Origin of the sequence: Staphylococcus simiae, from assembly GCF_017357005.1 — a bacterium.
GTDB lineage: Bacteria > Bacillota > Bacilli > Staphylococcales > Staphylococcaceae > Staphylococcus > Staphylococcus simiae_A.
Window position 1 is genome coordinate 1,038,088 of the sequence record NZ_CP071589.1, and the last position, 57,671, is coordinate 1,095,758.

Genomic DNA, 57,671 nt, shown 5'->3' on the forward strand with positions numbered 1-57,671 from the left:
CGTAATTTTGAATTTATCGTTACTTCTAGCGAAACAGAATCGTTATTATTAGAGTTGAATTTAATTAAACAGTATCAACCAAGATACAATATATTATTAAAAGATGATAAGAGTTATCCATTTATTAAAATAACGAAAGAAAAATATCCCAGACTATTAGTAACGAGAACTGTTAAAAAGGGAAGCGGTAAATATTTTGGTCCTTATCCAAATGCTTATTCAGCTCAAGAGACAAAAAAGTTATTAGATCGAATTTATCCATTTAGAAAATGTGATCATATGCCAGATAAATTATGCTTATATTATCATATCGGTCAGTGTTTAGGTCCTTGTGTTTATGATGTTGATTTAGCAGAGTATGCACAAATGACTAAAGAAATTACAGATTTTCTTAATGGTGAAGATAAAACAATATTAAAAAACTTAGAGCAAAAAATGTTATCTGCTAGTGAAGAACTAGATTTTGAGCGTGCTAAAGAATATAGAGATTTGATACAACATATTCATAACTTAACCAATAAACAAAAAGTTATGTCAACCGATAAAACAATTAGAGATGTCTTTGGCTACAGTGTTGATAAAGGTTGGATGTGTATCCAAGTATTTTTCATTAGACAAGGTAATATGATTAAAAGAGATACAACGATGATTCCTTTGCAACAGACAGAGGAAGAAGAGTTTTATACTTTCATAGGACAATTTTATGCTTTGAACCAGCATATATTACCTAAAGAAGTACATGTACCTAAAAATTTAGATAAAGATATCATTCATTCAGTTGTTGATACTAAAATCGTACAACCAGTACGTGGTGCCAAAAAAGATATGGTTGATTTAGCTAACCATAACGCTGAAGTATCTTTAAATAATAAATTCGAATTGATTTCAAGAGATGAATCTCGAACTGTTAAAGCAATTGAAGAGTTGGGCGAACGAATGGGTATCCAAACGCCAATCAGAATTGAAGCTTTTGATAACTCGAATATTCAAGGGGTAGACCCAGTATCAGCAATGGTAAGTTTCGTTGACGGTAAGCCTGATAAGAAAAATTATCGAAAATATAAAATTAAAACAGTTACCGGACCAGATGATTATAAATCAATGCGAGAAGTTGTAAGACGTAGATACTCTAGAGTATTAAACGAAGGATTGCCATTACCTGACTTAATTATCGTTGATGGTGGTAAAGGACATATGAATGGTGTCATGGATGTTTTGGAAAATGAACTTGGTCTAGATATCCCTGTTGCTGGATTGCAAAAAAATGATAAACATCAAACTTCAGAGTTACTATATGGTAAGAGTGCAGAAATAGTACCGTTGAAGAAGAATAGCCAAGCTTTCTATTTATTACATCGTATTCAAGATGAAGTACACCGTTTTGCTATTACATTTCATAGACAAACAAGACAAAAAACTGGCTTAAAATCAGTACTTGATGATATCGAAGGTATTGGTAGTAAAAGAAAAACAGCACTTTTAAGAACATTTGGTTCAATTAAAAAGATGAAAGAAGCAAATATTGAAGATTTCAAAAAAATAGGCATACCAGAAAATGTTGCACAAAACCTTCAACAACAATTAAATAAATAAAAATCTGGGCATGAGAATCATTCTCATGCCCAAAAATATGATAAATAATGTTACAATGTTGTTAACAAAGTTATTTTTTTGAATGTGCGTGGAAGCGTTTTCTAAATGAGAAACTTTATCATTTGCAAGTAAATGTTAAATTAATAATAAATTTTACATTATTACACGCATAATTAGAATTATTTTCTAAAATATTTGTGCAAATGATATTGTAACAACACATGAAACGAATTCAATTTAGGGGTTAAACGTGCATCCATTAATAATAACTAAATATATTAATTAATCGTTCACAGGGGGGACTCCTTTTGGCTCAAACAAAAAATGAATATTACTTAAGACGAATTCATTCGTTATTAGGTATTATACCAATTGGTGCATTCTTGGTTGTTCACTTATTAGTGAATCATCAAGCAACACAAGGTGCTGAAGCATTTAATAAAGCATCAAGTTTTATGGAATCATTACCATTCCTTATCGTAGTAGAATTTTTATTCATCTACATTCCGTTGTTATATCATGGTTTATTCGGACTGCATATCGCATTTACAGCTAAAGAAAACGTTGGGCATTATTCATTGTTTAGAAATTGGATGTTCTTATTCCAACGTATTAGTGGTGTTTTAGCGTTTATTTTTATCGGAGTACATTTATGGCAAACACGCTTACAAAAAGCATTTTTTGGTAAAGAGGTTGACTACGATATGATGCATCAAACGTTACAAAGTCCAGTTTGGGCAATCATTTATATTATTTGCATTATTGCAGTAGTATTCCATTTTTCTAATGGATTATGGTCATTCTTAGTGACTTGGGGCGTATTACAATCTCCAAAATCACAACGTGTTTTTACATGGGTATCATTAATCGTATTTTTAGTTATTTCATATATAGGTGTAACAGCAATTATTGCCTTTATGTAATACGTCTCATATATCAATTTTAAAGTTTTAAAAATTTAGGGGAGTGACTTTTTTATGGCAGAGAAACATCTTATTGTTGTCGGTGGTGGCTTAGCTGGTTTAATGGCAACAATTAAAGCGGCAGAAAAAGGTGCACATGTAGATTTATTTTCAGTTGTACCTGTTAAACGTTCGCACTCTGTATGTGCCCAAGGTGGCATTAATGGTGCAGTAAATACTAAAGGTGAAGGAGATTCTCCATGGATTCATTTTGATGATACTGTTTATGGAGGAGACTTTTTAGCAAATCAGCCACCAGTAAAAGCAATGACTGAGGCAGCACCTAAAATTATCCATTTACTTGATAGAATGGGCGTAATGTTTAATAGAACGAACGAAGGTTTATTAGATTTTAGACGTTTTGGTGGAACATTGCACCATAGAACAGCGTATGCTGGTGCAACGACAGGTCAACAATTGTTATATGCATTGGATGAACAAGTACGTTCTTTTGAAGTAGATGGCTTAGTGACGAAATATGAGGGTTGGGAATTTTTAGGTATAGTTAAAGATGAAGAAAATACAGCTAGAGGAATTGTGGCACAGAACATGACTACAGCTGAAATTGATACATTTGGATCAGATGCTGTAATAATGGCGACTGGTGGGCCTGGTATTATCTTTGGTAAAACTACCAATTCAATGATTAACACTGGTTCAGCAGCTTCTATCGTTTATCAACAAGGTGCAATTTATGCCAATGGTGAATTTATTCAAATCCATCCAACTGCAATTCCTGGAGACGATAAACTACGTTTAATGAGTGAATCAGCTCGTGGTGAAGGTGGTAGAATCTGGACTTATAAAGATGGTAAACCTTGGTATTTCTTAGAAGAAAAGTATCCTGATTACGGTAACCTAGTTCCACGTGATATTGCTACACGTGAAATATTTGATGTTTGTATTAACCAAAAATTAGGTATTAATGGCGAAAACATGGTCTACCTTGACTTATCGCATAAAGATCCACATGAACTTGACGTTAAATTAGGTGGAATTATTGAAATTTATGAAAAATTTACTGGAGATGATCCACGTAAAGTTCCAATGAAAATTTTCCCAGCAGTTCACTATTCAATGGGTGGCTTATACGTTGATTATGATCAAATGACTAATATTAAAGGTTTATTTGCAGCAGGAGAATGTGATTTCTCACAACATGGTGGTAATAGATTAGGTGCAAACTCATTATTATCAGCAATATATGGTGGAACGGTTGCAGGACCAAACGCTATTGATTATATTTCTAATATTGAAAAGTCATATACTGACCTAGATGACAGTATATTTGAACAACGTAAACAAGAAGAACAAGAACGTTTCGATAAGTTATTGGCAATGCGTGGTACAGAAAATGCTTATAAATTACACCGTGAGTTAGGTGAAATAATGACGGCTAATGTAACTGTAGTACGTGAAAATGACAAATTGTTAGAAACAGATAAAAAAATTGTTGAATTAATGAAACGTTATGAAGATATTGATATGGAAGATACTCAAACTTGGAGTAACCAAGCAGTATTCTTCACTCGTCAATTATGGAATATGTTAGTACTTGCCCGTGTAATTACACTTGGTGCTTATAATCGTAATGAATCAAGAGGTGCGCATTACAAACCTGAATTCCCAGAACGTAATGACGAAGAATGGTTAAAAACAACAATGGCTTCATTTGAAGGTGCTTTTAACAAACCTAAATTCGAATATGAACCTGTTGATGTAAGTTTAATTCCACCTCGTAAACGTGATTACACTAGTAAGTCTAAAGGGGGTAAAAAGTAATGACTGAACAATCAGTACAAGACACTCCACAACAAGAACAACAAAATAACAACAAAAATAAAACTGTTAAATTAATAATTAAAAGACAAGATACTAGTGATTCTAAACCTTATGAAGAAACATTCGAAATTCCATATAGAGAAAATTTAAATGTAATTGCATGCCTAATGGAAATAAGACGTAATCCAGTCAATATTAATGGTGAGAAAACAACACCAGTTGTCTGGGATATGAACTGTTTAGAAGAAGTTTGTGGTGCTTGTTCAATGGTTATCAATGGTCGTGCTAGACAATCATGTTCAGCTATTGTAGACCAACTTGAACAGCCTATTCGTTTAGAACCTATGAGTACATTCCCGGTCATTCGTGACTTGCAAGTTGATCGTTCTAGAATGTTCGATAACTTAAAACGTATGAAAGCTTGGATACCAATTGATGGTACGTATGATTTAGGTCCTGGACCACGTATGCCTGAGAAAAAACGACAAACTGCTTATGAGTTATCTAAATGTATGACTTGTGGTGTTTGTTTAGAAGTTTGTCCTAATGTAACTGAAAAAAATAATTTTGTGGGTGCTCAAGCTATCTCACAAGTACGTTTGTTCAACTTACATCCAACAGGCTCAATGACCAAAGATGAACGTTTAGATGCCTTAATGGGTGCCGGTGGATTACAACAATGTGGTAACTCACAAAACTGTGTTAATGCATGTCCAAAAGGTATTCCTTTAACGACATCTATTGCAGCGATGAATAGAGAAACAACATTCCACATGTTCAAATCATTCTTTGGTTCAGATCATGAAGTAGAATAAGTAAATGTGATATTAAATTCCCTCAAGTTTGTGGCTTGAGGGAATTTTTTTATAGTATAGCACTCATTTATTATTGCTAAATATTAGTAAATTTTTCTGGTTCTTTATTTTTTCAGGACTGATAAATAAAAAGTGAATAGTTTAAAATATAAATTATATTGAAGCCGAGACTCCTGAGGTAGGGACCCAGCACAGAAAAATTCTGTCAACAGACTTTTTACAATAATGTGCAAGCTGGGCAAGGGACCCAGCACAGAAAAATTTTAAAAAGGATTACAGTTGACACTATTAGTGCAACTGCATAAGAACTAGTAAAGATTGTAAATCTAACTAGTTCTAAATGTGCAATACGGGCAAGGTTGGGCAAGAGCTACTAAAGATTAAATATCTAAGTAAAGGATTACAATTGGTTGCTAGCACAACAATTGCATAAGAGCTAGTAAAGATTGTAAATCTAACTAGCTCTAAATGTGGAAGATGGGGTGCGAAGCTTGAAAAAATAATTATGCATCAGTTCAATTTGGTAGAGAACCATTTTTCTATAGTATATAAAGTGATTGCTATGCATAATATTTAAAAATAAAAGAATAGTTATGTTAAAATTAATTTTAACTAATGATTAAGGATGACCAATTATGAATAAACCAATAGGTGTAATAGACTCAGGGGTTGGAGGTTTAACGGTCGCAAAAGAGATTATGCGACAATTACCCAATGAAACAATCTACTATTTAGGTGATATCGGTAGATGTCCGTATGGTCCTAGACCAGGCGAACAAGTTAAACAATTTACAGTAGAAATTGCTCAGAAATTAATGGAATTTGATATTAAAATGTTAGTCATTGCTTGTAATACAGCAACTGCTGTTGCGTTAGAGTATCTACAAACGTTACTACCTATACCAGTAATAGGGGTTATTGAACCTGGAGCAAGAACAGCCATTATGACGACTAGAAACAATAATGTTTTAGTATTAGGTACTGAAGGTACAATTAAATCAGAAGCTTATCGTACGCATATTAAACGTATCAATCCACATGTTGAAGTACATGGCGTAGCTTGTCCAGGTTTTGTACCATTGGTTGAACAAATGAGATACAATGATCCTACGATTACTAGTATCATTATCCACCAAACATTGAAACGTTGGAGAAATAGTAAAGCAGATACTGTCATTTTAGGCTGTACACATTATCCATTGTTATATAAGCCGATATATGATTATTTTGATGGTAAGAAAACTGTCATTTCTTCAGGTTTAGAAACGGCTAGAGAAGTGAGTGCATTGTTAACATTTAGCAATGAACATGCTAGCTATACGCAACATCCACAACATCGTTTCTTTGCAACGGGTAATACAACTCATATTACTAATATTATTAAAGAATGGTTGAATTTATCAGTAACTGTAGAACAAATTTCGGTATATGAATAGGAGAATAAAACATGAAAGATATTGTTATTGCGTCAAATAATCAAGGTAAGATTAATGATTTCAAAGTTATCTTTCCAGAATATAATGTGATTGGTATTTCAGAGTTGATTCCTAATTTTGATGTTGAAGAAACTGGTACAACATTTGAAGCTAATGCTAAATTGAAATCTGAAGCTGCAGCAAAAGCTTTGAATAAAACAGTTATAGCTGATGATAGTGGACTCGAAGTATTTGCATTAAATGGAGAGCCTGGAATATATTCAGCTCGATACGCTGGAGAAGAAAAAAGCGATGACGCTAATATCACTAAATTATTAGCAAATTTAGGTGATAATCCACATAGAGAAGCGCAATTTGTTTGTGTTATTAGTATGAGTGGACCAGACATAGAAACACAAACCTTTAAAGGAACAGTTGCTGGTGAAATCACGACTGACAAGCAAGGTGATAACGGCTTTGGATATGATCCGATTTTTTATGTTCCTAGTATAAAAAAAACAATGGCCCAATTGTCGAAAGAAGAAAAAGGACAAATCAGTCATAGAAGAAATGCTATTAATAAATTAAAAGCATATTTGAAGGATGGTCAACATGTCTAAATGGATTATAATTAGTGACAATCATAATGAGTCAGGGATATTATATGACATATATGAAATGCATAGTGATGCTGATGTTTTTATACATTTGGGTGATTCAGAATTTGAATATAATGATACCGAATTAAGTTTATATCATCGAGTAAAAGGTAATTGTGATTTTTATCCTGAATTTCCAATGGAAGAAATAATTGATGTGAATGGAATTAAAGCTTTTTATACTCACGGACATATGTATAGTGTGAATCAAACACGTCAATTATTAGCTGATAAAGCTAAAGAATTAAGTTGTCAATTCGCATTTTATGGACATACACATGTAGCAAAATATGAAAATATTGACGGCATACATGTCATCAATCCAGGAAGTATTTCACAGTCAAGAAGTTCAGAAGAAGAAACTTTCGCTGAGATAATGATAGACGACGACAACCAAACAGGAACAATCAATTTTAGAAATCGTAACAACAAAATTATTAGACACACTTCCTTCTGAAAGAAGGTTAGTGTGTCTTATGCATTTATGAGGCACGAATAAATGTAAACGAAAAGAACTTCCTTCTGAAAGAAGGTTAGTGTGTCTTATGCATTTATGAGGCACGAATAAATGTAAACGAAAAGAACTTCCTTCTGAAAGAAGGTTAGTGTGTCTTATAATCGCTAATATGTTTATCAAACCATTTATTAAGAAACAATTAATAAATAGTTAATGGTTATTATCATTTTTATCTTTTATTATATTTTTATCAAATATAGTAAGGATGGTATTAAAAATGATTAAAAAATATGCAACAAAAGCAATATTAAGTGCAACGATTATTGGTATATCAACAACAATTTTTAGTAATATTTCGCAGGCTCAACAACAACCACAATATAATAGTTATGCTAATAACTACCATAATAATACGTTAATAAAATTGAGTGAAGCTAAAAAAGCTGTTGCAGAATTCCAACGTAAAAGAACAATTGCTACACATCGAAAAGCTCAAAGAGCTGTTAACTTAGTACATTTTGATTATAAATATGAAAAGAAAAAACTTCAAAAACAAATTGATATCGTATTAAAATATAATATTTTAAAATAAAGTATCGTAATGTATAACAGAAAAGTTTAAATAAGCACTTAAAAGCTGAGACAGTAAAAATGTTTCAGCTTTTTTAGGTTCTTTTTTTTAGGACTGATAAATAAAAAAATAATTATGTATCAGTCCAATTTAGGATAGAACCCTTTTTTAATTCTATGATAAATAATTTTATTAATTTAATGAATGTGTTTTTAAATTATAAAAAAGGCCCTATCAATAAGATAGGGAAATTAGTTTAAAAACCTTTTCTTTTAACTTGTCTAAATACAAAAACTCCAAATATTACCAAATTAATAAATTGTAATGTTTTTAAAGTTAAGGATGAGAGTGGTAATACAAATATACCTAAAAAGAAATTTAAAGTAACAAAAATAAGTGTAATTGCCAATAGTATTTGTTGAGATTTTGGCATGTTATTTTCTTTGTTATTATTATTCATTTAACTATCCTCCATTTTAGAACCAATTTATCTTATATGATGGGTTATTAATAGACAAAAAAAGAATCCCAATATTATGGGATCCTTAATTTCGAAAAGTATTTTATTTTCGTATATTAGCGTCCTGGGAGGGATTCGAACCCCCGACCGATGGCTTAGAAGGCCATTGCTCTATCCAGCTGAGCTACCAGGACATCTTTAATAACACAAAACTAATTATAGCTAAATAAAATTGATTAAGCAATACCTTAATTATAAAAAATATTTATATTTTTCACTATTTTAGAGCATTTCAACTAAAAATAACTAATAGCATATCAATAAAATGTAAACAATTAAATTGCATTAATGACACTTTGGAATGCTTAACTGTTTAATTCTGGAATATATTGTACGAATTTGTATTGCAAAACACTTTCTATGAATTATCTATCCAATTGTATACGTTTTATTTTATAGTGTAAATAACAAATCGATAACATGTAATACAGTTATTAATCGTTTTGTTAAATAATCGAAGGATGAGGAGTGTTTTCAATGGAAGGTTTATTCAATGCAATTAAAGAAACAGTAACAGCAGCTATAAATAATGATGGTGCAAAATTAGGTACAAGCATTGTTGATATCGTTGAAAATGGTGTGGGTATCGTTTCTAAATTATTTGGTTTTTAAAATATGTAAGATAAATATATATTTGAAATGGAGAGATAACAATGACAAAATTAGCAGAAGCAATTGCAAGTACTGTACAAGCAGCACAACAACATGATAGCGCTAAGTTAGGAACTAGCATTGTTGATATCGTTTCTAATGGTGTTGGCTTGTTAGGTAAATTATTTGGATTTTAATATCTATTAATCTTCTTAAAAAATTGTTTTACAAGTAATCTATTCTGTGTTCAAAATTAATTATGATATATGACAACCATTTAAGGATTTTCTCGACCTTAAATGGTTGTTTTTTGTATTTAACTATTGATATCAAAATTATGATTAATTTGCTATGATAATGAATAAGTTAAAAAAGACAAAAGGGGAAATCATATTGACTTATCAATGTATATTATTAGATTTTGACGATACTATAGTAGATTTTTATGATGCAGAAGAACAAGGCTTTTTTCATATGACGCAACAATTTAATCATAATGCAACTATAGAAGACTTCCAACTATTTAAAAAAATAAACAAACAGCATTGGGAAGCTTTTCAACAAAATAAATTTACAAAAGAACAAATATTATCGCGTCGTTTTGAAATGTATTTTAATCATCATAATATGAAGGTCGATGGTAGGGAAGTAGATTTCTTGTATAGAGAAGGATTGGCTAAAGCTAACATAAAATATTTTGATAATACATTAGAAACTATTGCAGAGCTATCAAATAATCATAAGTTATACATTGTTACTAATGGAGTTACAGAAACGCAACAACGGAGATTACAACAAACACCTCTAGATAAATATATGGACGGTATTTTCATTTCTGAACAAACTGGTTCTCAAAAACCTAATAAAGCGTTTTTTGATTATGTGTTTAAAGATATAGGAGAGCATTATAGAGATAATTCGATTATAGTTGGAGATTCTCTTACTTCTGATATTTTAGGTGCTCAAAATGCAGGTATAGCAAGTTGTTGGTTTAATGTTAGAAATTTTGCCAATAATACTACGATACAACCTACATATGAAATAAATAATTTAAAACAATTAATCAATATTGTAAAATAATGCAAAAAGCAAACTAAGAAGTTATTAAGTTATCTTAGTTTGCTTTGATTCTAATATTATCTGTTGTTAGTAAGATTAATTTAATATTATTAGTTACTTTTAGGTTTCCATAATAAAACATCATGACCTTCAGGATTTTTTGCTTCGACATCTTCAAATCCATGATGTAAGAAAAAGTTTTTAGAATCATTTCTACCAATTGCTTTAATTGGCATATTGAAACTTTTAGCATAATCTATTAATTCAGTTGCGTAGCCCCTATGTTGATATTTTGGTAAAACTTCTAGTTTCCACAATAATAAGTAATCTTCGAATTCTGGAAAATAAATTTCTTCAACGTCGCCTTTTCTAAGTAGTGCCATACGTGCGCCAAGTTGCTCACCAACAAAGATACCATAAAAAGGTGAGTCTGAACTTGCATCAATAATTTGACCATTTAATTCATCAATCATGTATAAATCTTTATTACCAAATTCTCTAAAATTTTCAAAAAGCTCATCAGTTTTATAATTAATTTCGAGATGTTTTATATTACCCATTGTTTATCTCCCCTTTAATTTGATAACTATCTTTATTATAGCGTAAAGTATATGTAACTTTCATTCATTTATACCATGATGAGAGCAATTGTTTTGATAATTGAAATAAAACATAACATTATAAGCCGTAAAATTGTCATATTGAAGTATAGTCTTTATACTGTTATGTGTAATCGCGTACTGAAGGAGAAAAAACATGGACTGTAAAGTAATTAACTTAAATGAAAAAGATCAGTTTATACCTAAATTGGAAGCAGATGATCCACAGATTTCACAATTATATAAATATGATATGAATGCTGAACAAAGTTTTGAACAAAAAATGAATGCTACGAATAATGGAAGAGAGCAAGAACTTGCTAATATTATTCAGTCGTATATGAGAGATTTATCTATCACGACACAGCAACAACGAAATATTGAAAATTTAGCTAGTGGTAGTAAAGTTGTTATTGGAGGTCAACAAGCTGGCTTATTTGGTGGCCCTTTATATACGTTTCACAAAATCTTCTCTATTATAACTTTAGCTAATGAATTAAGTGAGAAGTATCATCAGCAAGTTATCCCTGTATTCTGGATAGCTGGAGAAGATCATGATTTTGATGAAGTTAATCATACGTTTGTTTATAATGAGCAAGATGCGTCATTACATAAAGTTAAATATCATACTATGGAAGCACTAGAAACAACAGTATCAAGATTTGTGCCAGAAAAAGAAGAGTTAAAACGTGCTTTAGTTGATATGTTTAAACAGTTTAAAGAGACTGAGCATAGTAAAAGTTTGTATGAATTATGTGTATCCATTATTGATAGCTATCATTCTTGGACAGATATGTTTAAAGCTTTACTTCACGAAGTTTTTAAAGATTATGGATTATTATTAGTTGATGCTCAATATGAACAGTTAAGGCAAATTGAAGGTCCAATGTTTGAACAAATAATTCAACAACATGATCAATTAGACGAAACTTTTAGAGCAACACAACAATTTATTCGAAATAAAGGTTTGGATTTAATGATTCAAACAGATACTAATGTACATTTGTTTCTACATGATGATGGGATGCGCCAACTAATTAATAAAGAAAATAGTAAATATGTTGTGACTAAATCTGGTAAGATGTTTGACAAGGAAGACTTACTAAATATAGCTCGCACTAGTCCACATTTATTATCAAACAATGTAGTAACTCGTCCATTAATGGAAGAATGGTTATTTAATACAGTTGCATTTGTTGGGGGACCAAGTGAAATTAAATATTGGGCGGAATTAAAAGAAGTATTTGAACTATTTAATGTAGATATGCCAATTGTAATGCCAAGGTTAAGAATGTCTTATTTATTGACGAGAACTGAAAAATTATTAAAACAGTATGATGTATCAATAGAAGATGTTCTGGTAAATGGTATCGATGATGATAGAAACAAGTTTATAAGAGAACAAGCATCAGAAACATTTATACAGCAAATTGAAAGTTTAAAACAGCAACAACAACAGCTTTATCAAGATTTATTTGATGAAGTAAGTAATAATCAACAAAATATAAATCTGCTCAATAAAAATGATGATATTCATCAATATCAATTTGACTATTTAATAAAGCGTTACTTGTTAAATATTGAAAGAGAAAATGATATTAGTATGAAACATTTTAGAGAAATTCAAGAAACACTCCATCCAATGGGTGGTTTGCAAGAAAGAGTGTGGAATCCATTGCAATTAATGAATGATTTTGGGATAGATGTGTTCAGTCCCTCCACCTATCCTCCACTTTCTTACACTTTGAAACATATTATTATAAAACCTTAGAGCACCAAGGGATTAACTCGATTTATCAATTTGATAAATCGGGTTTTTTTGACGTTTTATAAATAAAATTGATAAATTTTACATAAACAGTGGAGGATAGTGGGGAGATGTGGTAAATTATATATAAGGTGAGGTGATAAAAATGTTCATGGGAGAATACGATCATCAATTAGATACAAAAGGACGTATGATTATACCGTCCAAGTTTCGTTATGATTTAAATGAACGTTTTATTATCACTAGAGGCCTAGATAAATGTTTATTTGGTTATACTTTAGATGAATGGCAACAGATAGAAGAGAAAATGAAAACCTTACCTATGACAAAAAAAGACGCACGTAAGTTTATGCGTATGTTCTTCTCTGGTGCTGTTGAAGTAGAACTTGATAAACAAGGACGTATAAATATTCCTCAAAATTTGAGGAAGTACGCTAACTTAAATAAAGAATGTACAGTAATAGGTGTTTCAAATCGTATTGAGATTTGGGATAGAGAGACTTGGAATGATTTCTATGAAGAATCTGAAGAAAGTTTCGAAGATATTGCTGAAGATTTAATAGATTTTGATTTTTAATTGGAGGAATTGAAGTGTTTCATCATATTAGCGTAATGTTAAACGAAACCATTGATTATTTAAATGTTAAAGAAGATGGTGTGTACATTGACTGTACGCTAGGTGGAGCCGGACATGCCCTTTACTTATTAAATCAATTAAGTGACGAAGGAAAATTGATTGCAATTGATCAAGATCAAACAGCGATTGATAATGCTAAAGAAGTATTAAAAGATCATTTACATAAAGTGATTTTTGTACATAGTAATTTTCGTGAGCTTAAGAACATTTTAAATAATTTAAACATTGAAAAAGTAAATGGAATTTATTATGACCTTGGTGTCTCTAGTCCGCAATTAGATATACCAGAAAGAGGATTTAGTTATCATCACGATGCAACTTTAGATATGCGTATGGATCAAACACAATCATTAAGTGCATATGAAGTTGTTAATGAGTGGAGTTATGAAGCTTTAGTTAAAATATTTTATCGCTACGGTGAAGAGAAATTTTCTAAACAAGTAGCAAGAAGAATTGAAGCACATCGTGAACAACAACCGATAACAACCACTTTAGAATTGGTCGATATTATTAAAGAAGGGATACCAGCTAAAGCGAGAAGAAAAGGTGGTCATCCAGCGAAACGTATATTCCAAGCTTTAAGAATTGCAGTTAATGATGAATTAGCAGCATTCGAGGACTCGCTTGAACAAGCAATTGAATTAGTTGATGTAGGTGGAAGAATTTCAGTAATTACTTTCCATTCACTAGAAGATCGATTATGCAAACAAATGTTCCAAGAGTATGAAAAAGGTCCTGAAGTTCCAAGAGGATTACCAATCATTCCTGAAGAATATACACCGAAATTAAAACGTGTTAACCGTAAACCAATAACTGCAACTGATGAAGATTTAGATGATAACAATAGAGCGCGTAGTGCAAAGTTACGTGTAGCAGAAATACTTAAATAAGGAGTAATTAGCAATGGCTGTAGAAAAAGTATACCAACCATATGATGAACAAGTTTATACTAGTGTCCCACAGCAACAACCCCAAAGCAGACCTCAAAAGAAGACTGTTACCAAAAAGGTAGTTGTTCAATTAACGAGATTTGAGAAAATTTTATACATATCTTTAATAACTGTAATTGCTATGTTAAGTATTTATATGCTATCTTTAAAAATGGATGCGTACGATACGCGAGGAAAAATTGCAGATTTAGATTATAAAATAGAAAAACAATCAAGTGAAAATAGCGCTTTACAATCTGAAATTAAAAAAAATTCTTCTTATGAACGCATATACGAAAAGGCTAAGAAGCAAGGAATGAGCCTTGATAACGATAATGTAAAGGTAGTGCGTAGTAATGGCGAAGCAAAAAATTAAAATTAAGAAAAATAAAATAGGGGCAGTCCTACTTGTTGGTTTATTCGGACTGCTCTTTTTTATATTGATTTTAAGAATGTCATATATCATGATTACTGGACATTCAAATGGACAAAACTTAGTGATGAAAGCTAACGAAAAGTATTTAGTTAAAAATGCTGAACAACCTGAACGAGGTAAAATTTACGATCGTAATGGCAAAGTGTTAGCCGAAGATGTGGAACGGTATAAATTAGTTGCAGTTGTTGATAAAAAGGCGAGTGAGAATGCAAAGAAACCAAGGCATGTTGTTGATAAAGCTGAAACAGCTAAAAAATTAGCAAAAGTTATTGACATGAAACCTGAAGAAATTGAGAAACGGTTAAAACAAAAAAATGCTTTCCAAGTTGAATTTGGCCAGAAAGGAACAAATTTAACTTATCAAGATAAATTAAAAGTCGAAAAAATGAAATTACCTGGTATTACTTTATTACCTGAAACTGAAAGATTTTATCCTAATGGCAATTTCGCATCACATCTCATTGGTATGGCACAAAAAAATCCTGATACTGGAGAGTTACGAGGTGCACTTGGTGTTGAAAAAATATTTGATAGTTATTTAAGTGGTTCACAAGGGTCACTAAAATATATACATGATATATGGGGCTATATTGCACCTAACACTAAGAAAGAACAGCAACCAAAACGTGGTGACGATGTTCATTTAACAATAGATTCAAATATACAAGTGTTTGTTGAAGAAGCTTTAGATGGCATGGTTGAGCGTTATAATCCCAAAGATTTATTTGCTGTCGTCATGGATGCTAAAACAGGTGAAATATTAGCATATAGTCAACGACCAACATTTAATCCTGAAACAGGTAAAGATTTTGGTAAAAAGTGGGCTAATGATTTATATCAAACAACTTATGAACCTGGTTCAACATTTAAGTCATTCGGATTAGCAGCAGCGATACAAGAGGGCGAATTCAAACCAAATGAAAAATATAAATCCGGATATAGAGATATTATGGGATCGAGAATTTCTGACTGGAATAAAGTTGGTTGGGGAGAAATACCGATGACACTTGGATTCACTTATTCATCGAATACTTTAATGATGCATTTACAAGATTTAGTAGGTGCAGATAAAATGAAATCATGGTACGAAAGATTTGGTTTCGGAGAATCTACTAATGGCATGTTTGATGGTGAAGCTCCTGGGAAAATTGCTTGGAGTAATGAATTACAACAAAAAACATCATCCTTTGGTCAATCAACTACCGTTACACCAGCGCAAATGATTCAAGCGCAATCAGCATTTTTCAATAATGGTAATATGTTAAAACCATGGTTTGTTGACAGCATTAAAAACCCAGTTACTAAAAAAAGTTACTATAAAGGGGAAAAAACATATGCTGGTAAACCTATTACGAAAGATACAGCTGATAAAGTAGAAAAACAACTAGACTTAGTAGTCAATAGTGAGAAGAGTCATGCGGCAAACTATCGAGTAGATGGTTATGATATTGAAGGTAAGACTGGTACTGCACAAGTTGCAGATCCAGATGGTGGTGGATATGTTAAAGGTGCTAACCCTTATTTTGTAAGTTTCATGGGAGATGCACCTAAGAAAAATCCTAAAGTTATCGTTTATGCAGGTATGAGTTTAGCTCAAAAAAATGATACTGAAGCTTATGAAATGGGTGTAAGTAAAGCATTTAATCCTATTATGGAAAATACACTTAAATATTTAAATGTCGGTAAAGATAAAGATACCGCTTCAAAAGCTGATTATAGTAAAGTTCCGAATGTTGAAGGTTTAGATTTACAAAAAGCCAAAGATAGCGTTAATGCTAAAACTATCGACCCGGTTATCATAGGTTCTGGTAATCAAATTAAATCACAATCAGTGACTGCTGATACGAAAGTATTACCTCATAGTAAACTTCTATTGCTTACTGATGGAGATATCACTATGCCTGATATGACTGGTTGGACAAAAGAGGATGTAATTGCTTTTGAAAACCTTACTAGTATAGATGTAAAAATTAAAGGTAGTGGTTTTGTGTCACATCAATCAGTAACAAAAGGACAAAAAGTAAGCGATAAAGATAAATTAGAAGTAGAACTTTCAGCAGAGAATATAGACAGCAATACAGAAAGTAGTTCTGAAAGCACATCAGACAACAAACATAAATCTGGTAGTAGTTCTGACAAAGATAAGTCTGAATAATACTAATTGCTTATTAAACTAAATGTTTCATTAATGTAAAAATGATTTAAGACAAGTGAAATGTTTAGCTGAAGTAATCTGCATTGTTTAAGTATTTATAAAGAATTATAAGAAATATGAGATCAGATAAAGATGTTTGTTTACAGGCAAGCATGTTTTTCTGGTCTCTTTTTTCTTGAATATACTTTGATTTTTAGTATAGATGTAGTTAATTAATATATTTATTAAAAAAGTTAGCTCTTTACAGTGTTATTACACTATGTCAATTAACCATAATCACTAATGTTTAATAATTAATAACTAAATTAACAAATTTTTGTTTAACTAAAAGAATTATTGATAATATATAAATGATAGAAAAAGACTTGATAAAGTAAAGGAGATTATTATGATTTTTGTATACGCATTAATAGCACTAATAATAACATTTGTATTGGTGCCAGTATTGATACCAACTTTAAAAAGAATGAAATTTGGACAAAGCATTAGAGAAGAAGGACCGAAAAGTCACATGAAGAAAACAGGGACACCAACAATGGGTGGGTTAACGTTCTTGTTGAGTATTATCATCACTTCCATTATCGCGATTATATTTGTTGATCAATCAAGCCCAATTATTTTATTGTTATTTGTCACAATTGGCTTTGGTTTAATTGGTTTTATTGATGATTATATTATAGTAGTTAAGAAAAATAATCAGGGGTTAACTAGTAAACAAAAGTTTTTAGCTCAAATTGGTATTGCGATTATTTTCTTTATTTTAAGCAATGTCTTCCACTTAGTGAATTTTTCAACAAGTATACATATACCATTCACTAATGCAGCAATTCCATTATCATTTGCTTATGTCATCTTCATTATATTTTGGCAAGTAGGCTTTTCTAATGCTGTTAACCTAACAGACGGATTAGATGGTTTAGCAACAGGATTATCTATCATTGGTTTTATCATGTATGCCATTATGAGTTTTGTTTTAGGTGCGACTTCAATAGGTATTTTCTGTATTATTATGGTATTTGCCTTATTAGGTTTCTTACCGTATAACATTAACCCAGCTAAAGTATTTATGGGAGATACTGGTAGTCTTGCTCTTGGTGGGATATTTGCTACTATTTCTATTATGCTTAATCAAGAATTATCATTAATTTTTATAGGGTTAGTATTTGTTATCGAAACGTTATCAGTTATGTTACAAGTAGCTTCATACAAATTAACTAGAAAACGTTTATTCAAAATGAGTCCAATACACCATCACTTTGAATTAGTGGGATGGAGTGAATGGAAAGTAGTTACTGTTTTTTGGACAGTAGGATTAATTTCAGGTCTAATTGGATTATGGATTGGAGTGCACTAAATTGCTTAATTATAAAGGATTAGAAAATCAAGAAGTTTTGGTTGTAGGTTTAGCTAAAAGTGGCTATGAAGCTGCAAAATTGCTCAATAAATTAGGAGCTAATGTCACTGTTAATGATGGCAAAGATTTAACACATGATGCACATGCTAAAGATTTAGAAGCAATGGGAATTAAAGTGGTGAGTGGACATCATCCGTTATCATTATTAGACAAAAATCCCATTATTGTAAAAAATCCTGGTATCCCATATACAGTTTCTATTATTGATGAAGCAGTTAAACGTCACTTGAAAATATTAACAGAAGTAGAATTAAGTTATTTGATATCTGAAGCGCCCATTATTGCGGTAACTGGAACTAACGGTAAAACAACTGTAACATCATTGATTGGTGATATGTTTCAAAAAAGTAAATTGACAGGCAGATTATCAGGAAATATTGGTTTTGTCGCATCAAAAGTAGCTCAAGAAGTTAAACCTTCAGATTATTTGATAACTGAATTATCATCATTTCAACTTTTAGGTATTGAACAATATAGACCACATATAGCAATTATTACTAATATTTATTCAGCTCATTTAGATTATCATGAAAATTTGGAGAATTATCAAAATGCTAAAAAGCAAATCTATAAAAATCAAACAGAAAATGATTATTTAATTTGTAATTATCATCAACGACAACTTATTGAGTCAGAAAATTTGAAAGCAAAAACATTGTACTTCTCAACAGAACAAGAAGTAGATGGTATATATATTAAAGATGATTTTATAGTTTATAAAGGTGTCAGAATTATAAATACTCAAGATCTAGTTTTACCTGGTGAACATAATTTAGAAAATATTTTAGCAGCAGTATTAGCTTCAATATTAGCTGGTGTTCCAATAAAAGCAATTGTTGATAGTTTAACTACATTTTCAGGTATTGAGCATCGTTTACAATATGTCGGTACTAATCGAACAAATAAATATTATAACGATTCCAAGGCTACTAATACATTAGCTACACAATTTGCTTTAAGTTCATTTAACCAACCAATTATTTGGTTATGTGGTGGATTAGATAGAGGCAATGAATTTGATGAATTAATACCTTATATGACAAATGTACGTGTAATGGTAGTATTTGGAGAAACTAAAGACAAATTTGCGAAACTTGGATCTAGTCAAGGTAAATCAGTTATAGAAGCAAATGATGTCCAAGATGCTGTCGATAAAGTACAGGAAATTGTTGAACCTAATGATGTCGTCTTGTTATCTCCAGCTTGTGCAAGTTGGGATCAATATAGCACTTTTGAAGAGCGTGGAGAGAAATTTATTGAAAGTTTCCGTGCCCATTTGCCATCATATTAAAGGGTGTGAGCAATGATGGATGATAAATCAAATAACGAGCAACATAATAATAACGGCGATGAAATGGAATTATTTACACGAAATAAGTCTAAAAAACGACGTCAACGTAAACGCCAAGTGTCATCTGAAGGTGAAATTCAAAGTACAACATCACATGAAGTAGCAGAAAAGTTTGATGAAGATATTTATTTGATAAATAGAGATTTTAAGGGACAAGAAAGTGATCAACTACAAGATGACAATAGTGAAGACATCAAATCCAATGAGTTAAATCATTACCAAGGTGTTGTTAGTCAAAGAGACGACATTTCACAAGAAACACAGGATAACCATGATGACCATCAATCTGATTCATCATATACAACTGATGAGAAGAACGATAAAGATAAAAAACAAAGTAAAGTAACGCATATTACACCATTAACTTTAGAAGAAAAAAGAAAAATAAGAAGGCGTAGACAACGTAGGATACAATACAGCATTATAACGTTACTAATTTTACTAATAGCTATTATTTTAATTTATATGTTTTCACCGCTAAGTAAGATTTCACATGTGAATATCAGTGGTAATCAACATGTTAGTACATCTCAAGTGAATAAAATATTAAATGTTGACAGTAATTCTCGCATGTATACTTATAGTAAGCGTAAAGCTATTGATCATTTAAAGGATAATCCACTAATTAAAGATGCTGAAATTAGTAAAAAACTTCCTAATACACTTAATGTTACAATCCATGAAAATTCTATCGTTGCATTAGTCAAAGTTAAAGGGAAGTATGTACCATTATTAGAAAGTGGTAAAACATTAAAAGCATCTGATGATGTTAAAATTAATGATGTACCTATCATCGATGGGTTTAAAGGAGATAAGGAAGACGATATCATTAAAGCATTATCTGATATGTCACAAACGACACGTCAATATATTGCAGAAGTTACTTATGCGCCTAATAAAAATAAACAAAATCGCATAGAATTATTTACTACTGATGGCTTACAAGTTGTTGGTGATATTTCATCTATAGCTAATAAAATGAAATATTATCCACAAATGTCCCAGTCATTATCAAGAGATACTTCAGGTAATTTGAAGACTAAAGGATATATCGATTTATCTGTAGGTGCGTCATTCATTCCTTATCGCGGCAATACGTCGCAACAATCTGAAAGTGATAAGAATGTTAGCAAATCATCTCAAGCAGAAAGCCAGGCAAAAGAAGAACTTCAAAACGTTTTAAACAAGATAAATGATTCATCAAAAAAGAATAATTAAAAAATTTTGATATTAGTCAATGTTTATAGTTCACAAGCTATTCAACGTATTGTAAACTAAGGATAGTGTATAATTTTAATAGTAACTTGTCAGGAGGTGCCTATCTATGGAAGAACATTATTACGTAAGTATAGATATTGGATCATCAAGCGTAAAAACAATAGTAGGCGAGAAATTTCACAATGGTATAAATGTGATAGGTACAGGACAAACCTACACAAGCGGTATTAAGAACGGATTAATTGATGACTTTGATATTGCGCGACAAGCAGTTAAAGACACAATTAAGAAGGCTTCTATTGCTTCAGGTGTAGACATTAAAGAAGTATTCCTTAAATTACCTATCATTGGAACAGAAGTATATGACGAATCAAATGAAATTGATTTTTATGAAGACACAGAAATTAATGGATCACATATTGAAAAAGTATTAGAAGACATTAGAGAAAAAAATGATGTCCCAGAGACTGAAGTTATCAATGTGTTTCCTATTCGTTTTATTGTCGATAAAGAAAATGAGGTTTCAGACCCAAAAGAATTAATTGCTAGACATTCACTAAAAGTGGATGCAGGTGTTATTGCAATTCAAAAATCAATATTAATTAACATGATAAAGTGTGTAGAAGCATGTGGCGTAGATGTATTGGATGTTTATTCTGATGCTTATAACTATGGTTCAATTTTAACAGCTACTGAAAAAGAACTTGGTGCATGTGTCATCGATATTGGTGAAGATTTAACTCAAATAGCGTTTTATGAACGAGGCGAGCTAGTAGATGCAGATTCAATTGAGATGGCTGGTCGTGATATTACTGATGATATTGCACAAGGCTTAAATACTTCTTATGAAACTGCTGAAAAAGTGAAACATCAATATGGTCATGCATTCTATGATTCAGCATCAGATCAAGACATATTTACTGTTGAACAAGTTGATAGCGATGAAACAGTACAATATACTCAAAAAGAATTGAGTGACTTTATCGAGGCACGAGTAGAAGACATATTCTTTGAAGTATTCGATGTCTTACAAGAACTAGGTTTAACTAAAGTTAATGGTGGTTTTGTTGTAACTGGTGGCTCTGCTAATTTATTAGGAGTAAAAGAACTATTACAAGATATGGTTAGTGAAAAAGTTAGAATTCACACACCATCTCAAATGGGTATTAGAAAACCGGAATTTTCTTCTGCAATTTCTACAATTTCTAGTAGTATCGCTTTCGATGAATTGTTAGATTATGTTACAATAAATTATCATGATAATGAAGAAACTGAAGAGGACGTTATAGAAGAAAATAGCAATAACGATTCTAAATCTAGTGGATTTGATTGGTTTAAACGTAAGCCTAATAAAAAAGAAACTCATGACAATGATGTAGAAACTTCAGAAGAAGAGTTGTATGAAACTCAAGATAGTCAGCATGAACATAACCGTGATAATGCAAAAGGTAAAGACAATGAAGAAAGTAAATTCAAAAAATTAATGAAATCTTTATTTGAATAACTATCGGCCATTAAAACTAGGAGGAAATTTAAATGTTAGAATTTGAACAAGGATTTAACCATTTAGCGACTTTAAAGGTCATTGGTGTAGGTGGAGGCGGAAATAACGCTGTTAACCGTATGATCGACCATGGAATGAATAATGTTGAATTTATTGCAATCAACACAGATGGTCAAGCTTTAAACTTATCTAAAGCTGAATCTAAAATCCAAATCGGTGAGAAATTAACACGTGGATTAGGTGCAGGAGCAAATCCAGAAATTGGTAAAAAAGCTGCTGAGGAATCTCGTGAACAAATTGAAGATGCTATCCAAGGTGCAGATATGGTATTTGTTACTTCTGGTATGGGTGGTGGAACTGGTACAGGTGCTGCACCAGTTGTAGCTAAAATAGCTAAAGAAATGGGAGCTTTAACAGTTGGTGTTGTTACTCGCCCATTTAGTTTCGAAGGACGTAAACGTCAAACACAAGCAGCTGCAGGTGTAGAATCAATGAAAGCTGCAGTAGATACATTAATCGTAATACCTAATGATCGTTTATTAGATATCGTTGATAAATCTACGCCTATGATGGAAGCATTTAAAGAAGCTGATAATGTGTTACGTCAAGGTGTACAAGGTATTTCTGATTTAATTGCAGTTTCAGGTGAAGTAAACTTAGACTTTGCTGACGTTAAGACAATTATGTCTAATCAAGGTTCAGCATTAATGGGTATTGGTGTTTCATCTGGTGAAAATAGAGCTGTTGAAGCTGCTAAAAAAGCAATTTCTTCACCATTACTTGAAACTTCAATCGTTGGAGCTCAAGGCGTTCTTATGAATATTACAGGTGGAGAATCATTATCATTATTCGAAGCACAAGAAGCTGCTGATATTGTTCAAGATGCTGCTGATGAAGATGTTAATATGATTTTTGGTACAGTAATTAATCCAGAATTACAAGATGAAATTGTTGTAACAGTTATTGCTACTGGATTCGATGATAAACCTGCTGCTCATGGTCGTAAATCTGGCTCAACTGGATTTGGTGCAAGCGCTGCAACACCTTCTAATTCAAGTAAAGAAGAACCATATACTACTAATACATCAAGCATTCAAGCAAGTGATAGTGCAAGCGAAAGAACTCATACTACTAAAGATGATGATATTCCAAGCTTTATTAGAAATAGAGAAGAAAGACGTTCTAGAAGAACAAGACGTTAATTATAGGTTGAATATCAATTATAAACTTTAAAAATCATCAGATTAATTTCTGATGATTTTTTTATAAATTCTTAATTGAAGATAATAGTGGTGCTCTACCAAAATTGTTAGAGTTTCTGCTATCTTGATAGCTAGAAACTCTTATGCAATTGTTGCGCTAGCAAGCAATTGTAATCCTTTATGTTAGATTTACAATCTTTACTAGTTCTTGCCCAATCTTGCCCGTCTTGCACATTTAGAACTAGTTAATTTTTCAATATTTACTAGTTCTTATGCAGTTGTACTTATAGTGCAACTGTAATCCTTTTTAAATTTTTCTATGACGGGTCCCTGCATTGTCCGTAGAATTTCTGGATGAAATTCTCTATGTTGGGTCCCAATGCAGTTACACTAATAGTGTCAACTGTAATCATAGAATTTTTTATATTGAGTCCAAACCTAAGATGTCTCGACTTTACAATAATTTCCATTTAAAATTATTCGCTTGTTATTTATAAGTGCTATAAAATAGAGAACCATATTAGGCTAATAGAATATTTTGATTTTTACGGTAAATACTATATTATAGACTTATTAACTAAAATGACTGGTTATAAAATAAACTGAAATGCTGGTGACAATCGATTGACTGAAAAATTTATAAAACAAGGACATCATTTATTGTATAATGAAGCTACTAAATTTGATGTGACACTAGGAATTACAACTAGAGAAGACGGACAGAGTAATTATCCTAATGAAGCTTTTAATATGGCGAGATATATAGATGATCATCCTCAACATATTACAAATCATCAGAAGATATTGGCAGAAGAAATTAAGTTTGATAGAGAAAATTGGGTGTTCCCAATACAGACACATGAAAATAAAGTTGTAGAAATAACTTCAAAAGATAAAGGTATTAATATAGATTCGTTAACTTCATCATTGCATGGTATTGATGCTATGTATACGTATGAAAATAATATATTACTAACAATGTGTTATGCAGATTGTGTTCCTGTATATTTTTATAGTCCTAATCATAATTTTATTGCGCTTGCTCATGCAGGGTGGAGAGGTACATTTGGACAAATTGTTGCTGAGGTAATTAAACAAGTTTCTTTTGACTTAGAGCAAATGTATGTGGTTATTGGTCCTGCAACGTCATCAAGTTATGAGATAAATAATGATATTAGAAATAAATTTGCAACGTTACCAATAGATATAAGTAAATATGTTGTCCAAAGAGAAAATGATAGACATGGTATTGATTTGAAATTGGCAAATAAGTTATTGCTTGAGTACTATGGCATTCCTTCAAGTAATATATATATAACTGATTATGCAACATCAGAAGATTTAAATTTATTCTTTTCTTATAGACTTGAACAAGGTCAAACTGGTCGAATGTTAGCATTTATCGGTCAGAAATAAGGAGGCACGACAAATGAAAGTAATTAAAAATTTACAACATATTAATGCTCAAATAAATGATCAACTTGAAAAAAGTAAACTTTCAACAAAACCAAACGTGATAGCAGTCACAAAATATGTTACAATAGAGCGAGCTAAAGAAGCATACGAAGCTGGCATCAGACATTTTGGTGAAAATAGAGTAGAAGGATTTTTAACCAAAAAAGAGCAATTGCCACATGATGTAACTATGCATTTTATTGGTTCTTTACAAACAAGAAAAGTAAAAGATGTTATTAATGACATTGATTATTTCCATGCTTTAGATAGACTTAAACTGGCCAAAGAGATTAATAAACGTGCTAACCACACTGTTAAGTGTTTTGTACAAGTTAATGTGTCAGGTGAAGAATCAAAACATGGAATTCGATTAAGTGAAGTAACAGAATTTATTGAACAATTAAAAGATTATGAGCATATTGAAGTTGTTGGTTTAATGACTATGGCGCCATATACAGATGATGAAACATATATTAAATCAATATTTGAACAATTACGAATTAAAAAAGAAGACATACAACAACTCAATTTAAGTTATGCACCATGCAATGAATTATCAATGGGTATGAGTAATGATTATTTACTAGCGATTGAAGAAGGTGCTACATTTGTAAGAATTGGGACTAAACTTGTAGGAGAATAGGAGTGAGCCCCTTGGCTTTAAAAGATTTATTTAGTGGTTTTTTTGTAATAGATGATGAAGAAGAAGTAGAAGTACCAGAACGACATGATAAAGTAAGAGAACAAGAACCCGTAAAAGAACAATCGAAAGCTGTTAATGAACAAACAACACAAAATTCAATTAAATCAGTTCCACAAAAGACTACACCAAGATATACAACAACTTCAGAGGAAAGGAATAGTCGTATGACAAATAATTCAAAGAATAACAATCGCAATGTTGTAACTATGAATAATGCAACGCCAAATTATTCAGCACAAGAAAGTTCAAAAATGTGCTTATTTGAACCACGAGTATTTTCTGATACACAAGATATTGCTGATGAATTAAAAAATAGACGTGCAACACTTGTTAACTTACAACGCATCGATAAAGTCTCTGCTAAGAGAATTATTGATTTCTTAAGTGGTACAGTTTATGCGATTGGTGGAGATATCCAACGTGTTGGTTCTGATATTTTCCTTTGTACACCTGATAATGTGGAAGTTGCAGGAAGTATAACTGATCAAATCGAAAATATGGAACAGTCATTTGACTAAGGAGTAACGATATGGATATTGGTTTATTAAATACAGTATTTAGGTTTATTCTATTCCTAGTTAATATATATTATTGGGGAATGATTATTTATTTCTTCACTTCTTGGGTTCCAAGTATACGTGAATCTAAAGTTGGAGAATTTTTAGCGAGAATATATGAACCATTTTTACAACCGTTCCGCAAAATTATTCCACCTATAGGTATGATTGATATTTCATCAATTGCTGCCATTGTAGTATTAATGTTATTCCAAAGAGGTTTAGTTTTTATTTTTAATTGGATATTAATGTATTTAAGTTAATTAACTGTATATAACGAGGCAAATGTGTTAAGCACATTTTGACCTCGTTTTTTACTATATTTATTAATTTTATTAGACAAAGTATTTACTCGTTGATAGCCAAAAATAATACAAAGATTATAGCAAGTAGGGTATTGATTTAATTATGATACTTTTGAAGAAATCTTATTGTTCATTAGAAGGTACACTATCAAATTGAACTGATAGTATTGTAGCCTTGCTTTTAATTAGCACATTACTGGAAAAATTATCTTATCAGAATTTTTCTGTGTTGGGTCCATACCACTGGAATATTGGCATCGTAATATATTATATTTTTAATTAACCAGTCCTAAAAATAGAGTGCGCATTTAAATCGAATAAAGGATGTGATTAACATAGATATATATCAACATTTTAGACAAGAAGAGTACGGTTTGATAGATCAACTAACTGATAAATGTGAGCAAGCTCAACAAAGTTATGCGCCAATTTTAACTCAGTTTTTAGATCCTAGAGGTCAATATATTTTAGAAGTTATTTGTGGTAGTTATGATGATTTGAATGTAACATTTTTTGGTGGACCAAATGCTGAACGACAAAGAGCGATAATAGCACCGGAATACTATACAGCAACAGATGATGATTTTGATTTAGTGTTAATTCAAATTAATTACCCTGATAAGTTTGTTACACTGAAACATCAACATATACTGGGGACTTTAATGTCTTTAGGTATCGATCGGCAACAAGTAGGTGATATCATCGTCGGTGAACAAATACAATTTGTTTTGACAAGTAGATTGCAATCATTTATTATGTTAGAATTACAACGTATTAAAGGGGCAACAGTTAAACTTAATACTATTCCGTTCTCAGATATGATACAATCTAAAGAAGATTGGAAATTAAATAGTGCTACTGTTAGTTCTTTAAGATTAGATGTAATTTTAAAAGAAATGATTCACAAATCTAGAACAATAGCTAAACAATTAATTGATAAAAAAAGAGTGAAAGTCAATCATACTACGGTTGATTCAAGTGATTTTCAATTACAAATGAATGATTTAATCTCAATACAAGGTTATGGAAGAGCTCAAATTACAAGCCTTGGTGGAAAAACTAAAAAAGATAAAACACATATTACGTATAGAACATTATTTAAATAATGCTTAATTGAGGAGGATATACAATGCCTTTTACACCAAGTGAAATTAAGAATAAAGAATTTACACGTGTGAAAAATGGTTTAGAACCAACAGAAGTTGCTAATTATTTAGATCAACTAAGTAATGAAATTGAACGCTTAAAAGAAGATAAAAAACAACTTGAAAAAGTGATCGAAGAGAGAGATACTAATATTAAGTCTTATCAAGATGTACATCAATCAGTTAGTGACGCTTTAATTCAAGCTCAAAAAGCTGGCGAAGAAACGAAACAAGCAGCTAACAAACAAGCTGAAGCTACACTTGCTCAAGCTAAATCACAAGCTGATCAAATCGTTGGTGATGCAGTAGAAAAAGCTAGACGATTATCTTTCCAAACAGAAGATATGAAACGTCAATCAAAAGTATTTAGGTCACGTTTCAAAATGTTAGTTGAAGCCCAATTAGATTTACTGAAGAGTGAAGATTGGGATTACTTATTAAATTATGATTTAGATGCAGAACAAGTAACACTTGAAAATATCCATCATTTAAATGATAATGATTTAAAACCAGAAGAATCTGCTTTGAAAGAACAAGCTAACGATAATGGTGCTAACGATTCAAATAGTGATGCTTCAACTGCTGATAACAAACAAGATGAGACAAATTCAACAAATAATAAAAAATAAGTCAGACAAGTGATATACAACCTCTTTTCACAGCGAACTAGGTCATGGTGAGAGCCTAGTAAAAGAATGTATAGTCATATCACTGACTACTATTTATAAATAATATTAATGAGAGAACTCTAAGTTGAGTTAAGAAGGGTGGTACCGCGAGAATTTCGTCCCTTTTTATTTAACTTAGAGTTTTTATTTTTTTAAGGAGTGAATTAAATGGATTATAAAGAAACGTTATTAATGCCAAAAACTGATTTTCCAATGCGTGGTGGCTTACCTAATAAAGAGCCTAAAATTCAAGAACAGTGGGATGCTGAAGATCAATATCATCAAGCATTAGAAAAAAATAAAGGTAATAAAACTTTTATTCTTCATGATGGACCACCATATGCAAACGGCAATTTACATATGGGACATGCTTTAAATAAAATTATTAAAGATTTTATTGTACGTTATAAAACAATGCAAGGGTTTTATGCGCCATATGTACCAGGATGGGACACACATGGTTTACCTATTGAACAAGCCTTAACAAAAAAAGGTGTTGACCGTAAAAAAATGTCAACAGCTGAATTCCGCGAAAAATGTAAAGAATTTGCATTAGAACAAATTGAGTTACAAAAGAAAGACTTTAAGCGTTTAGGTGTACGTGGTGACTTTAATGACCCATATATTACTTTACAACCAGAATATGAAGCAGCTCAAATTAGATTATTTGGAGAAATGGCTGATAAAGGATTAATTTATAAAGGTAAAAAACCTGTTTATTGGTCACCATCAAGTGAATCTTCATTAGCAGAAGCAGAAATCGAATACCATGATAAACGTTCTGCTTCAATTTACGTTGCCTTCGATGTAAAAGATGGTAAAGGTATTGTGGATTCTGATGCTAAATTTATTATTTGGACAACAACACCTTGGACTATTCCTTCAAATGTTGCTATCACTGTACATCCAGAACTTAAATATGGACAATATAATGTTGATGGGAAAAAATATATTATTGCTGAAGCTTTAGCTGACAGTGTGGCTGAGGCACTTGATTGGGATAAAGAAACATTAAAATTGGAAAAAGAATACACAGGGAAAGAATTAGAATACGTTGTTGCACAACACCCATTTTTAGAACGTGAATCACTTGTAATTAATGGAGATCATGTAACAACAGATGCAGGTACTGGTTGTGTTCATACAGCCCCTGGACACGGTGAAGATGACTATATCGTTGGTCAAAAATATGAATTACCAGTTATTAGTCCAATTGATGATAAAGGTGTGTTCACTGAAGAAGGTGGACCTTTTGAAGGAATGTTTTATGATAAAGCCAATAAAGCTGTTACAGAATTATTGACTGAAAAAGGTGCTTTATTAAAATTAGAATTTATTACACATAGTTATCCACATGATTGGCGAACTAAAAAGCCTGTGATCTTCCGTGCAACACCTCAATGGTTTGCTTCAATTAGTAAAGTGAGACAAGATATCTTAGATGCTATTGATAATACTAATTTCAAAGTAAACTGGGGTAAAACACGTATTTATAATATGGTTCGTGATCGTGGAGAATGGGTTATTTCTCGTCAGCGTGTATGGGGTGTACCACTTCCAGTATTTTATGCTGAAAATGGTGATATCATCATGACAAAAGAAACAGTAAATCATGTAGCTGATTTATTCGCAGAACATGGTTCAAATGTATGGTTTGAAAGAGAAGCCAAAGATTTATTACCAGAAGGATTTACGCATCCAGGTAGTCCAAATGGTGAATTTACCAAAGAAACTGATATTATGGATGTTTGGTTTGATTCAGGATCTTCTCATCGTGGCGTATTAGAAACACGTCCAGAATTACATTTCCCAGCTGATATGTATTTTGAAGGTAGTGACCAATATAGAGGCTGGTTTAACTCTTCAATTACCACAGCGGTTGCTACTAGAGGAGTATCTCCTTATAAATTCTTACTATCACACGGTTTTGTTATGGATGGTGAAGGTAAGAAAATGAGTAAATCATTAGGAAATGTTATCGTGCCTGATCAAGTAGTAAAACAAAAAGGTGCGGATATTGCACGATTATGGGTAAGTAGTACTGACTACTTAGCTGACGTAAGAATCTCTGATGAAATTTTAAAACAAACTTCAGATGTGTATCGTAAAATCCGTAATACATTAAGATTTATGTTAGGGAATATCAATGACTTTAATCCTGAAACTGATAGTGTTGCTGAAAATGACTTATTAGAAGTTGATCGTTATCTATTAAATCGCTTAAGAGAATTCACAGCAAACACAATTAACAACTATGAAAACTTCGATTATTTAAATATTTATCAAGAAGTACAAAACTTCATCAATGTAGAATTAAGTAATTTCTACCTAGACTATGGTAAAGATATTTTATATATTGAAGAACGTAATTCACATATTAGACGTAGTATGCAAACAGTGTTGTATCAAATTCTTGTTGATATGACTAAATTATTAGCACCAATCTTAGTTCACACTGCAGAAGAAGTATGGTCACATACACCACATGTTAAAGAACAAAGTGTGCATTTAGCCGATATGCCTAAAGTAGTAGAAGTAGATCAAGATTTATTAGACAAATGGCATACATTTATGAGTTTACGTGATGATGTTAACCGTGCACTTGAAAATGCCCGTAATGACAAAATTATCGGTAAATCTTTAGAAGCTAAAGTAACTATTGGTAGTAATGATAGTTTTAATGCAACTGAATTTTTAACACAATTTGAAGCATTACATCAGTTATTTATCGTATCTCAAGTTGAAGTAGTTGATCATGTTGATAATGGTACAACTTATGAACACGGTGACATTGTCATTGAACATGCTGATGGAGAAAAATGTGAGAGATGCTGGAACTATTCAGAAGAATTAGGATCAGTAGGAGAATTAACACACTTGTGTCCACGTTGCCAAGAAGTTGTGAAAACTTTAGTTTAATTGAATAAACGTGAGATAAATATTGACTGACTAATAACATTAGGACACAATTCTCGTTAATAATAAAGTGTCACATTTGTTAATAACTGACTATATAAAAAAGTATCAGTATTTATCGACCCTAGTCAGTTATACGGGGATGGGACTTTGAAATCATTTTAATGGTTTCAGTCCCATCCCCATTTTTTGATGATGCTAAGTGTGTAAAATTATAAATAGCTTATAGTTAGTGATAAAATTAGGTTCTCTTCCAAATTACACTGATATATAATTATTTTTTAAGCCTCACTATGCCCAACCTGCATTGCATGAAAAAACTGGATAACCAGTTTTTCTGTGTTGGGTCCCTTCCTAGGGTGCTGTCTCAGCCTACCCCAACTTGCATTGTCCGTTGAAACTAAATAATTAGTTTCTTTTTGTTGGGTGTAAATGTCAATAAAAGAATGTACAAAAATGATTGTTTAAGAATGTACAAAAATGTCATTCTGTCTTTTCAACTTTCACAAAATGGTCTTTTAACCGATAAGACTTCCCAGTTATTTTTATGACATTTGAGTGATGTAATATGCGATCTAAAATGGCATTAGCTATTTTAGGGTCTTCAAATATTTCATTCCATAAATTGAAATTAATATTTGTAGTAAAAATGGTACTTTTCTTCTCATATCTTAAATCAATCAGTTGGAAAAAGAGTTTGGCATCTTCACTATCAATAGGTAAATAGCCTATTTCATCAATAATTAGTAATTTATATTTACTATAGTGCTTGAGTCTATTTTCTAACCGATTCTCTAATTGAGATTTTTTCAAATTTTGTATTAAATCATGACATTTAATGAAATACGTACTTACTCTTTTTTTCGCTGCTGACATACCAATTGATGTAGCTAAATGGGTTTTACCTACACCACTTGGACCTAAAAAGACAATATTCTGATGGTTTTCTATAAATCGTAAATGAGTAAAATCTACGATTTCTTGTTTATTGACGTTAGGTTGGAATGAAAAGTCAAAGTCGCACAGTTCCTTTTTAAAAGGGAATGCTGCTACCTTAACCATTGATTCAATCATATTCTTTTCTTTAACTGCGATTTCATAATCACTCAATTTAATTAAAGTATCAATAAATGATAAATCGTTAGTGATACTAAAATCTATCACTTCATCTAAATGAGTAATCATTTGATTCATTTTTAGATATGACAGATTATCTTTTAAACGTTGGTAGTTAGTAATATTATTCATCATACATCTCTCCTATCGTTTTTAAATTATCTAAGGCCAGCTGATTAATATCATCATGGTCTCCATAGGAGACAGCTAGCGTTTCTAAATAGTGTTGTTGCTGATAATTTAATTTATGATGGGTAATAGGATGCTCAACGATTAATTTGGTGTTATAATAAACAAACAAACGTTGATCATAAACTTGAACTTCAACCGTTTTTCCATAGTATTCAGCAGGAACTGAGTACTGATTGGAGCGATATGTAATCATATTCGAACGATTGACTTTCAAATATTTATGTTCTACTTTATATGAGTTTCTTACATGGACATTGGGTAATGGCTGTAAGAAGCTCTTTTCTTTTTTTACTTCAATAATTGGTATTTTTCCTGTCCCATTATGCACTGAGTAATTCAAACGATCATTTAATTCGTCAATAAATTGTGGAATTTCATGTAAGTATAATTGTCCTTGATAGGCATGAATTTCATCTAATATTTTCATAATGGATTCAACTTTACCTTTCGTTCTAGGACGACCAGCTATACACGGCTTCACTTTAAAATTAAAATCATCAGCGAATTGTTTGAATTTAGGATTAACTTGTCCACTAAACGTTTCAGTCCTAGGTTGACTCATCACTGTTTTCATATTATCTGTAACAAGTTCCTCTGGAACACCTTCAATAGATTCAAAAGCTTGAACCATTAAATTAAGTAATACATCTAATGATTTACTCATCGTAACTTGCATAATTTTGAAGCGTGAATATGACAGGAGTAAAACACCAATATTTAAAGATACCTCTTGATGATCCTTCGTTTTAAATCTTATATCTTCCTTCCAATCAAATTGAGCTTGGCAACCTGGTTTTGTTTCAAATCTAGTTGTTCCAACAGGCGTTGACTTTTGTCGTCTTTTTTTAAAATAATTATTGAATAAATCATGTTTTCTTATATATGTTCTAAATGTGGAATACGCACAATTTAGACCATGATTATCTTTAAGGTATTGCCATAACACGCGTTTATAAAAGAATTTCTGTTCACATTCTTCAGACAACAATTCTTTTATTAAATCATAATAGGGATCAATTTTAGATTGTTTTTTTCGATTAACCGAAGGTTTAAAGCCATTTAAATATTTATCTATTGTTCTTCGATCTACATTCATTTGTCTTGCGATTTCACTTTTATTAATTTTCATGTTTAAGCTCTCCATAACAATTTTTAATTTTGGTAAATCTGAAAGAGTTGTAACTTCATAATCTGTATTTATATCTAAAGATAATTTCATTGTTATTCACCTCAATAAAATTATCTCTAAATTTTACAGATTGTACATACTTAAACAGTCAAAAGTGTACATTATTAAATTATCATTTCCATGTTGGGGCCCCGGTCTTCGACGAGCACTGTTGCCCAACTATACCCGTTTTGCACATTAAAGTAAAAATTTTATTTTTAAAATTTTTCTATAACGGGTCCCTGCATTGCTTGTAGAAACTGTTTCACAGTTTCTCTATGTTGGGTCCCTATCTCAGGAGTCTCGGCTTCAAAATAATTTATATTTTAAATTATTCGTTTTTTTATTTATCAGTTGTAAAATATAGAGAACCTAAAATTAAAAATGATTGTATAAAAGAAATGGAATGGAGTAATTTTTATGTTTCATAGTAATACGGCACATTTTGTCAATGGTGTAACATTAAATGTAAAAGATAAGAACGAACTAAAACCATTTTATGAAAATGTTTTAGGATTAAATATCATTAACGAAACGTTAACATCTATTCAATATGAGGTTGGACAAAGTAATCATATTATTAAACTTGAAGAAATTGAACATGGACGTGAGCCATTGTTATCTGAAGCTGGATTATTTCATATTGCAATTAAATTACCAACATATACTGATTTAGCAGATTTATTAGTTCAATTGAGTGAATATGATATACCAGTAAACGGTGGTAATCAATCTACATCTTTATCATTATTTTTTGAAGATCCAGATGGGCATGGTTTTAAATTTTATGTAGATAAACCTAGTGAAGAATGGATTACACATCATGATTTAATTCAAATATATGTTAAACCACTAAATGTACCCAAATTATTAAACTATGCTTCAGATGAGCAGTGGCAAGGTATCCCTGATTTAGCAATTATAGGTTCTTTGCATATAAAAACAATTCGACTATCAGAAGTGACAAATTACTATTGTGATTATTTTGGTTTAGATATAGCAGCTTATATGGATGACTTTTCATTATTTTTAGCGTCACAAGGATATCATCAACATTTAGCAATGAACCAATGGATGTCAGCTACGAAAAGAATTGATAATTTCAACTCTTATGGTTTAGCTATTGTAGATTTTCATTATCCTGAAACGACTCATCTTAATCTTCAAGGGCCAGATGGTATATATTATCGTTTTAATAAAATTAAAACAGTTGATTAAATAGAGTCTAAGACACAAAGATTCTAAAATAATTTTTGCGAGTAGTAGTAATTGTTAGTATTATTAAATGTTGATTAATTATAAATTTATTTTTTAAGAGGATTGTGTGTAAACTGTATCCAAATTTGTTGGTAAATATCGTAGTTATGAGCTTTAATATTTTAGTAATTGTCATATGCTTACTTTTTTTATTGGTTGCTCTAGGATATAATATAATGAGTTGTCTAAACGACAGTTGAATGGAGGAACATCGATGCACAAGAAATATTATATTTGGACATCCGTACTCGTGACGTTATTTATTATTATTTTTGACCAATTAACTAAATATTTAATAGCGACTACGATGAAAATTGGAGACTCATTTGAAGTTATACCTAACTTTTTAAATATTACATCACACAGAAATAATGGTGCTGCATGGGGAATTTTAAGTGGCAAAATGGGATTCTTTTATATTATTACAGTCATTATATTAATCATATTAATCTACTTCTTTATTAAGGAAGCGCAATTTAACTTATTTTTACAAGTTGCTATTAGTTTATTATTTGCTGGAGCATTAGGTAATTTTATTGATCGCTTATTTAATGGACAGGTAGTAGATTTTATAGATACAAATATTTTTGGATATGATTTTCCGATATTTAATATTGCAGATTCAAGTTTAACGATTGGCGTAATTTTCGTTATTATCGCATTAATAAAAGACTCATCGAACAATAAAGATAAGGAGGTTAGATGATGGAAATATATGAATATCAAATTATAGATCAGTCTCAAACTGGATCAAGAATAGATAAAATACTTCCTGAGTTGAATCAAGAATGGTCTCGTAACCTAATTCAAGATTGGATTAAATTAGGTTTAGTAAGTGTTAACGGTAAGACAATTAAGCCTAATTATAAAACAAAGCTAAACGATAAAATTGTTGTGACTGAAAAAGAGACAGTTGAAGCAGATATCGTTGCCGAAAATTTAGACTTAGACATCTATTATGAGGATAATGATGTTGCTGTTGTATATAAACCAAAAGGGATGGTGGTTCATCCATCACCTGGACATTATACCAATACGCTAGTTAATGGTTTAATGTATCAAATTAAAGATTTATCTGGAATTAACGGAGAAATTCGTCCCGGTATTGTTCACCGTATTGATATGGATACATCAGGTTTATTAATGGTGGCTAAAAACGATATTGCACATAGAGGTTTAGTAGAACAATTAATGGATAAAACTGTCAAAAGGAAATATACTGCATTAGTTCACGGTGTGATTCCTCACGATTATGGCACAATTGATGCACCAATTGGTCGTAATAAAAATGATCGTCAATCCATGGCAGTTGTTGATGATGGTAAAGAAGCCATTACACATTTTAATGTTTTAGAACGTTTTAAAGATTATACCTTAGTTGAATGTCAACTTGAAACAGGTCGCACACATCAAATTCGTGTCCACATGAAATACATCGGCTTCCCATTAGTAGGAGACCCTAAATATGGTCCGAAGAAAACTTTAGATATAGGTGGTCAAGCATTACACGCTGGTTTAATTGGTTTTGAACATCCAATTACTGGGCAATATATCGAACAACAAGCAGCATTACCAGATTATTTTGAGACACTACTGGATACGATACGTAAACGTGACGCATAAAATTACTATATTTTTGTTATGTAAACTAGAAACATTGAACTAGTATAGTTTTCCATAGTTATCTTATGTTAACTATAATAATATACTATAAATTATAGTAATCTTTTGTGTTATGGATGATTGACATTTGTTAAAAATAGTATTATCCTAATAACAGTTTAAATACGCATTAATCGTCTTTAAGTGAAAGTCCAGAGAGGCTTCAAAGACATGATATAAATAGATATATACTTATTAAAACTCATAGTACTTGTCAAGGTTATAAGACTATAGATTTTGTAGTCATTGACGTACTATATGCTTGTATATAACTTAACCTCATGTCTTGTTAAAGACATGAGGTTTTTTGTTGTGCGCCCGGCATGGGTAATTACTAGACGGTGAAAGTCCGTTACAGGCTTGGTAGTAGGAACTGTTAGCGAAAGACAAGGGTGTCCATTGTGAAATGGAATCTGAAGGAAGTCGGACGCAAACACTCGCACTGACGAACAGAAATATCATACAAGGCTATGTGGAATGGATGAATCTGCAATACAAGATAAAGTCCGATACTACCCGAGTTCTATATAGTAAATGATGCAGTGGAATGAGTGGAAAGTGGTTACTCTTACCCGGGGAGGTCTCATCAGCGATAAAAAAAATCGTAGTAATAACGAATGATGAGAAGTCAGCAGAGGTCATAGTAGGTAGAAATACTGAAGGACTGAACAATATTCATACAAAGTAAAGAATGGAGGTTAGAGATTTACAACGTACAGAATACAATTAATGATTGGCAACTCATAGAAAGATAAGTAGTGGAACGAAAAAGGATATATGAGTGCGTACAGTAAATCTTAGGTGAAATGAAAGAAATGTATCGTGAGTCTCCATCTATGATGGAGCTTGTTGTAAGAGAGAATAATATACAAAAAGCAATTAAGAAAGTGAAGAAAAACAACGGTGCACCTGGCATCGATGGCATGCGAGTAAGTGAATTAACATCACATTTCGCAAAATACTTTCCACAAATTAAACAAAAACTGCTTGATGGCACGTATAAGCCACAAGCAGTAAGAAAGGTTGAAATACCTAAATCAAATGGGAAAAAGCGCGTGCTTGGAATCCCTGTCGCAAGAGACAGAGTTATCCAACAAGCCATTAAACAAGTCATTGAACCTAGTATCGACCGTACTTTCTCAAAACACAGTCATGGCTTTAGACCGAATCGTAGTACAGGAACTGCACTTAAAGAATGTGCAACATACTATGAAGAAGGTTACTTAGTTGCAGTTGATTGTGATTTAAAACAGTGCTTTGATATGTTGAACCATGATAAATTAATGTATCTATTTGAACGACATGTTCAAGATAAAGCCATTTCTAAATTTATTCGTAGAAGCCTACAGGTTGGTGCAATCGACCTCAATGGTAATTATCGAAGTAGAGAAATAGGTGCACCGCAAGGTGGTGTTATTTCCCCGTTACTTTGTAATATTTATCTTCACGAATTAGATAATGAATTGGAGAAACGTGGTCATCGCTTTGTTCGTTATGCAGATGACTTCGTCATCTTTGTACGTACAAAACGAGCGGGTCAACGTGTCATGGAAAGTGTGACAAAGTTTATCGAAAAAGACCTTAAACTTATTGTAAATAGTGAAAAGAGCAAGGTAGGTTCTATCACACGTTTAAAGTTCTTGAGTTGTCTAATGACCAAAGTAAATGGCACTTATCGTTTCAGACCGACTATGGAAGCAAGAAGAAATTTAAAACGCACCTTAAGACGTCTAACGAAACGAAATAGACCAGGTACCTTTAAAGAGATTATATCAGAAATTAATCAAGTAACACGAGGGTGGATAAATTACTTTGGTAAAGGATTTATTACAGGTTTTGTAACGAAGTTACAATCATGGTTAAACCGACGCATTAGACAACTAATCCTCAAAAGATGGAAAAGAATAAAAACCAAATATAAGATGTTACGTAAGTATGGACTTGACCATAAGAGTGCAATGAAAATTGCCAATTCAAGAAAGAAATACTGGCGCTTATCATCAACGCATGAAGTTCATCGTGCACTTACAACAAAACGTCTCTACAAGTGGGGGTTAGAACCATTAACCCAACTCGCAGAGACGGCTTACGCAAGATATTGAACCGCCGAGTACGGAACCGTACGCTCGGTGGTGTGAGAGGACGGATAATCAAATAATGGTTATCCTCCTACTCGATTTTAATAATTGAAAAGGGTGAAAAAATGTCTAAACGAATTATTATGGACGATGCCGCAATAAAACGAACAGTAACAAGAATTGCTCATGAAATATTAGAGTATAATAAAGGTACTGATAATTTAATTTTATTAGGGATTAAGACACGTGGTGAATTTTTAGCTAATAGAATTCAACAAAAGATTAATACGATTGAACAAAAACAAGTGCCAACAGGAACGATTGATATTACATATTTTAGAGATGATATTGAACATATGTCTTCACAAATGAGTAAAGATGCGATTGAAATTGATACGGAACTTACTGATAAAGTTGTTGTCATTATTGATGATGTACTGTATACAGGACGTACCGTACGAGCATCTTTAGATGCAATTTTACTTAATGCCAGACCAATAAAAATTGGCCTAGCAGCTTTAGTTGATCGAGGCCATAGAGAACTGCCAATTAGAGCAGACTTTGTGGGTAAGAATATCCCCACTTCAAAAGATGAAACGGTTAATGTCTTTTTAGAAGAAATGGATAATGAAAATGCAGTAATAATTGAATAATATCCCTTTTAAATCAGTACGAGAGACTGAAAAAGGTGAGGGTAATTTAAATATTTAAACAATAGAAATATACAAATTTTACCCTCATTGAAAGTTTGAAGTTATAGCTTATACTAGGATAGGTATAGCTTCAACTGCTTACTAAGTCTCTTTACATATATTGATGTAAAGAGACTTTTTTTGAAAATGGAGGAAATGACATAATGGAAAATGAACAAATGTTTGAACGTACAGTGAAACCTGTACTTGATGTAAATGAAAAACCACAACCAGCACAATGGGCTTTTTTAAGCTTACAGCACTTGTTTGCAATGTTTGGTGCTACAGTGCTTGTGCCATTTTTAACTGGTTTACCAATTTCTGCTGCATTGCTTGCTTCAGGAATTGGAACATTACTATATATATTAATTACTAAAGCTCAAATACCTGCATATCTTGGTTCAAGTTTTGCTTTTATCACACCAATTATTACTGGCTTAAGTACTCACAGTCTAGGAGATATGCTAGTCGCTTTATTTATGAGTGGTGTAATGTATGTGATCATCGGCATTTTCATTAAATTAAGTGGCACAGCATGGTTAATGAAATTATTACCACCAGTTGTAGTTGGTCCAGTTATTATGGTTATAGGTCTAAGCTTAGCTCCAACTGCAGTTAATATGGCAATGTATGAAAATTCTGCTGATATGAAAGGATACAGCATGAGTTACTTAATTGTTGCTCTAGTAACATTATTAGTAACAATAGTTGTGCAAGGATTCTTTAAAGGTTTCTTATCATTAATACCCGTGTTAGTAGGAATTATTGTTGGTTATGTGGTAGCGATTTTTATGGGGATTGTAAAATTTAACGCAGTAATGTCAGCCAAATGGTTCGATTTCCCTCATATTTATCTACCATTTAAAGACTATGTACCATCATTTCATCTCGGCCTAGTGCTAGTTATGATACCGATTGTTTTTGTCACAGTAAGTGAACATATTGGACACCAAATGGTATTAAATAAAATTGTAGGTAGAAACTTCTTTGAAAAACCAGGGCTAGATAAGTCTATTATCGGCGACGGTGTATCAACAATGTTTGCCAGTATCATTGGTGGACCACCAAGTACAACATACGGTGAAAACATTGGAGTTCTAGCAATAACTAAGATTTATAGTATTTATGTTATAGGTGGAGCAGCAGTTATCGCCATTATCTTAGCTTTCATAGGTAAATTCACTGCATTGATTTCTTCTATACCAACTCCAGTAATGGGCGGTGTTTCAATACTACTATTCGGTATCATTGCAGCGAGTGGCTTAAGAATGTTAGTTGAAAGTAAAGTAGATTTTGCTAATAACCGCAACCTTGTCATCGCATCAGTAGTATTAGTAGTAGGTATTGGTAATTTAGTAATTAACTTGAAAGAAATTGGCATTAATCTTCAAATTGAAGGTATGGCTTTAGCAGCACTTTCAGGGATTATCCTAAACTTAATCTTACCTAAAGACAAAGATGTAAAACATTAAGATTGACTAATCGAGGAGGGCGCTTTATGAATCATTTATTATCAATGGAACATTTAACTACAGATCAAATTTATAACTTAATCCAAAAGGCAAGTCGTTTTAAATCTGGTGAGCAACCATTACCACAATTAGATGGTAAATTTGTAGCTAATTTATTCTTCGAAAATTCTACTAGGACAAAGTGTAGCTTTGAAGTTGCAGAATTAAAATTAGGTTTAAAAATTATAAATTTTGATACGACAACATCATCTGTGTCAAAAGGTGAATCATTGTACGATACTTGTAAGACGTTAGAGAGTATTGGTTGTGATTTATTAGTCATTAGACATCCTTATAATGACTATTATGAGCAATTGACAAATGTTAATATTCCAATAGCAAATGCTGGAGACGGTAGTGGTCAACATCCGACGCAAAGTTTATTAGATTTAATGACGATTTATGAAGAGTATGGTTATTTTGAAGGCTTAAATGTTGTCATCTGTGGTGACATTAAAAACTCAAGAGTTGCACGTAGTAACTATTATAGTTTGAAGGCTTTAGGAGCGAATGTCATGTTCAATAGTCCGAGAGCTTGGGTTGACGAATCATTAGAAGCTCCTTATGTGAATATGGATGATGTCATAGATTCAGTTGATATAGTCATGTTACTGAGAATCCAACACGAAAGACATGGACTTGTAGAAGAAGCAAGATTTATGAAAGATGATTATCATCAAAAACACGGTTTAAACCAGCAGCGATATGATCGTCTTAAACCAAGTGCAATAGTCATGCACCCTGCACCAGTCAATCGTGGGGTTGAAATAGAAAGTGATTTAGTAGAAGCGCCTAAATCTCGAATTTTTAAACAAATGGAAAATGGTATGTATCTTAGAATGGCAGTTATAGATGAATTATTAAATAAATAGGGGAGATTTATAATGAAATTAATAAAAAATGGTAGAATTTTACAACATGGTGAGTTAGTAAATGCTGATATTTTGATAGAAGGAAAAGTTATCAAAGAAATTGGTCATGATATAAATGTAACTGAAAATGTTGACATCATTGATGCACAAGGACACTTTGTGTCGCCAGGTTTTGTTGATGTTCATGTACATCTAAGAGAACCCGGTGGAGAACATAAAGAAACAATTGAAACTGGAACACTTGCAGCTGCAAGAGGTGGATTTACAACGGTGTGTCCAATGCCAAATACTAGACCTGTTCCCGATTCAGTTGAACATTTTGAGTCTTTACAACGTATTATTGATGATAGTGCACATGTGAGAGTATTGCCATATGCATCAATTACAACAAGACAAGCAGGTAAAGAGCTTGTAGATTTTGAAGCATTAACTAAAGAAGGTGCATTTGCATTTACTGATGATGGTGTCGGCGTACAGACTGCTAGTATGATGTATGAAGCTATGCAACAAGCATCAAAAGTTAATAAAGCAGTTGTAGCACATTGTGAAGATAACTCTTTAATTTATGGTGGCGCTATGCATGAAGGTCAACGTAGTAAAGAATTAGGAATACCTGGTATTCCCAATATTTGTGAATCAGTACAAATTGCTAGAGACGTTTTATTAGCAGAAGCAGCTCATTGTCATTATCACGTATGTCATGTATCTACGAAAGAAAGTGTACGTGTCATTAGAGATGCGAAACGTGCGGGGATCCATGTCACAGCTGAAGTAACACCACATCATTTATTATTAACAGAAGATGATGTACCTGGTAATGATGCTATTTATAAAATGAATCCGCCACTTAGAAGTCATGAAGATAGACAAGCCTTAATTGACGGATTATTAGATGGAACAATTGATTGCATTGCAACCGATCATGCACCTCACGCTCGTGAAGAAAAAGCTCAACCAATGGAAAAAGCACCATTTGGTATTGTAGGTAGTGAAACAGCGTTTCCACTGTTGTATACACATTTCGTCAAAAATGGTGAATGGACATTACAACAATTAGTTGATTATTTAACCGTTAAACCAAGCGACACATTCAACTTAGATTTTGGCAGACTAGAATCAGGACGTTTAGCTGATATAACAATTATTGATTTAGATAATGAGCAAGAAATTAAAGGGGAAGACTTTTTATCTAAAGCTGATAATACACCGTTTATTGGTTATAAAGTATATGGCAATCCAATATTAACTATGGTCGAAGGTGAAGTTAAATACGAGGGGGCAAAATAAAATGCAACAAAAACGTTATTTAGTGTTAGAAGATGGCTCATACTACGAAGGATATCGTTTAGGATCTGATAATTTAAAAATAGGTGAAATTGTATTTAATACAGCAATGACAGGGTATCAAGAAACGATATCTGATCCATCATATACAGGTCAAATTATTACTTTCACTTATCCTTTAATAGGCAATTATGGTATTAATCGTGATGATTTTGAATCATTAGTTCCGACTTTAAACGGTATTGTAGTTAAAGAAGCTAGCACACATCCAAGTAATTTTAGACAACAAAAAACACTGCATGACGTTCTAGTGTTGCATCAAATTCCTGGTATATCAGGAGTAGATACTAGAAGTATTACACGCAAAATACGTCAACATGGTGTATTAAAAGCAGGATTTACTGATGATAAAGCAGACATCGATAGTTTAATTAAACAATTACAAAATGTTGACTTACCAAAAAATGAAGTTGAAAGTGTGTCAACAAAGACACCCTATGTTTCCACGGGTCAAAATTTAAATGTAGTGTTAGTCGATTTTGGAAAGAAACAAAATATTGTTAGAGAATTAAATATTAGAGGCTGTAATGTAACAGTCGTACCATTTGATACCACTGCTGAAGACATATTAGCTATGTCACCAGATGGTGTTATGTTATCAAATGGACCAGGAAATCCTGAAGTAGTTGAATGCGCAATAAAAATGATTAAAGGTATTTTAGGTAAAATTCCATTCTTTGGTATATGCCTTGGACATCAATTGTTTGCCTTATCTCAAGGTGCGACATCATTTAAGATGAAATTTGGACATAGGGGTGCAAATCATCCAGTGAAACATCTACAATCAGGAAAAGTAGATATCACTAGTCAAAATCATGGATATGCGATTGATAAAGCATCACTTGAAAATACAGACTTAGAGGTAACACATATTGCTTTGAATGATGGAACGGTTGAAGGATTACGTCATAAGACATTACCTGCTTTTTCTGTACAATATCATCCAGAAGCAAATCCAGGTCCTACAGATTCCAATTACTTATTTGATGATTTTGTAACTATGATGAACAATGCAAAAGAAAAGGGGAGTCAAACACATGCCTAAACGTAATGATATTCATACTATTTTAGTAATAGGTTCAGGTCCAATTATTATCGGTCAAGCTGCAGAATTTGATTATGCTGGTACACAAGCTTGCCTAGCTTTAAAAGAAGAAGGGTATAGAGTCATTCTAGTTAACTCAAATCCTGCAACTATTATGACTGATAAAGAAATTGCCGATAAAGTTTATATTGAGCCATTAACACATGATTTTATCGCGCGTATCATTCGTAAAGAACAGCCAGATGCATTATTGCCCACTTTAGGTGGTCAAACTGGTTTGAATATGGCAATTCAACTGCATGATAGTGGCGTCTTACAGGCTAATCATGTGCAGTTATTAGGAACAGAATTAACCTCTATTCAACAAGCAGAAGACAGAGAATTATTTAGAACTTTAATGAATGATTTAAATGTTCCTGTACCAGAAAGTGATATCGTTAATACAGTAGAACAAGCATTCAAATTTAAAGAACAAGTTGGTTATCCTTTAATTGTAAGACCTGCGTTTACAATGGGAGGGACTGGTGGCGGTATTTGCCATAATGATGAAGAGTTGTTAGAAATAGTTTCTAATGGGCTACATTATAGTCCAGCAACACAATGCCTACTTGAAAAATCAATCGCTGGATTCAAAGAAATAGAATATGAAGTGATGCGTGATAAAAACGATAATGCTATCGTAGTATGTAATATGGAAAATATAGATCCAGTTGGTATTCATACAGGGGATTCAATCGTTGTGGCCCCGAGCCAAACGTTATCAGATGTTGAGTATCAAATGCTCAGAGATGTGTCATTGAAAGTGATTAGAGCGTTAGGTATTGAAGGTGGATGTAATGTCCAATTAGCTTTAGATCCACAATCGTTTGATTACTACATTATAGAAGTTAATCCACGTGTATCACGTTCGTCAGCGTTAGCTTCTAAAGCTACAGGATACCCAATTGCCAAATTAGCAGCAAAAATAGCTGTTGGCTTGACACTAGATGAAATGCTTAACCCGATAACAGGTACATCTTATGCTGCATTTGAACCAACTTTAGATTATGTCATTTCTAAAATTCCACGATTTCCATTTGACAAATTTGAAAAGGGAGAGCGTGAATTAGGTACACAAATGAAAGCAACTGGTGAAGTCATGGCTATTGGTCGTACATATGAAGAATCTTTATTAAAAGCCATTCGCTCATTGGAATATGGTGTGCATCATTTAGGACTACCGAATGGAGAAAGTTTTGATATTGATTACATTAAGGAACGAATTTCTCACCAAGATGACGAAAGACTATTTTTCATTGGTGAAGCGATTCGTCGTGGCACATCATTAAAAGAAATACATGACATGACGCAAATTGATTATTTCTTTTTACATAAATTCCAAAATATAATCAACATCGAGCATGAATTAAAAGCACATCAAGGTGATTTAGCATATTTAAAATATGCTAAAGATTATGGATTTAGTGATAAAACGATTGCACATCGTTTTGATATGACAGAAGAGGAAGTATATCAATTACGTATGGCAAATGATATTAAACCGGTTTATAAAATGGTTGATACGTGTGCTGCAGAATTTGAATCTACAACGCCTTATTATTATGGTACTTATGAAAGTGAAAATGAGTCTATCGTTACTGACAAAGAAAAAATATTAGTACTTGGTTCAGGACCGATCCGCATTGGTCAAGGTGTAGAATTTGACTATGCTACAGTCCACGCAGTTTGGGCAATCCAACAAGCTGGGTATGAGGCAATCATTGTTAATAATAATCCAGAAACAGTTTCCACAGACTTTTCAATTTCAGATAAACTTTATTTTGAACCATTAACTGAAGAAGATGTCATGAATATCATTAATTTAGAACAGCCTAAAGGCGTCGTTGTTCAATTTGGTGGTCAAACAGCAATCAACTTAGCAGATAAATTGGCGAAACATGGAGTGACAGTATTAGGAACTTCATTAGAAAATCTTAATAGAGCTGAGGACCGTAAAGAATTTGAAGAATTATTACGTCGCATTAATGTGCCACAACCACAAGGTAAAACAGCTACTTCTCCTCAAGAAGCTTTAGCTAATGCTAAAGAAATTGGTTACCCTGTTGTAGTCAGACCATCGTACGTTTTAGGTGGTCGTGCTATGGAAATTGTAGATAATGATGAAGAGCTTGAAAATTATATGACACAAGCAGTTAAAGCAAGTCCTGAGCATCCTGTACTTGTAGATAGATATTTAACAGGTAAAGAAATTGAAGTTGATGCGATTTGTGATGGTGAAAGTGTAATTATACCGGGTATTATGGAGCATATTGAACGTGCAGGTGTTCACAGTGGAGATTCAATTACAGTTTATCCTCCGCAAACGTTATCAAATGAAGAGTTAGACACACTTGAAGATTATACAATTAAACTGGCTAAAGGTTTAGATATCATTGGTTTGATTAATATTCAATTCGTTATTGCGCATGATGGTGTTTATGTCTTAGAAGTGAATCCTCGTTCAAGTAGAACAGTACCATTTTTAAGTAAAATAACGGATATTCCAATGGCGCAACTTGCTATGAGAGCAATCATGGGAGAAAAATTAACGGCAATGGGTTATAAAGAAGGGGTTCAACCATATGCTGACGGTGTCTTTGTTAAAGCACCGGTATTTAGTTTTAATAAATTAAAAAATGTCGACATTACATTAGGACCAGAAATGAAATCAACTGGTGAAGTGATGGGTAAAGATGAGACATTAGAAAAGGCGCTATACAAAGGGTTAACTGGTAGTGGTGTTGAAATAAAAGATCATGGTACAGTGTTAATTACTGTAAGTGATAAAGATAAAGATGATATTGTCAAAATAGCACACCGCTTAAATGAAGTGGGTTATAAAATATTAGCAACATCAGGTACGGCGGATAGAATTAAAAAAGATCATATACCTGTTGAAGTTGTAGGAAAAATAGGCGGAGATGATGATTTATTAACGCGCATTCAACAAGGTGATGTTCAAATTGTTATCAATACGATGACAAAGGGAAAAGAAGTAGAACGTGATGGTTTCCAAATCAGACGTACAACTGTCGAAAATGGTATTCCATGTTTAACATCGTTAGATACTGCCAATGCGCTAACTAGTGTAATTGAAAGTATGACATTTACAATGCGTGAAATGTAAGATGATAAGATGACATTAATTCTTTAAGAGGTTGCTTTATACTTAATGTAGTTTTGATCAGCAATCTCTCCAAGCAATAGACACTAATTAATTTAGGAGAGAATATGATGAAAGATTTACCGATAATTGCCTTAGATTTTGAATCAAAAGAAAAAGTGAACCAGTTTTTAGATTTATTTGATGAGCCTTTATTCGTGAAAATTGGTATGGAATTATTTTATCAGGAAGGGCCGGATCTGATTAAATCAGTAAAATCTAGAGGACATGATATCTTCTTAGATTTAAAATTACATGATATTCCTCATACTGTTGGTAAAGCGATGGAAGGTTTGGCTAAATTAAATGTTGATTTAGTTAATGTTCACGCAGCAGGTGGTACATTAATGATGATGCAAGCTCTACAAGGTCTTAGAAAATATAATAAAAATACTAAAATTATTGCTGTCACACAATTAACATCAACAACAGAAGACATGCTTCATAACGAGCAAAATATTCAAACATCTATCGAAGATGCAGTGTTAAACTATGCCTCATTAGCGAAACAAGCTGGCTTAGATGGCGTTGTATGTTCGCCATTAGAAAGTAAATTATTAACAAATCATTTAGGCGTAGATTTTATGAAAGTGACACCAGGTATTAGACCTCAAGGTTCATCAAAAGATGATCAACATAGAATTACTACACCAGAACAAGCAAGACAATTAGGATCTACTCACATAGTAGTTGGTCGACCAATTACGCAAAGCGACGATCCTGTTAAAAGTTATCAAATTATTAAAGAAAGTTGGTTATCATAATGGCAAAAGCAATAGCAAAAGCATTATTAGATATAGAAGCGGTGACACTATCACCTAATGATTTATATACTTGGAGTTCAGGAATCAAATCTCCAATTTATTGTGATAATCGTGTTACTTTAGGTTACCCATTAGTTCGTGGTGCTATTCGTGATGGTTTAATTAAATTAATTGAAGCACAATTCCCAGATGTAGAAATTATTTCAGGTACAGCAACGGCTGGTATTCCTCATGCAGCTTTTATTGCAGAAGAATTAAAATTACCAATGAACTATGTACGTTCATCAAGTAAAAGTCATGGTAAACAAAATCAAATTGAAGGTGCAAACAGTAAGGGTAAAAAAGTGGTTGTTGTAGAAGATTTAATTTCTACAGGTGGCTCATCAATTACTGCTGTCGACGCATTAAAAGAAGCCGGTGCTGATGTTCTTGGTGTCATAGCAATTTTCACATACGGTTTAAAAAAAGCAGATGATACTTTTAAAAATGCAGATCTACCATTCTATACATTAAGTAATTACAATGAATTAATTGAAGTTGCTGAAGACGAAGGCAAGATTACGAAAGATGATATTAAGACATTAGTTGAATGGAGAGACAACTTAGCATAAGATAGTCTTTAGAAAGGGGAATGTTTAACATGAATGAACAACAAACTAAGAATTTATATGCTAAAATTAAACATTGCAATGAATTTATTAATCATTCAAACGATTCCAACCAACCTAAAGAACACGTTCAACAAAGTGAAGCTGAAATGAACGACGTACAATTCGATAAAAATGACAATGAAGACTTATTTAAACATGTCAAAAATATCTTACGCGATCAAGGTCACATTTAAAAATTAATAGTATCTAAAAAAGCTATAATAACATCTTCAATAAAGTGTATTAAATACTTCTTTGAAGACAGTTATTATAGCTTTTATTATTATAAACTGAATATTAGCGGATAATTAATTTTACCAGTATCCAACCAATGAGTAATACGATGAGTAATGCTAAGATGGGAATAACATAATGTAACATAATAAAGCCTCCTTATTGCTTATTTAGTATTATAATAGAAAAGCAAAATAAAGCGAAATGTAATCTCTTATGTTAGGTCATTATATTGTATCGTGGTATGTATCTAAGTTTAAATTGTTTAATTTACTAAAGTAGTTTCATAGTAATTAATATAACTATTTGAATGAATGACATTTTAAATGTATTGTTCTACAAACAGGATCAAGTCGTGTTAAACTAATAATGAAAGAAATTAATGGCAAAGTTGGAGGGTTATAAATGGAAATCCCAAAAATCACAACATTTTTAATGTTTAATAATCAAGCAGAAGAAGCTGTAAAATTATATACAAGTTTATTTGAAGATAGCGAGATTATTACGATGGCAAAGTATGGTGACCATGGTCCTGGAGATCCTGGTACAGTTCAACATTCTATTTTTACATTAAATGGACAAGTGTTTATGGCAATAGACGCAAATAGTGGCACTGAATTACCAATGAATCCTGCTATTTCCTTATTTGTAACCGTTAAGGATACATTAGAAATGGAGCGCTTATTTAACGGTTTGAAGAAAGAAGGGGCAATATTAATGCCTAAAACTGAAATGCCACCGTATAGAGAATTTGCATGGGTACAAGACAAATTTGGTGTCAGTTTTCAACTAGCATTACCAGAATAATAAAAATGGGGGTGGGATAGAAATAAAATTTATTTCGTAATCCCACCCCGGCAAGACTGACTAGGTTTGTAAAACGTTGGTTTATCACCATTTTACAAACCAGACAGTTACTGCCAAATGATTGAATTTAAGCCTGGAATGATTATGTTCCAAGGCGCTTTATTTTTTTACACGCATTTGTTGAATATGTTCATAGTCTGGTGTTGCATAAAGCGTTTTTTGGTTATCGTAAGTTACAAACCCAGGTTTAGCTCCTGATGGTTTATGAACGTGTTTAATCAATGTGTAGTCTACAGGTATTTGTCCAGAGTTTCCTGCTTTTGAAAAGTAACCTGCCAACATCGCCGCTTCTTTAATCGTTTCTTCACTTGGATCATCATTTAAAATGACTACATGTGACCCAGGTATATCTTTAGTATGCAACCAAATATATGACTTCTTCGCTTTTTTATTAGTTAAATAATCATTTTGTTTGTTATTCTTACCTACTAATATAGTATCACCATCACTTGAAACATATTCTTGCAATTGTATTTGCTCTTTTTTCTTTTTTGTGGCATTTTTACGTTGCTTCATAAAGCCTTGTTCAGCAAGTTCATCTCTAATATCATCTATTTCAGACACAGTGATATGTTGTAATTGTTGCTCGATATTACTAAAATAATCGATATTTTCTCTAGTTAAATTAATTTGATGTGTTAATTCATGCTCACGCGTTTTCATACGATTGTATTGTTTATAATAATACTGAGCATTAGCTGCAGGTGACTTAGTAGGATTTAAAGGAATTGTTATTTCTTCATCGGTATAATAATTTGTTGCTACAACTTCTTTATCACCTTGTTTAATACGATAAATATTCGCCGTAATTAATTCTCCGTAAAGTTGCTCAGTATCTTTATTTTTAGCATGTTCATATTCATCTATTAATTTAGATAATTTATTTTGATATTTGTGTAACTGTTGTTGTACAAATTTAACTAAGTCATTCGCACGTTGTTTAACTCTTTCACGTTCACCACGAGCATCAAAATAACGGTCTAATAAATCATTTAAAGAATCATAGATGACTATATCATCATAAAATTGATTTAACTTCATAAAATAGAAATCTTCTTTACCACTATCATGATTTTTATGGAAAACTGGAGTAGGCTCTAGTGTCGTCTCAGCCATTACTTCATCAAATGCTTCTGGCAAGGTTTCGGTTGTCATAAAATGGCGACGACTTACTATTTCATTAGTAATAAGGGGACTGAAACCTTCAAAGTGATTTAATAACTGTTTCGCAATATTACCGCTATTAAAATCTATATATTGCAAGACTTCTCTACCAGTCACGTCATAAGGATTAACTTTATGCTGAGTAGGTGGTGCTTCATATTTAAAACCAGGCATTACAGTACGATAAAGATTTGTATTAGGCGTTAAGTGCTTAAAGCCTTCGATAATTTTATGATTTTCATCTACTAATATTAAATTACTATGTTTACCCATGATTTCTAATATAACGGTACGATAAGTCGTATCGCCAATTTCATCTTTACTTTTAATATCGATTTCGACACGTCGGTCATTACCTATTTGACGAATATCTTCGATGATACCACCTTCTAAGTGTTTACGAAAAACACGTGCAAACATAGGTGGATTAAATGGATTATCATATTTTTTATTTGTCAGCTGTAATCTTGAAAAGCTTGGGTGAATTGATAATAATAATTGGTGATTTTGACGATTTTGTCGCACAACCATTATGATTGTATCGTTATCTGGTTGATTAATTTTATGGATGCGCCCAGAAATTAAAAATTGTAAAGATTCCACCATTTTTTTTGTAAATAAACCATCGTATGCCATAGTATATATTCCACCTTTTATAATCTTTCATTCAAATCATTTTAACATGCACGCTATTTATCGTATAGTTTTTGAACTAATACGAAAGCTGTCAATGTTTGCCAACTATGTTAATTATAATGCTAATCGTTCGATAATTATGATGTTGCCAATATACAAGCTAAAATTTATTAAAAATTTATCTCAATCGTATTAAATTTTTAAATTAGAAATTATGTCTTAGTCTTTTAAATATGCTATACAATATCAAGAACAATATGATATTATATTTAAATATAGAAGATTAGCTTAGAGAGGTCGTAAGGCATGGAAAATGAAAAAGGATTGTTAATCGTTCTTTCAGGTCCTTCAGGTGTTGGTAAAGGAACTGTAAGAAAGAGCATATTTGAGGATCCAACTACATCATATAAGTATTCTATTTCAATGACGACACGTCAAATGCGTGACGGTGAAGTGGATGGCGTAGATTACTTTTTTAAGACGAAAGATGAATTTGAAGCTTTAATTAAAGATGATCAATTTATTGAATATGCCGAATATGTTGGTAACTATTATGGTACACCAGTTCAGTACGTTAAAGATACTATGGCAGAAGGTCATGATGTGTTTCTTGAAATTGAAGTTGAAGGTGCGAAACAAGTTAGAAAGAAATTTCCAGATGCACTATTTATTTTCCTTGCTCCACCAAGCTTAGAACATTTACGTGAGCGTTTAGTGGGAAGAGGTACAGAATCAAGCGAAAAGATACAAAGTCGTATAAATGAAGCTAAAAAAGAAGTTGAAATGATGAATTTATATGATTATGTTGTTGTTAATGATGAAGTAGAACTTGCAAAAAATAGAGTTCAATGTATAGTAGAAGCTGAACACCTTAAAAGAGAACGTGTAGAAGCAAAATATAGAAAGATGTTATTGGAGGCTAAAAAGTAATGTTAAATCCACCGTTAAATCAATTAACTGAACAAATTAAATCAAAGTATTTAATTGCAACTACAGCAGCAAAAAGAGCTCGTGAATTAGATGAGCATCCTGAAACAGCATTATTAACAGAATACCATTCATATAAACCTGTTGGTAAAGCACTAGAAGAAATTGCAGATGGCAAGATTCGTCCAATTATTTCTAGCGATTACTACGGATAGGATATAAGTAGTCGTAATATGTAATTTCAAACAAACCTACATTGTACAAATGTTAGGTTTGTTTTTTTACAATTTAAAGCACTGCTTTTTAATTTACCTAATTTTTAATGTATAATAAACATAAATTTGTGTTTGACTATTTCACTAATCTTGACTAAACATGGTTCACTTACAAACAGCGCTTCCTAGTAATAAATGAAGAGATTGACATTAATTATTTGGTTTTTAATGATGATTCTTCATGTGTTAAACCCTAGTCAATTTTGTCGAGGATAGTGGCACCCGTCATCAAAAATAAAGGATTACAATTGCTTGCTATGACAAAGGTTTACAGTTTATTAATTCATAATAAACTGCATTAGATTTTCTAACTATCAAGAAAGCAGAAACTCTAACAATTGCATTGGGACCCAACAAAGAGAATTTCACCAAGAAATTCTACGGACAATGGAAGTTGGGCAAGGAACCCAACACAGAAAATTCTTAACAAAGAATTTTTACAATAATGTGCAGGTTGGGCAAGAGCTAGTAAAGATTAAAAATCAAAAATAAAGGATTACAATTGCTTGCTATGACAAAGGTTTACAGTTTATTAATTCATAATAAACTGCATAAGATTTTCTAGCTATCAAGATAGCAGAAACTCTAACAATTGCATTGGGACCCAACACAGAGAATTTCACCAAGAAATTCTACGGGCAATGCAAGTTGGGCAAGAGCTAGTAAAGATTAAAAATCTAACTAGCTCTAATAACGAACGATGATGATGTTCGATGATGATGTTCAATGTTTAAATATATATAATAGTAGATAACATGTTTTAAAGGGAGAATGAATATGAAGAAAATTTTGTTGGCAGTGACAGGTGGTATAGCTGCATATAAAGCGATTGATTTAACTAGTAAACTAACACAAACAGGATACGAAGTACGTGTCATGCTTACAGAAAATGCTCAACAATTTGTCACACCGTTAGCATTTCAAGCCATTAGTAGAAATGTTGTTTATACCAATACATTTCTTGAAGAAAACCCTCATGAAATTCAGCACGTAGCACTAGGTGATTGGGCTGATGCCATTATTATTGCCCCTGCAACTGCTAATACAATAGCTAAATTAAGTGTTGGTATAGCTGTTGATATGGTAACTTCTACACTATTAGCTACAGAAACACCGACATTTATTGCTCCCGCAATGAATGTGCATATGTATAATAACAAACGTACACAGCACAATATGCAGGTTTTAAAAAATGATGGTTATCATTTTATTGAACCAGGTAGTGGTTATTTGGCTTGTGGTTATGTAGCAAAAGGACGTATGGAGGAACCTTTAACTATTGTTTCAATTATTGATGATTATTTTAAAACACAACAACGTAGAGTAACGAGTTCATTCAATGGTAAAAATGTTCTCGTAACAGCAGGGCCAACTGTAGAAGTTATAGACCCAGTACGCTTCGTATCTAATCGTTCATCAGGAAAGATGGGATTTGCTATTGCACAAGCGTTAATGAATCGTGGTGCTAATGTCACATTGGTAACAGGGCCAACACAACTTGAAGATATACCAGGTGTTAAGATGGTTCATGTGCAAAGTGCACAAGAAATGTTTGAAGTGGTTAAAAATAAATTTGAACTTCAAGATATGGTTATTAAAGCCGCTGCAGTGTCTGATTATACACCGTCAGAAGTGTTAGAACATAAATTAAAGAAACAAGATGGCGACTTATCTGTAACATTTAAACGTACTGTAGATATTTTAAAATATTTAGGTGAACATAAAACAAGTCAATTTTTAGTTGGTTTTGCTGCAGAGACTAAAGATGTTGATGCATATGCTGAACAAAAATTGCACAAGAAAAATGCTGATGTCATTATTTCAAATAATGTCGGAGATCAAACTATTGGCTTTAATTCAGACGATAATGAATTGACCATGCACTTTAAAGATGGACAGCACATATATATTAAGAAAGGTCGTAAAAGTGCTTTAGCAGCTCGAATTTTAGATGAATTAGAAACTAGGTGGCAATAATGATAGCAAAGGTCATTGTCGATATTCCTTCCAAAAGTGTCGATTTTAAATTTGATTATATTATTCCTGAACATCTTGAATCTGTTGTTCAAAAAGGTGTACGAGTAATTGTGCCATTTGGACCTAGAACAATACAAGGTTATGTGATGGATATTGTTAATGATCCACCAGAAGATATTGAACAAGCGAAATTAAAAGCAATTAAAGAAGTCCAAGATATCAAACCGGAATTAACACCTGAACTCATTGAATTAAGTGAATGGATGAGTACGACACATGTGATTAAACGTATTTCAATGTTAGAAGTCATGTTGCCAAGTGCGATAAAAGCTAAATATCATAAAGCATTTAAATTAATAGAAGGTGTAGAAATCCCAGATCATTTAGCTCGACGATTTGATCGACATGGTTATTATAATTATAAAGACGCGCAGAAAAACAATGATATAACTGAATTAATCGACTTATTACAACAAGAGCTAGTGGTGGAAGAAACAATTTTATCTCAAAATATTAAAAAGAAAGCTAAGAAAGCAGCACGTATTATAGATGGTTTTAATCCAGATGACGTTTTAGCTCAATTAGAAAAGTATATTAAACAGTATGATTTATACGCATATTTAACTGAAGAACGACATAAAACAGTATTTTTAACAGATTTAGATGATATGGGATTTTCAAAATCTAGTTTAAATGGCTTAGTCAAAAAAGGCTACGTCGAAAAATATGATGCCATTGTTGAACGTGATCCCTTTGCAGATCGTATTTTTGAGCAGGAAAATAAACGACAGTTAACAGCTGATCAACAACACGCTTATAATGCAATAAAAGAAAAAATTGTGGCTCATGAACAACGAACTTTTTTACTTCATGGCGTCACTGGATCAGGAAAAACAGAGGTCTATTTACAAACTATTGAAGATGTGTTGAATCAAGATAAACAAGCAATGATGTTAGTACCAGAAATAGCGTTAACGCCACAAATGGTTCTGCGTTTTAAGCGTCGATTCGGTGATGATGTCGCAGTCTTACATTCAGGGCTATCAAATGGAGAGCGTTATGATGAGTGGCAAAAAATTCGAGATGGTAGAGCACGTGTTAGTGTGGGTGCACGTTCAAGTGTCTTCGCACCATTTAAAAATTTAGGATTAATCATTATTGATGAAGAACATGAATCTACGTATAAACAAGAAGATTATCCGAGATATCATGCTCGTGAAATTGCGCAATGGCGTAGTGAATATCATCATTGTCCTGTTATTTTAGGTAGTGCAACACCTTGTCTCGAAAGTTATGCTAGAGCTGAAAAAGGTGTCTATCAATTGTTGACACTTCCAGGGCGGGTTAATAATCAAGCATTACCAGACATAGATATTGTGGATATGCGTAAAGAATTAAGTGAAGGTAATCGCTCAATGTTTTCAACTGAATTACGACAAGCGATTCAATTACGTTTAGACAAAAATGAACAAATCGTGCTCTTTTTAAATCGACGAGGATATGCTTCATTTATGTTATGTCGTGATTGTGGCTATGTTCCGCAATGTCCTAATTGTGATATTTCGCTAACTTATCACAAGACAACAGATTTATTAAAATGTCACTATTGTGGTTATCAAGAAACACCGCCAAACACTTGTCCTAATTGTGAAAGTGAACATATACGCCAAGTTGGTACAGGAACTCAAAAAGTAGAGGAACTGTTACAACAAGAATTTGAACAGGCACGCATTATAAGAATGGATGTTGATACAACTTCTAGGAAGGGTGCCCACGAAAAGTTACTAACAGATTTCGAACAAGGTAAAGGTGATATTTTACTTGGTACACAAATGATTGCCAAAGGACTAGATTTTCCCAACATTACTTTAGTTGGTGTATTAAATGCTGATACAATGTTAAATTTGCCTGATTTTAGAGCGAGTGAACGTACATATCAATTACTAACTCAAGTAGCTGGCCGAGCTGGCCGACATGACAAAGAAGGCCAAGTAATTATACAAACATATAATCCAGATCATTATGCTATTTTAGATGTTCAAAAGAATGATTACTTAACTTTTTATAATAAAGAGATGCAATATAGAAAATTAGGGAAATATCCACCATATTATTTTTTAATTAATTTTACTATTTCACATCAAAACATGAAAAAAGTGATGGAAGCTTCCCAACATGTGCATCAAATTTTATTGCAACATTTAACTGATAGAGCACTAGTGCTTGGTCCATCACCTGCAGCACTTGCCCGTATAAATAATGAATATCGTTTCCAAATTTTAGTGAAATATAAAAGTGAACCTGGTTTACTTCAAGCAATTCAATTTTTAGACGATTATTATCATGAGAAATATGTTAAAGATAAGCTATCTTTAAAGATTGACATTGATCCACAGCTAATGATGTAAAAAAAGACTTCAAATGACCTTAATTTGGCCGTTTGAAGTCTTTATTCATAATTACATCATGATATTGCCATTTTCATCAGATGGTCTGAATAATGTTAACACTGCACTAATAATAGCTAAGATATGTGGTATACCTGTCCAAAAGAAGAGAAGGTGCAATATGCCTTGCATATTTTTTCCTGCATAAAACTTATGGACACCGAAACTACCAAGAAAAATTGCTAATAGAATATAAATAATTTTG

General features: G+C 32.2%; 52 protein-coding genes and 1 tRNA gene (2 of these 53 only partly in view). 46 read left to right on the top strand and 7 right to left on the bottom strand.

The genetic code is table 11. The annotated features are described in order from the left end of the window. The 8 genes from uvrC to J3R86_RS04750 all read left to right on the top strand — a co-directional run. On the top strand, positions 1-1,593 hold the 3' portion of the coding sequence (gene uvrC, locus J3R86_RS04715) for an excinuclease ABC subunit UvrC (protein ID WP_207518270.1). Its footprint begins 189 nt before the window's first position; only the last 1,593 of its 1,782 coding nucleotides appear in the window; its start codon lies off the left edge, out of view; it ends in the stop codon at positions 1,591-1,593. Positions 1,594-1,901: 308 nt separating this feature from the next. Continuing rightward, entirely contained in the window at positions 1,902-2,516 is a 615-nt protein-coding gene (locus J3R86_RS04720) for a succinate dehydrogenase cytochrome b558 subunit (protein ID WP_207518271.1), read from the top strand. 54 nt (positions 2,517-2,570) lie between these two features. Continuing rightward, positions 2,571-4,337 (top strand): succinate dehydrogenase flavoprotein subunit, encoded by a 1,767-nt coding sequence (gene sdhA / locus J3R86_RS04725; RefSeq protein ID WP_207518272.1) that lies wholly within the window; start codon positions 2,571-2,573, stop codon positions 4,335-4,337. Continuing rightward, the gene (gene sdhB, locus J3R86_RS04730; protein ID WP_207518273.1) at positions 4,337-5,152 is read left to right on the top strand and encodes a succinate dehydrogenase iron-sulfur subunit; all 816 of its coding nucleotides are present in this window, start codon (positions 4,337-4,339) and stop codon (positions 5,150-5,152) included. Before sdhA ends, sdhB begins: the two co-directional genes overlap by 1 nt. Positions 5,153-5,787: 635 nt before the next feature. Further along, the gene (gene racE / locus J3R86_RS04735) at positions 5,788-6,588 is read left to right on the top strand and encodes a glutamate racemase (protein ID WP_207518274.1); all 801 of its coding nucleotides are present in this window, start codon (positions 5,788-5,790) and stop codon (positions 6,586-6,588) included. Between the two features lie 11 nt (positions 6,589-6,599). Further along, entirely contained in the window at positions 6,600-7,187 is a 588-nt protein-coding gene (locus J3R86_RS04740) for an XTP/dITP diphosphatase (RefSeq protein WP_207518275.1), read from the top strand. Beyond that, positions 7,180-7,683 carry a YfcE family phosphodiesterase gene (locus J3R86_RS04745; protein WP_207518276.1) on the top strand — a complete coding sequence of 168 codons (504 nt, stop codon included), beginning with the start codon at positions 7,180-7,182 and terminating at the stop codon, positions 7,681-7,683. Before J3R86_RS04740 ends, J3R86_RS04745 begins: the two co-directional genes overlap by 8 nt. Before the next feature lie 277 nt (positions 7,684-7,960). Continuing rightward, a complete protein-coding gene (locus J3R86_RS04750) occupies positions 7,961-8,275 on the top strand; it encodes a fibrinogen-binding protein (RefSeq protein ID WP_207518277.1) in 315 nt (104 codons plus the stop codon). A 235-nt stretch (positions 8,276-8,510) separates the two neighbouring features. Here the strand turns inward: J3R86_RS04750 and J3R86_RS04755 are convergent, their stop codons facing one another. Together J3R86_RS04755 and J3R86_RS04760 are read right to left on the bottom strand one after the other, a co-directional pair. Then, positions 8,511-8,714, bottom strand: coding sequence for a hypothetical protein (locus tag J3R86_RS04755; protein WP_207518278.1), 204 nt, complete (start codon positions 8,712-8,714; stop codon positions 8,511-8,513). Positions 8,715-8,834: 120 nt separating this feature from the next. Beyond that, a tRNA-Arg gene (locus J3R86_RS04760) sits at positions 8,835-8,908 on the bottom strand. Positions 8,909-9,251: 343 nt separating this feature from the next. On the opposite strand from J3R86_RS04760, the gene J3R86_RS04765 reads away from it, so the two are divergent. The 3 genes from J3R86_RS04765 to J3R86_RS04775 all read left to right on the top strand — a co-directional run bounded on the left by J3R86_RS04765 (position 9,252) and on the right by J3R86_RS04775 (position 10,445). Then, positions 9,252-9,386 (top strand): beta-class phenol-soluble modulin, encoded by a 135-nt coding sequence (locus J3R86_RS04765; RefSeq protein ID WP_002465054.1) that lies wholly within the window; start codon positions 9,252-9,254, stop codon positions 9,384-9,386. A 41-nt stretch (positions 9,387-9,427) separates the two neighbouring features. Then, on the top strand, positions 9,428-9,562 hold the full coding sequence (locus J3R86_RS04770; RefSeq protein WP_207518279.1) for a beta-class phenol-soluble modulin: 135 nt from the start codon (positions 9,428-9,430) through the stop codon (positions 9,560-9,562). 196 nt (positions 9,563-9,758) lie between these two features. Then, positions 9,759-10,445 carry a YjjG family noncanonical pyrimidine nucleotidase gene (locus J3R86_RS04775; RefSeq protein WP_207518517.1) on the top strand — a complete coding sequence of 229 codons (687 nt, stop codon included), beginning with the start codon at positions 9,759-9,761 and terminating at the stop codon, positions 10,443-10,445. 89 nt (positions 10,446-10,534) lie between these two features. On the opposite strand, the gene J3R86_RS04780 is transcribed toward J3R86_RS04775, so the two are convergent. Next, on the bottom strand, positions 10,535-10,984 hold the full coding sequence (locus tag J3R86_RS04780; protein WP_207518280.1) for an N-acetyltransferase: 450 nt from the start codon (positions 10,982-10,984) through the stop codon (positions 10,535-10,537). Between the two features lie 196 nt (positions 10,985-11,180). On the opposite strand from J3R86_RS04780, the gene bshC reads away from it, so the two are divergent. The 17 genes from bshC to ileS all read left to right on the top strand — a co-directional run bounded on the left by bshC (position 11,181) and on the right by ileS (position 31,389). Further along, positions 11,181-12,794 (top strand): bacillithiol biosynthesis cysteine-adding enzyme BshC, encoded by a 1,614-nt coding sequence (gene bshC, locus J3R86_RS04785; protein ID WP_207518281.1) that lies wholly within the window; start codon positions 11,181-11,183, stop codon positions 12,792-12,794. Positions 12,795-12,936: 142 nt separating this feature from the next. Further along, positions 12,937-13,368, top strand: a complete 432-nt coding sequence (mraZ, locus tag J3R86_RS04790) for a division/cell wall cluster transcriptional repressor MraZ (RefSeq protein WP_002465049.1) — start codon at positions 12,937-12,939, stop codon at positions 13,366-13,368. A gap of 14 nt (positions 13,369-13,382) precedes the next feature. Then, complete coding sequence (gene rsmH, locus J3R86_RS04795) at positions 13,383-14,318, top strand: 16S rRNA (cytosine(1402)-N(4))-methyltransferase RsmH (RefSeq protein ID WP_207518282.1); 936 nt, start codon at positions 13,383-13,385, stop codon at positions 14,316-14,318. Positions 14,319-14,331: 13 nt separating this feature from the next. Further along, a complete protein-coding gene (gene ftsL / locus J3R86_RS04800) occupies positions 14,332-14,733 on the top strand; it encodes a cell division protein FtsL (protein WP_207518283.1) in 402 nt (133 codons plus the stop codon). Beyond that, entirely contained in the window at positions 14,714-16,948 is a 2,235-nt protein-coding gene (locus J3R86_RS04805; protein ID WP_207518284.1) for a penicillin-binding protein, read from the top strand. Before ftsL ends, J3R86_RS04805 begins: the two co-directional genes overlap by 20 nt. Positions 16,949-17,336: 388 nt before the next feature. After that, positions 17,337-18,302 carry a phospho-N-acetylmuramoyl-pentapeptide-transferase gene (gene mraY, locus J3R86_RS04810; RefSeq protein ID WP_207518285.1) on the top strand — a complete coding sequence of 322 codons (966 nt, stop codon included), beginning with the start codon at positions 17,337-17,339 and terminating at the stop codon, positions 18,300-18,302. 1 nt (position 18,303) lies between these two features. Continuing rightward, entirely contained in the window at positions 18,304-19,653 is a 1,350-nt protein-coding gene (gene murD, locus J3R86_RS04815; protein WP_207518286.1) for a UDP-N-acetylmuramoyl-L-alanine--D-glutamate ligase, read from the top strand. A gap of 15 nt (positions 19,654-19,668) precedes the next feature. Continuing rightward, positions 19,669-20,931, top strand: coding sequence for a cell division protein FtsQ/DivIB (locus J3R86_RS04820; protein ID WP_207518287.1), 1,263 nt, complete (start codon positions 19,669-19,671; stop codon positions 20,929-20,931). 106 nt (positions 20,932-21,037) lie between these two features. Continuing rightward, on the top strand, positions 21,038-22,435 hold the full coding sequence (gene ftsA / locus J3R86_RS04825) for a cell division protein FtsA (protein WP_207518288.1): 1,398 nt from the start codon (positions 21,038-21,040) through the stop codon (positions 22,433-22,435). 32 nt (positions 22,436-22,467) lie between these two features. Beyond that, complete coding sequence (gene ftsZ / locus J3R86_RS04830) at positions 22,468-23,637, top strand: cell division protein FtsZ (RefSeq protein WP_207518289.1); 1,170 nt, start codon at positions 22,468-22,470, stop codon at positions 23,635-23,637. A 624-nt stretch (positions 23,638-24,261) separates the two neighbouring features. After that, positions 24,262-25,053 (top strand): peptidoglycan editing factor PgeF, encoded by a 792-nt coding sequence (gene pgeF / locus J3R86_RS04835; RefSeq protein WP_207518290.1) that lies wholly within the window; start codon positions 24,262-24,264, stop codon positions 25,051-25,053. 13 nt (positions 25,054-25,066) lie between these two features. Continuing rightward, a complete protein-coding gene (locus J3R86_RS04840; RefSeq protein WP_207518291.1) occupies positions 25,067-25,735 on the top strand; it encodes a YggS family pyridoxal phosphate-dependent enzyme in 669 nt (222 codons plus the stop codon). Positions 25,736-25,737: 2 nt separating this feature from the next. Beyond that, positions 25,738-26,313 (top strand): cell division protein SepF, encoded by a 576-nt coding sequence (locus tag J3R86_RS04845; protein ID WP_207518292.1) that lies wholly within the window; start codon positions 25,738-25,740, stop codon positions 26,311-26,313. A gap of 11 nt (positions 26,314-26,324) precedes the next feature. Continuing rightward, entirely contained in the window at positions 26,325-26,615 is a 291-nt protein-coding gene (locus J3R86_RS04850) for a YggT family protein (RefSeq protein ID WP_207518293.1), read from the top strand. A 368-nt stretch (positions 26,616-26,983) separates the two neighbouring features. Further along, positions 26,984-27,763, top strand: a complete 780-nt coding sequence (locus tag J3R86_RS04855; RefSeq protein WP_207518294.1) for a YlmH family RNA-binding protein — start codon at positions 26,984-26,986, stop codon at positions 27,761-27,763. 23 nt (positions 27,764-27,786) lie between these two features. Continuing rightward, positions 27,787-28,431, top strand: coding sequence for a DivIVA domain-containing protein (locus tag J3R86_RS04860; RefSeq protein WP_207518295.1), 645 nt, complete (start codon positions 27,787-27,789; stop codon positions 28,429-28,431). Between the two features lie 207 nt (positions 28,432-28,638). Continuing rightward, entirely contained in the window at positions 28,639-31,389 is a 2,751-nt protein-coding gene (ileS, locus tag J3R86_RS04865) for an isoleucine--tRNA ligase (RefSeq protein ID WP_207518296.1), read from the top strand. Between the two features lie 480 nt (positions 31,390-31,869). Here ileS and istB read toward each other — a convergent pair whose 3' ends face one another. Beyond that, positions 31,870-32,634, bottom strand: coding sequence for an IS21-like element helper ATPase IstB (gene istB, locus J3R86_RS04870; RefSeq protein ID WP_207516745.1), 765 nt, complete (start codon positions 32,632-32,634; stop codon positions 31,870-31,872). Continuing rightward, positions 32,627-33,913 carry an IS21 family transposase gene (istA, locus tag J3R86_RS04875; RefSeq protein ID WP_207516850.1) on the bottom strand — a complete coding sequence of 429 codons (1,287 nt, stop codon included), beginning with the start codon at positions 33,911-33,913 and terminating at the stop codon, positions 32,627-32,629. Before istA ends, istB begins: the two co-directional genes overlap by 8 nt. A 369-nt stretch (positions 33,914-34,282) precedes the next feature. Here istA and J3R86_RS04880 point away from each other — a divergent pair, with 369 nt between their 5' ends. From J3R86_RS04880 to J3R86_RS04945, 14 genes are all read left to right on the top strand, one after another. Next, a complete protein-coding gene (locus J3R86_RS04880; protein WP_207518297.1) occupies positions 34,283-35,080 on the top strand; it encodes a VOC family protein in 798 nt (265 codons plus the stop codon). Positions 35,081-35,333: 253 nt separating this feature from the next. Next, entirely contained in the window at positions 35,334-35,825 is a 492-nt protein-coding gene (gene lspA / locus J3R86_RS04885) for a signal peptidase II (RefSeq protein WP_207518298.1), read from the top strand. Next, a complete protein-coding gene (locus J3R86_RS04890) occupies positions 35,825-36,742 on the top strand; it encodes an RluA family pseudouridine synthase (RefSeq protein WP_207518299.1) in 918 nt (305 codons plus the stop codon). Before lspA ends, J3R86_RS04890 begins: the two co-directional genes overlap by 1 nt. 854 nt (positions 36,743-37,596) lie before the next feature. Then, positions 37,597-38,883, top strand: a complete 1,287-nt coding sequence (gene ltrA / locus J3R86_RS04895; protein ID WP_207518488.1) for a group II intron reverse transcriptase/maturase — start codon at positions 37,597-37,599, stop codon at positions 38,881-38,883. 101 nt (positions 38,884-38,984) lie between these two features. Further along, the gene (gene pyrR / locus J3R86_RS04900; protein WP_207518300.1) at positions 38,985-39,512 is read left to right on the top strand and encodes a bifunctional pyr operon transcriptional regulator/uracil phosphoribosyltransferase PyrR; all 528 of its coding nucleotides are present in this window, start codon (positions 38,985-38,987) and stop codon (positions 39,510-39,512) included. A 203-nt stretch (positions 39,513-39,715) separates the two neighbouring features. Continuing rightward, positions 39,716-41,023 (top strand): uracil-xanthine permease family protein, encoded by a 1,308-nt coding sequence (locus tag J3R86_RS04905; protein ID WP_207518301.1) that lies wholly within the window; start codon positions 39,716-39,718, stop codon positions 41,021-41,023. A gap of 26 nt (positions 41,024-41,049) precedes the next feature. Further along, positions 41,050-41,934 carry an aspartate carbamoyltransferase catalytic subunit gene (locus tag J3R86_RS04910; RefSeq protein ID WP_207518302.1) on the top strand — a complete coding sequence of 295 codons (885 nt, stop codon included), beginning with the start codon at positions 41,050-41,052 and terminating at the stop codon, positions 41,932-41,934. Between the two features lie 12 nt (positions 41,935-41,946). Continuing rightward, complete coding sequence (locus J3R86_RS04915) at positions 41,947-43,221, top strand: dihydroorotase (protein ID WP_207518303.1); 1,275 nt, start codon at positions 41,947-41,949, stop codon at positions 43,219-43,221. Between the two features lies 1 nt (position 43,222). Further along, positions 43,223-44,323, top strand: coding sequence for a carbamoyl phosphate synthase small subunit (locus J3R86_RS04920; protein WP_207518304.1), 1,101 nt, complete (start codon positions 43,223-43,225; stop codon positions 44,321-44,323). Continuing rightward, entirely contained in the window at positions 44,316-47,489 is a 3,174-nt protein-coding gene (gene carB / locus J3R86_RS04925; protein ID WP_207518305.1) for a carbamoyl-phosphate synthase large subunit, read from the top strand. The genes J3R86_RS04920 and carB overlap by 8 nt, the downstream gene beginning before the upstream one ends. A gap of 107 nt (positions 47,490-47,596) precedes the next feature. Beyond that, positions 47,597-48,289, top strand: a complete 693-nt coding sequence (pyrF, locus tag J3R86_RS04930; RefSeq protein ID WP_207518306.1) for an orotidine-5'-phosphate decarboxylase — start codon at positions 47,597-47,599, stop codon at positions 48,287-48,289. Beyond that, entirely contained in the window at positions 48,289-48,900 is a 612-nt protein-coding gene (pyrE, locus tag J3R86_RS04935) for an orotate phosphoribosyltransferase (RefSeq protein ID WP_207518307.1), read from the top strand. Before pyrF ends, pyrE begins: the two co-directional genes overlap by 1 nt. Positions 48,901-48,929: 29 nt before the next feature. Next, the gene (locus tag J3R86_RS04940) at positions 48,930-49,133 is read left to right on the top strand and encodes a hypothetical protein (protein ID WP_207518308.1); all 204 of its coding nucleotides are present in this window, start codon (positions 48,930-48,932) and stop codon (positions 49,131-49,133) included. A gap of 445 nt (positions 49,134-49,578) precedes the next feature. Then, a complete protein-coding gene (locus tag J3R86_RS04945; RefSeq protein WP_207518309.1) occupies positions 49,579-49,980 on the top strand; it encodes a VOC family protein in 402 nt (133 codons plus the stop codon). Positions 49,981-50,139: 159 nt separating this feature from the next. On the opposite strand, the gene J3R86_RS04950 is transcribed toward J3R86_RS04945, so the two are convergent. Next, positions 50,140-51,840: an Rqc2 family fibronectin-binding protein gene (locus J3R86_RS04950; RefSeq protein WP_207518310.1), complete on the bottom strand. Its 1,701-nt coding sequence runs from the start codon at positions 51,838-51,840 to the stop codon at positions 50,140-50,142. Positions 51,841-52,146: 306 nt separating this feature from the next. Here J3R86_RS04950 and gmk point away from each other — a divergent pair, with 306 nt between their 5' ends. From gmk to priA, 4 genes are all read left to right on the top strand, one after another. After that, a complete protein-coding gene (gene gmk / locus J3R86_RS04955; RefSeq protein WP_207518311.1) occupies positions 52,147-52,770 on the top strand; it encodes a guanylate kinase in 624 nt (207 codons plus the stop codon). Then, positions 52,770-52,982, top strand: a complete 213-nt coding sequence (rpoZ, locus tag J3R86_RS04960; RefSeq protein WP_002462181.1) for a DNA-directed RNA polymerase subunit omega — start codon at positions 52,770-52,772, stop codon at positions 52,980-52,982. Before gmk ends, rpoZ begins: the two co-directional genes overlap by 1 nt. An 837-nt stretch (positions 52,983-53,819) precedes the next feature. Beyond that, a complete protein-coding gene (gene coaBC, locus J3R86_RS04965; RefSeq protein ID WP_207518312.1) occupies positions 53,820-55,019 on the top strand; it encodes a bifunctional phosphopantothenoylcysteine decarboxylase/phosphopantothenate--cysteine ligase CoaBC in 1,200 nt (399 codons plus the stop codon). After that, on the top strand, positions 55,019-57,427 hold the full coding sequence (gene priA / locus J3R86_RS04970; protein WP_207518313.1) for a primosomal protein N': 2,409 nt from the start codon (positions 55,019-55,021) through the stop codon (positions 57,425-57,427). The genes coaBC and priA overlap by 1 nt, the downstream gene beginning before the upstream one ends. A gap of 51 nt (positions 57,428-57,478) precedes the next feature. Here priA and J3R86_RS04975 read toward each other — a convergent pair whose 3' ends face one another. After that, a protein-coding gene (locus J3R86_RS04975) for a TM2 domain-containing protein (protein WP_002462588.1) crosses the window boundary here: on the bottom strand, positions 57,479-57,671 show its 3' portion. Its footprint extends 11 nt past the window's final position; only the last 193 of its 204 coding nucleotides appear in the window; its start codon lies off the right edge, out of view — the gene reads right to left on this strand; its stop codon occupies positions 57,479-57,481.

Excerpts from the sequence above, each read along its gene's own strand:
- sdhA (WP_207518272.1), top strand. The coding sequence starts at position 2,571 with ATGGCAGAGAAACATCTTATTGTTGTCGGTGGTGGCTTAGCTGGTTTA.
- sdhB (WP_207518273.1), top strand. The coding sequence starts at position 4,337 with ATGACTGAACAATCAGTACAAGACACTCCACAACAAGAACAACAAAAT.
- racE (WP_207518274.1), top strand. The coding sequence starts at position 5,788 with ATGAATAAACCAATAGGTGTAATAGACTCAGGGGTTGGAGGTTTAACG.
- J3R86_RS04740 (WP_207518275.1), top strand. The coding sequence starts at position 6,600 with ATGAAAGATATTGTTATTGCGTCAAATAATCAAGGTAAGATTAATGAT.
- J3R86_RS04745 (WP_207518276.1), top strand. The coding sequence starts at position 7,180 with ATGTCTAAATGGATTATAATTAGTGACAATCATAATGAGTCAGGGATA.
- J3R86_RS04750 (WP_207518277.1), top strand. The coding sequence starts at position 7,961 with ATGATTAAAAAATATGCAACAAAAGCAATATTAAGTGCAACGATTATT.
- J3R86_RS04755 (WP_207518278.1), bottom strand. The coding sequence starts at position 8,714 with ATGAATAATAATAACAAAGAAAATAACATGCCAAAATCTCAACAAATA.
- J3R86_RS04765 (WP_002465054.1), top strand. The coding sequence starts at position 9,252 with ATGGAAGGTTTATTCAATGCAATTAAAGAAACAGTAACAGCAGCTATA.
- J3R86_RS04770 (WP_207518279.1), top strand. The coding sequence starts at position 9,428 with ATGACAAAATTAGCAGAAGCAATTGCAAGTACTGTACAAGCAGCACAA.
- J3R86_RS04780 (WP_207518280.1), bottom strand. The coding sequence starts at position 10,984 with ATGGGTAATATAAAACATCTCGAAATTAATTATAAAACTGATGAGCTT.
- bshC (WP_207518281.1), top strand. The coding sequence starts at position 11,181 with ATGGACTGTAAAGTAATTAACTTAAATGAAAAAGATCAGTTTATACCT.
- mraZ (WP_002465049.1), top strand. The coding sequence starts at position 12,937 with ATGTTCATGGGAGAATACGATCATCAATTAGATACAAAAGGACGTATG.
- ftsL (WP_207518283.1), top strand. The coding sequence starts at position 14,332 with ATGGCTGTAGAAAAAGTATACCAACCATATGATGAACAAGTTTATACT.
- J3R86_RS04805 (WP_207518284.1), top strand. The coding sequence starts at position 14,714 with ATGGCGAAGCAAAAAATTAAAATTAAGAAAAATAAAATAGGGGCAGTC.
- mraY (WP_207518285.1), top strand. The coding sequence starts at position 17,337 with ATGATTTTTGTATACGCATTAATAGCACTAATAATAACATTTGTATTG.
- J3R86_RS04820 (WP_207518287.1), top strand. The coding sequence starts at position 19,669 with ATGGATGATAAATCAAATAACGAGCAACATAATAATAACGGCGATGAA.
- ftsA (WP_207518288.1), top strand. The coding sequence starts at position 21,038 with ATGGAAGAACATTATTACGTAAGTATAGATATTGGATCATCAAGCGTA.
- ftsZ (WP_207518289.1), top strand. The coding sequence starts at position 22,468 with ATGTTAGAATTTGAACAAGGATTTAACCATTTAGCGACTTTAAAGGTC.
- J3R86_RS04840 (WP_207518291.1), top strand. The coding sequence starts at position 25,067 with ATGAAAGTAATTAAAAATTTACAACATATTAATGCTCAAATAAATGAT.
- J3R86_RS04850 (WP_207518293.1), top strand. The coding sequence starts at position 26,325 with ATGGATATTGGTTTATTAAATACAGTATTTAGGTTTATTCTATTCCTA.
- J3R86_RS04860 (WP_207518295.1), top strand. The coding sequence starts at position 27,787 with ATGCCTTTTACACCAAGTGAAATTAAGAATAAAGAATTTACACGTGTG.
- ileS (WP_207518296.1), top strand. The coding sequence starts at position 28,639 with ATGGATTATAAAGAAACGTTATTAATGCCAAAAACTGATTTTCCAATG.
- istB (WP_207516745.1), bottom strand. The coding sequence starts at position 32,634 with ATGAATAATATTACTAACTACCAACGTTTAAAAGATAATCTGTCATAT.
- istA (WP_207516850.1), bottom strand. The coding sequence starts at position 33,913 with ATGAAATTATCTTTAGATATAAATACAGATTATGAAGTTACAACTCTT.
- J3R86_RS04880 (WP_207518297.1), top strand. The coding sequence starts at position 34,283 with ATGTTTCATAGTAATACGGCACATTTTGTCAATGGTGTAACATTAAAT.
- lspA (WP_207518298.1), top strand. The coding sequence starts at position 35,334 with ATGCACAAGAAATATTATATTTGGACATCCGTACTCGTGACGTTATTT.
- J3R86_RS04890 (WP_207518299.1), top strand. The coding sequence starts at position 35,825 with ATGGAAATATATGAATATCAAATTATAGATCAGTCTCAAACTGGATCA.
- ltrA (WP_207518488.1), top strand. The coding sequence starts at position 37,597 with ATGTATCGTGAGTCTCCATCTATGATGGAGCTTGTTGTAAGAGAGAAT.
- pyrR (WP_207518300.1), top strand. The coding sequence starts at position 38,985 with ATGTCTAAACGAATTATTATGGACGATGCCGCAATAAAACGAACAGTA.
- J3R86_RS04905 (WP_207518301.1), top strand. The coding sequence starts at position 39,716 with ATGGAAAATGAACAAATGTTTGAACGTACAGTGAAACCTGTACTTGAT.
- J3R86_RS04910 (WP_207518302.1), top strand. The coding sequence starts at position 41,050 with ATGAATCATTTATTATCAATGGAACATTTAACTACAGATCAAATTTAT.
- J3R86_RS04915 (WP_207518303.1), top strand. The coding sequence starts at position 41,947 with ATGAAATTAATAAAAAATGGTAGAATTTTACAACATGGTGAGTTAGTA.
- J3R86_RS04920 (WP_207518304.1), top strand. The coding sequence starts at position 43,223 with ATGCAACAAAAACGTTATTTAGTGTTAGAAGATGGCTCATACTACGAA.
- carB (WP_207518305.1), top strand. The coding sequence starts at position 44,316 with ATGCCTAAACGTAATGATATTCATACTATTTTAGTAATAGGTTCAGGT.
- pyrF (WP_207518306.1), top strand. The coding sequence starts at position 47,597 with ATGAAAGATTTACCGATAATTGCCTTAGATTTTGAATCAAAAGAAAAA.
- pyrE (WP_207518307.1), top strand. The coding sequence starts at position 48,289 with ATGGCAAAAGCAATAGCAAAAGCATTATTAGATATAGAAGCGGTGACA.
- J3R86_RS04940 (WP_207518308.1), top strand. The coding sequence starts at position 48,930 with ATGAATGAACAACAAACTAAGAATTTATATGCTAAAATTAAACATTGC.
- J3R86_RS04945 (WP_207518309.1), top strand. The coding sequence starts at position 49,579 with ATGGAAATCCCAAAAATCACAACATTTTTAATGTTTAATAATCAAGCA.
- J3R86_RS04950 (WP_207518310.1), bottom strand. The coding sequence starts at position 51,840 with ATGGCATACGATGGTTTATTTACAAAAAAAATGGTGGAATCTTTACAA.
- gmk (WP_207518311.1), top strand. The coding sequence starts at position 52,147 with ATGGAAAATGAAAAAGGATTGTTAATCGTTCTTTCAGGTCCTTCAGGT.
- rpoZ (WP_002462181.1), top strand. The coding sequence starts at position 52,770 with ATGTTAAATCCACCGTTAAATCAATTAACTGAACAAATTAAATCAAAG.
- coaBC (WP_207518312.1), top strand. The coding sequence starts at position 53,820 with ATGAAGAAAATTTTGTTGGCAGTGACAGGTGGTATAGCTGCATATAAA.
- priA (WP_207518313.1), top strand. The coding sequence starts at position 55,019 with ATGATAGCAAAGGTCATTGTCGATATTCCTTCCAAAAGTGTCGATTTT.